Below are 57,671 nucleotides of genomic sequence, written 5' to 3' on the forward strand. Positions count from 1 at the left end.
TATTAAAGGTTTTTTTATGGAAGTAATAATTTATTTTTGAGCTGAAAGTTTCTGACGGAAATCTAACGTTGATAAAATTAAAATGATGTTCTTTTTCTGGATGAGCTACAGATTTTATTACAGAGCTATTAATGCTTTTAACAAGGTTGTCAAGAGTTTTATTATTATCAAAGTAATCAGCTATTGCTATAGAATATTTCTGTTCAAATTCAGACTGGGATAAGGAAAGATCTTTTATGCTTGCAATTTCTCCATGATATAATGGATTTATTGTACGTAGCATAGAGTAAGCTTTACTGATAGTCTCTAATTTTGTTGCATTAGCAAGACCTATAATATAACTTTGAGACTTATTATCGTATTGATAATAAAATGCTTCTAATTCACCATGCATGTTATAATAAATGGATCCATTTTTATCCTTATATAGAATTTTATCTTGTATTTCCAACCAAGATGAATAATCAAATTTTTCTTTTTTGGCTTCTACAATAAATAAATCTCCATTAATTTTTTCTTTTTCATTTTTAAAACGATAAATTCTGTTGTTTTCATTTTTTAAATTAATATATAAACCAGAAATATTACGAAAGTATATTCCTGAATTACGAGGTTCAAAAGAGCCAAATTCAATTTGAGGTAATTTTATTTTGAAATTATCTCCATAAATTAATTCACCAACAAAATCCTTAAATCCAATTTTTTCCAGTTGTTCTTCCTGTTTGGTATAGAATTTCTGTAACTTAATATTTTTCTCTTTAAAGTAATTTTGTGAATAAATTAATTTCTTATTATCAGGTTTCACTCGGCCTAGTCGTATCGTGATTTCACATTCATAAAAGCCACAGTTGAGACCGGTGTCACTGATTAATTCAACGCCTGAATAAGTTTTATTTATATTAAATTCTGTAGGGCCAATTGTTAATTTACCATTTTCAATAGTTATCTTTTCTGGTTTAATACTGTTGAAGTAGCTGACTTCAGTAGGAGTAAAATAAAAATAAATATCAGCTGTGCTGTTGATAATGTTTTCACTGATGCTTTTTTTTATATCTTTAACAAGAGGAGGATCATCTTCTTTATCAATAGAGACAGTTGTTTCGCTAACGATATAATACCCTTCATTTATTTCCCCACAGCCAGACAAAAGTATTGCTAACATGGTAACTAAAATAGAATTTTTCATTATCCTTGCCTATACTAATCCAAAATTATCTATAAGTAGATTCCTAATTATCTAGCTTACTATGATATTCATAAAAATATCAATTGACACATGCCTTATATTAACTATGAAAACTATTGGCTCATACCTATCAATTTTCCAATTGGTTCAAATTATGTTGTATGTATTTTTCGGAAAAAGATAATCTTTACAAACTAAATCTCCACAGCTAAAATACCCAGCTCAAACCTTCCTGAATTATGCTGCTGCAGGAAAAACAAGACTTCTTCCCACTCAAAACGGAAGAAGCGACTTTTTGTTTTTCTGGGTAGCTTACATGTCTACATTAAATCGTTTACAAAAACGTCTTTCCCGTCAGGGAATTGAAACTTATTACGAAAACAATACCTATCATTTCAATCAAAATCAGGTAGAAGCCAAAGTCCTGTTACCGGAATCTTTGCCACTGGAAGAAAAAGCTGTACAGCAATTGCTTGATTTAGCTGCGGTTAGGGTTCCCGGCAGTGATGCAAAAGTTTGTCAGGCTCGAGCAACGCCAGATTTTCATCCCGGCACGACAGCGCCTGTTGGTAGTGTTGTGGCAACCACAGAAGATTTAGTGATCCCTGCTGCAATTGGTACGGATATTAATTGTGGTATGCGTCTACTGACAACCGGGTTGAGCTATGAAGAAGCAAACAGCCAGAAAGAAGCATTGGTTCAGCAGCTAAAAAACGTCTTACTACTGGATCAACGCAATGTCCCTGTTACTCCGCAATCATTTGGTGCCTTATTTGATGAGGGATTGTCTGCGTGGTTGCAGGAATTACCCCGACAAGGAATTTGGCAGCAGGCTGATTTCAGCCGGATGTATGCTGAATTAAGCGCAGTATTGAGTACACATGCAGTAAAAGCTCATAGTCGATATGCTCCAGAAGCGTTTTTTGAACAGCGGGAAATTATCCGGCCCGCTAGTCTGGGAACTGTTGGTTCTGGCAATCACTTTGTTGAGTTGCAGATCGTGGATACTATTTTCGACAGACATGCGGCTTATGCTGCTGGTCTGCGCGAGGGCGATATATTGATAATGATCCATACCGGCTCACGGGATGTTGGGTTCTATGTTGGTCAGCGCTGGTCTGATAAAGCGAAGGCACTTTGGCCTGCGACAGAAAAATATCCGGCTTCCGGTCTGTTTGGTCTGACGGCGGAGCATGCTCAGGAATACTTATTGGCGATGGGAGTTGCTGCACGTTATGCGTGGGCGAATCGGATTGTGCTAACTGAATTAGTACGTTCGAAATGGCAAAAGGTATTCGAACAGGATAAAAGCCGTCTGCTTGTCGATCTCTCACATAATATTATTTTCCCTGAACAGGGAATGAACCTTCACCGTAAAGGTGCAACTCCGGCACGAGCCGGGGAATTGGCATTAATTCCCGGTTCAATGGGGGATTATTCTTATCTCGTCATGGGAAAAGGTCATTCTGACTGGTTATGGTCATGCTCACATGGTGCCGGTCGTTCAGTACGCCGTCAGGAGATGCGTAGTAATGCTCTAAAACTACAAGAAAATCGCGGCTTGCCGTGGCAGTGCATTACTCTGAAAAGTGAGCGTTTACGGGAAGAGGCACCTTCTGCTTATAAACCCATTACACCTGTCATCGAAGTTCAGGAACAAGCTGGATTAATTAAATCAGTGGCAAGAGTCAGGCCATGGCTTACGTTTAAGGCCTGATATTAGCGAAGATTTAAAGGCTGGTTTTGACCAGCCTTAATTACCAGAGAAACATCTTTAATTATTCTTTAACATATTCATTCAAATAAAAATCAATATTTGATGATTTTTAATAATTAATTGAAGAACAAATTTCATATGAAATTGTGAATTCATGGTTATTTTATTTTTTTCTTGTTTTAAGAAAATAAATGAATTTATCTGATTTTAATAAATCTTAAATAGCCATTGCTTTTTTATAAATCAATGAATCAATCATCTTTGCTTTTCCAGTCAGAAACAGGCATTGGATTACTATATAATTAAACTTGATTTTTTATTTTTTCCTTACGTTGAATAAATGTTTTCATAGTCTATTAAGTTGTAACCATTATTTATGTTAAGTTTGTAATCGCATCATTCAAAGCTATACTCCAAACTGCAAGAGTTGATTTCGGGTTAAAGTACTTCTAACCAGAGGATTTATATATGAAGAACTTGAAGTTATCAGTTGCGGCATTACTGGTGTTGTTTTCAAGTGCAGTACTTGCAGCGCCAGCAGTACCAACAGAACCTGTTTCTAAGCCTGTGATACCCGTGGAAAAAAGTATAAAATCGGTAAAAAATAAAACCGGTTCATTAGAAAAGCAAGTGCAGAAGAACAGTAAGAAATCAACAAAGAAAAGGAAAGCGACTTCAACAAAAGCGGTGAATACCGCACTTTGTAAAGACGGAACATATAGTAAGAGCAAATCACGCAAAGGTGCATGCTCTCGTCATGGCGGGGTTGCCAAGTGGTTGTAGTTTTCCGTTGATTTCTTATCATATCCAATTAGGGAGCCTGGGCTCCCTAATTATTTTCCAATTGATATCATTTTAATTGGTTTAAAAGAATATATCGGCTACTAAAGAAAATAGTATTTTACCAAAATTAGTAATGTGTTTTTTACTTGAGAATGTATTTAATTATAATGAAAGAATGAGCTATGATTATTCTTGATAGGATAAGTGTGGGTGAGTTTATATTAAATCAGTTGATTTAAAATGGCCCCATTATTTATTTAACTTTATTATTTGAATATAACTAACCAGCAAAATAGATAATGAAAAATAGATAAAATCATATCTGATAATTCATGTTGTATCGCTAATATTTTATCAATCGAGTGAACGTGGTTGGAGGGTGATTTTTTTATTTAAAATAAATGGGTTGATAATGTTTTGCTGAACATGATTTTCCTATTTTTAGGTATAAAATGAATGTATTAACAAGTGTTATTTCGGGATAAAAATCCAATAATTATTACACTTATTTACTATGTTGAGTGAAAAATATAGATTATTATCAGTAACGTGCTAATATTCGTTACGTAAATAGTTTGTGCGAATCACGAATAAAGATAGCTATAGGTTAATTGCTTTGTTAATATTCGTGTGTTTTTCATCCAGAGTAATAAAACGAGGAGAAGCAAATGCCCTCTCGAATGATGAGGACAACTGCGGTCTTCGCTTTCTTTCTCTCTTTAGTCTTTACTGGTTTGAGCAGTGCTTCAAAAAATAGCTCAAAAATGGAAGAGTATTCTCACAGTGGCATCAAACATCATTTGCCTGATTTGCGAAAATACCCTTCTGGCGTGCCCAGAAAGAAAGCGTTTTTGAACCTTGTTGTCCCTGTAATTGATAAGCATAATCAACAGATTATGCGAGACCGTAAATGGGTTCTGTCACACCATCATACTTCTAAATGGTCTGCACAGGATATCAGGAGGTTGCAAAGGATCTGTTCTGATTACAAAATGACTTGTACCTCACCACAACACACCAACTGGCAGAAGTTAATCAGTAGAGTTGACATCATTCCAACCCATTTTGTTGCTACTCAGGCCGCAGCAGAATCTGGTTGGGGAACATCAGAACTTGCGCAGAAAAACAATAACCTGTTTGGAATGCGTTGTAGCTCATGTGGTCATTCCAAAGGGAAAGTCAAAGGCTATTCCGTCTATAATACGATTGAAGATTCGGTCATTGCCTATATGAAAAATATGAATACGCACCGTGCTTATGAGTCACTGCGTATTTCACGGGCCAGACAACGAACAGAGCAGAAGCCGCTGAATACCAGCAAACTTATCGATCATTTGCATGGTTATTCTGAATTAGGTGCTGTCTATAATCGTTATTTACACCGGGTATTTGATGGAAATAAGGAATTGATTTCACAGGTACTGGAATACGATAGTTATAGCCAATAAGGCAAGTAATATGGTAATTCATCAAATAATCCGCACCGTATTAATTACGCTGCGGATTATTTTTATTACGACATCTTCAGTTAATAGATTTTGGAGTACATTCCAGAGGAAACGGTATATAGCTAATAAAAAAGCAATCGATATATTATCTATTGTAAATATAAACAAATTCCATAACATAGAGGGGATCGGGATTGTGTTTTTCCTACAATGATAAATGGTTAGCTAGAGCCTAATATGAACTTCTTTTCTTTTGAGTTTCTTGGAGCATTTGTTATTCTGCTCTGTGTTTACTGGCTGTTACAGAAAGCCCCCAGACTACAAAATGGATTGTTAATTTTAGTTAGTTATTTATTTATATTCTCTTTTTCAGCAAATTTTGTTTATGTTCTATTCATCTACACTCTGTTTATTTACTTTTTAGCCAATATTCTCAGTCGGTATTTATCCCATAAAATTATATTTACTTTACTGACATTAGGTATCCTTGGCTGTTTTACTGTATTTAAATACTATTCTTTCTTTCAGGAGGCAATACAACAGTCATTAGGTAGTATAGGTCTTAATGTAGAGCTACCGGTTCTTGAACTGTTATTACCGTTAGGGTTGTCATTTTATGCTTTTCACTCAGTCAGTTATGTGGTTTCTGTCTGTAAGAAAGAAATTTCACCCGCCTCATTACCAGACGTTATCCTATATCTTTGCTTTTTCCCAAGCCTTGTAGCAGGGCCGATAAATCGGGCCAAAGATTTTCTACCACAGATTCAGGCATCATCCAGAATCATTCTGGAACCCCTGAAAGCCGTGCTTTTGATTGGGCTGGCTGTTGGAAAGCTATTTCTGCTCAGCGCAACACTGACTGAAAATTTCGTTAATCCGGTATTTGAGGATCCGGCTGGTTATCATGCAGGTCAGGTTTTGGTAGCGATTTATGCTTATGCATGGAATATCTATTTTAACTTTTCCGGTTATACCGATTTGGTAACAGGGATAGCGTTATTACTTGGCTTCAGAGTACCGCAGAATTTTAATGCCCCTTATCTGGCTGAGAACCTACAGGTGTTTTGGCGTCGCTGGCATATCAGCCTGTCCACCTTTATTCGTGACTATGTTTATATTCCTCTGGGAGGAAATAAAAAGGGAGCTATCCGCAAAAGTTTTAATCTATTTGCTGCGATGGTTATCTCTGGAGTGTGGCATGGTGTGGGGATAAATTTTATTCTTTGGGGCGCTATTCACGGTCTGGGGCTAATCTTCCACAATATAAAGCGCTTCCTGTTCTCTCCATCAGGAAAACATCATGAAACGTCAGCTAAAAACCCTGTTTTGTTATTTTTATCCCGCGTGATGACATTCCATTTTGTTTGTCTGGCATGGGTGTTTTTCCGAAGCCCAACACTGAATGACGCTTTGACGGTACTGGGTCAGCTTTTCTCCGGTGATATCCTGGTATCTTTGCTTTCCAGTAGTGCTTTGCTAGCCACCTTTTGGGGATTGTTTATTGCTTATCCATTACTGGTGAAGATCAGAAATTCAGTGGAAAGAAATTCCCGGCATATTTCATGGCTATATTATCCGGTTCCTCTGGCACTGGTTCTCACATTGGTATTTATGTTGTCACCTTCCGGAATGCCTGGGTTTATCTATGCTAACTTCTGAATTTACATCTACATTTAAGAGTGTCGGACGGGTTATTTTCATCGTTTTTTTGACCACACTGCTGTTAATCTGGCTGAATCAAAGTTCACTGGATAATTTCTGGCAGCAGAAATATCACCGCAATAGCCCGTGGACTGTCCTGAAAGGTGAGCCGCTATGGGATTTGGGAAATAATATACAGCAAGGGGTTGTTGCGGCTGGTGAAACGTTTATAGCACATGCAGGTGGTCATCATCAGGAGAAATCACAGCAATCTCGTGATAATAGCGGATCTTCCCCCGCGTTATTGCCTGAATTTCAGGTTGGGTTACATTTTTTGCAGGGCTATATTTATCCGGTAGAGAATCGTTATTTAAAGTTTCCTGATTTGTTAAGGAAGGATATTAAAATCCCGTCATCACCTTTATTGACCAATAATCAAAAGACCAACCGTCCGGTTGAGATTATTCAGAAAACGGAGGTCAGGTTAGGAAGCAGGGATAAGGTACTTTTTGCCGGGGATTCGATGATGCAAGGAGTGGCTCCACATCTGAAACGCCGTCTTTATCAGGAATATGGTATTTCCGGTATCAATTTGAGCAGACAAAATACCGGGCTGACCTATTCTGGCTTCTTTGACTGGCCGAAAACGATCCGCAATGCGTTAAATCAGGATCCGGATATCAGGCTGGTTATTGTGTTTTTAGGGCCAAATGATCCGTGGGGTATTCCAGCAAAACCCGGAGAAAGTTACCTGAAATTTGCGAGTGAAAGTTGGGAAAGTGTTTATCGTCAGAGGATCGAAGTCATTCTTAATGATGCCCGTGAGCATAATGTTGATGTTATCTGGATCGGGCCGCCTAATATGCGCCAGAAAAAGCTTTCCGGCAATATGGCTTACCTCAGTAAATTGTATCAGGCAGAAGTGGCAAAAATGGGTGAGATTTATGTTTCCGTCAATGATATGTTCAAATATCAGTCAGAAAATTACTCAGATTATATTGGTGATGGCAGCAGTACAATCAAACTCAGAAGTGGTGATGGTATTCACTTTAGTTTGAGTGGGCAGAAAGTCATTGCTGACTCTATCTTTTCATTAATCACCGCTATTCAGGAGCCAGTTGAGGAAAATGCAGCCATTCAGACAGTTCCATAGGTTTTACCGGTTAATGGGTGCAGGTTTAATCCTCTTACTTTCTATGGGCTTATTATCATGCCATGAGAAAAAGCCTCTACCTTCATCGGAATCTCAGGTAACGCAGATAAATTATCAGAAGCAGTTAGTGGACTTTTCTGAGCCTAATTTCGCATTGTTGGTTGATAAATTGCGCCACAGTCATTCCCAGACGCTGCATATCGTACAATTAGGAGACTCTCATACTGCTGCTGATTTTTTCACAGGTAAACTACGGGATTTATTTCAGCAACGCTATGGCGATGCGGGGCCAGGTTTTGTCAGCCCGATGACTATTCCGGGGCAGCGCAATGCGAGAGTTAAATTCTCCGGTGATAAGACGGGCTGGTGGCTTTCTTCCAGCCGAAAAGAGGACAGAGCTGATTTTCCTCTGGGTGGGTTTATCGCTACGCCCGAACGTGTTGGCAGCACAATAACAATAAATTTATCTCCGCCTGACAATCACAAGTATCGAATGCGTGTTCTTTATCAGTCTCATGATGAAACTTATTTGCAGCCGCAATCTTCTCCTTTATGGCGATTACCTGCGACACAAAGTGAATGGCGTTTTTCACCGGATAACCCTGTTTTTTTTCCGCTTAAGCTCTCTGCACATGATGCTCAGTTAAAAATGGGTGGCTGGCTGATAAGTCGCCAGAATAGCGGAGTGATGTTATCTGCACTCGGGATTAATGGCGCGACCATTAATATGCTGAATAAATGGCAGCCGGAATGGATTAATACTCTGGCACAATTGAAGCCGGATTTAGTTATTCTCGCCTATGGCACAAATGAGGCTTTTAATGATGGTTTAGACATTGATAGCTATCGTCAGGAACTGACCGCGAAAATACAGAAGATCCGCAGTGTTATACCAGACGCGGTGATCCTGCTGATTGGCCCGAATGATTCTTTGAAAAACAAACATGCAATAGGCTGTGAAGAGCAGCAGCCTGCCTTGCTTAGAGATGTTATTCGGATTCAGGAGGAAGTCGCCAGCAAACAACATACGTTGTTCTGGAACTGGCAGGCATTTATGGGAGGAACATGTTCAATTTGCAACTGGGAGCAACAGGGCCTTGCGCGTCCTGATTATATCCACCTTTCTGCTGCGGGTTATGAACGTAGTGCGGAAGAGCTTTATAAGCAGTTTATTGATTTAATTGGGGAGTAAATCGGTGGTGAGGGCAGGAGGGCTGGAATGGCTTGCCTGCTTTATTGTAACTTAATTGAACCAATATATTTTCTGCTTACCTTGAGTGGTATCCTCAAAAACTCTTCATATTGCAACATGATGTGAGAAAACGTCATTCTATTTGCGATGGGTTTTTGGCAAATATCGCATATTGCGATACCATGAGAATCAGGCATGCGAGTTATCTCGGTTAAAACCATAACGGATGCAATGTTAAAACATGCTCAGTGGAAAGTCGGTTTAAAACTGTGGCTGGATGTGTTTGACAAATCATCTTTACGTTTTGAGTCATACAGTCAGATTTTGAATGTCTGGAAAAATGCTTCTGGATGGAATGTTGACCGTATATCACATGAATTATTGGAGAAAGGGAGTAAGAAGGGGCCTCTTGATATTTATATCTTTGATGTACATAAAAATAAATGTCGCATCATTGCATGGCTTAACCCTCATTCTGGCTCTTTGTATGTCAAAGATGTTTGTTCACACGCTGAGTACGATAAGTGGTGGAAAAGCCAGACTAAATCGAAAAGGTGAATGATGAGAAAAGTATTACTCAATTCAGCAGGAACTGAGGAACTCCTTAAAAATTTACCTGTTATATTACGGGCAATATCTGACCAACTTAGTTCCGTTTCTTTATTATTCTCTGCTTGTATGGAGCCTATCGAAAATGATGAAGATCTTAAAGCAAGAATGGAGATTATCGATGAGTTGTACTCATACTCTAATGATGTCAAAGATATTTCAGCTCAATTGGCTGAATTGATAACTGATCGGGTGTATGAGTATGAAAAGCAGAACATTAAAGTTCCGCATGTAAGCCCGGCAGAAGCCCTCTCATTTTTTATCAAAGAGAGAAAATTAAAGCAGATAGATTTACGTGAGATTGCGACTCAGAGTGTTATTTCAGAGATTATTCATGGAAAAAGAGCGATGACACTCGAACAGGTAAAAGGGTTTTCTAAATTCTTCAACGTTCCAGTTGAGACCTTTATGGGAATACGTTGAAATAACGGCACTTTATCCACCAGATAATGTGCCGTTAATTTATTACAGCAGGGCGAAATAGATCATACCGATAATAGCCCCGGTGGTGCCTAAAATAGTTTCCATGATCGTCCAGGTTTTTAAGGTCTGTCCTTCAGTTGCTCCGGTAAATTTGCCGAACAACCAGAAACCGGAGTCGTTGACATGGCTGAGGATCAGTGACCCCCCTGCGATACAGACGGATAGTGCTGCCATTTGTGCACCGGAATAACCTAATTCACCGATAACAGGCAGCACTAAGCCTACAGTGGTCAGGCAGGCAACAGTAGCAGAACCCTGAATCACACGCACAGCTCCCGCCAGAATAAAACAGGCCAGAGCGATTGGCAGACCCGCTCCAACTAATGCGTTACCTAATGCAGGACCTACACCGGAATCAACCAGCACCTGTTTGAAGACTCCGCCCGCACCAGTCACCAATAGGATAATTCCCGCTGGCTGGAGTGCCGCAGAACACACTTCCATCACCTTTTCTTTACTCATACCACGACGGATTGCCAGACCATAAATAGCCACCAAACAGGCAATTAAAATCGCAGTAAACGGATGTCCGATAAATTCCAGCCACTGATACAGGGTTGATTGTTGATCAACAAAACGGGCGGCGATAGTTTTCAAACCGACTAATACCAGCGGGAACAGTACCAATGCCAGACTTAAAGCAAAGGAAGGCATCTGGCTCTTGCCAATGCTTGGAGTACTTAGATCTTTGGGTAAATCCAGTGTGACATGTTTACTGATGAAATTACCGTATATCGGGCCAGCCAGTAACATGCCGGGAATTGCTGCACTCAGGCCAATCAGGATCATCCAGCCAAAATCCGCACCCATTTGGGAAGCCAGCATCATTGGCGCCGGGCCCGGTACCAAAAATGCCGCCGCCGCGGCAACACCGGCAAACAGAGGGATCGCCAGTTTTACTACATTACCGCCAGTCCGGCGTGCAACAGCAAAAACCACGCCTATCAACAATACGACTGCCACATCAAAAAACAAGGGTAATGCACAGATAAGCCCCGCAACACCTACCGCATAATTAGCCCGTTTTTCACCGAAACTACCCAGTAATTTCACGGCAATCTGATCCAATGCGCCCGTTTCATGCAGGATTTTTCCAAACATTGCACCGAGCGCAACAACGACAGCAAGGAAGCCCAGTGTGCTGGACATGCCGTTTTGCATCGTTTGAGTAATTTTTTCTAATGGCATACCGGAAAACATGCCGGCTCCCATTGAAACCAGCATTAAGGCGATAAAGGCGTGCATTCTGGCCTTCATTACTAAAAACAGTAACAGAAGAACAGAACCGACGGCTGTCAGTACCAACGTTAATGTACTCATGAATGCCCCTCAGTAATACGTTCAATTGTTGTAATTGTATTTTTAATTACTTCGTCAAGACTCGGTTTGATATCAATGAAATGAACATCTTTTTCATCAATTGTTGGCTCTTCCAGTGTCTCAAATTGTGAGATAAGCATCTGCGGTTTGAAAAAGTGCCCTTTACGAGCTTTCAGGCGGCTTTCAATTAATTCAAAATTCCCCTGCATATACAAAAATGACAGATTTTTATTGCCGCTACGCAGGATATCCCGGTAGTGTTTTTTCAGGGCTGAGCACACCAGCAAAGAAACGCTATTAGTACGCTGCATGGCAAAAATGGCATCGTTGAGGGCTTCCAGCCACGGTTGACGATCATCATCATTTAGAGCATGACCTTCAGCCATTTTCTGAATATTGGCGCGGGGATGAAGAAAATCACCATCTAAAAAAGCGGCACCCAGTTCACGGGCAACACCATTGGCAACGGCAGATTTACCGCTGCCGGATACCCCCATCAATATAAAAACGTGGTTTGGTCGCTGGGTATCGCTCATATAAAACTCCTTTATGCAGATTTTGCCACTTGGCTATCCCTGTGACTGATCTGCAAAATTTTCTTTGTGAAATATTACCTGTCCAATGTTACCGGTAACTATCTATCGGCAACATTATCAGTAGCAAAGGATGGTGAGCAATCAATCAAGATTGGCAAAAAAGGAAAATGTGAGGCTTATCGCAATTGAAGGTGGGAAAGCATCATATTAAGCTACAAAAATTAAACACTTTCGCCTAATGAAAGTGTAAACCCAACATCAATAAGGGTTTGTTCCAGTTTTTCACCTTTCAGACGAGCGAGTAATGCTTCTGCTGCCTTGCGTCCCATTTGGTCACGGGGAGTCAATACACTGGCAAGTTTTGGTGTCATTACCTGACCAACATCATGCCCGTGAAAACCGGCGACAGAGATATCTTCCGGTACGTTAATCCCCTGACGCTGACATTCAAAGATAGCACCAATCGCGATATCGTCATTAGTACAAAATAGCCCATCGACATCAGGGTATTTCAGGCAAGTTTCCTGTAAAAGCTGGGCACCTAATGAATAAGATGAACTCGCTGTCGTCATCATTTTCTTTGGTTGTAGACCGGCGCTGCGCATTGCCACTTCATAGCCCTGCAGACGTATCAGCGTCCTTTCATCCTGTCGGGCACCGAGATAGACGATACTCCGGCATCCACGTCCGAGCATGGATTCCGTCATCTGGCGTGCAGCTTCAAAATTATCGATACCGACAGCGACATCAAGGCAGGGTGAGACACTGTCCATTAATTCGACGACAGGAATGCCGGTAGTTTCCAGTACTTTCAGTGTCTTAGACGTATGCGTTCGTTCAGCCAGTATCAGACCGTCAATATTATAGGAAAGCAGGGAAAGCAGGCGTTCTTCTTCTTTCTGTGCAGAGTAACCGTAATGAGCGAGCATAGTCTGATAGCCATGACGGTCTGTCATATGTTCAATACCACGGATCACTTCAGCAAATACCTGATTAGTCAGTGAAGGCAACAAAACACCGATTGTTCGGCTGGTGGAGTTGGAGAGAATATCCGGCACACGATTAGGAATGTAACCCAGTTGATCCAGCGCTGCCGCAATCCGCTTTCCCAGCGGTTCGGAAACTTGATTGGGATTGCGTAAGAAACGGCTGACTGTCATCTTTGTGACACCGACGAGATCTGCAACATCTTGTAAAACTGGGCGTTTTTTCTTCATTTTCAATGCGGTGTAATCAATATTGGGGGGACAGATTAATAGGGTGTGTTTTTAACACATTTGGACGTCATGATAATACGATTTTTAGCAAAAAACTCTGGCTAACTCACATTCCATAGATGCTCTATTTATTCATAAGCTGTCATAATGTTTTCGTAGATAGGAAATCAGAATAAACCGGATAGATATGAATACAACGACTAATATAACCTATTGGAACCGAATGGTTCCTGAACTGACGGTTACGGATTTTTCGCTTTCTCTTGACTTTTATCAGCGCATATTGGGTTTTAACGTATTGATAAGAAGGGAAGATCCCGATTTTGCTTATCTGAGTTTGGGGGAAGCACAACTCATGCTGGAAGCATTTCATGATAGTGGCTGGAATACCTGAGAGTTGAGTAAGCCACTGGGGCGTGGGATTAATCTCCAAATTGAAGTGGATAATGTTGCTTCTTTACTGGTTAGTCTGAAGGATAACGGTATTAAATTGTATCGTTCAGTAACAGATAATCATTATTGCATCGGCGAGACTTCGGTGTGTCAGCGCGAGTTTCTCGTGCAGGATCCTGATGGTTATTTGCTCCGATTTAGTCAGTTTATCGAGAGTACATGAAATAATTAGGATGAAAAACAATCAATTCAAAATGATTTATTTCATGTTAGTTATTCATTTTTAAGCATTTTAGGTTAACTGTAAGTGGCAGAGGTTATGCTAGTCTGCCGAGTCCTCCATTTTTCCTTTGAGTTTATTATGACCTTAACTAACTATAGCAAATTGTTAGCAACTGCATTCTGCCTTGTAACTTCATATAGTTATGCAGACAGTGAGCGCCCACTTTTTTCATTGACGATGACTGAGTCTGGTGTACAGCAAACTAATAGCGATGGTAGTTTATCCCATTCCGCTAAATCAGAGTCCCGTATTCTGCCGATTTGGGGGGATGAAGCCCGAGCCAAAGGCTATGATCTTCCTGAACCATTCGGGGTCAGTTATGGTTATATGAACCTGCGCCAGAATATTATTGTAGATAGTATTAAGTTTGAATTTTCGAATTCAGCGTTAAAGCCTTTGGAAAAAATCACTTCTATACAAACGGGTAATACTCGCCAAAAAAGCGAATCTCATACGCTTAAACTGGATACTTGGGTTTTACCGTTTTTAAATGTATATGGTGTATATGGAAAAACTAAAGGTACATCAAAAACCCTTTTAGAGAGCATCTCTTTAGGGGGACAGAACATATTAGATGATGGTTCTGTGCCTTTTGTACTGAACTTTAAGGGTAATACTTATGGTGCAGGTTTTACTCTGGCAGGGGGATATAATCAGTTCTTTGCTGTTTTAGATACTAATTATACCCGTACTAATTTGGATATTTTAGATGGAGAACTTGATGCAACTGTCGTAAGTCCTCGTATTGGCTATGAGTTTGTATTTAACCCGTTATTTGCTGGTCGGGGAAACACAAAAATCCAATTATGGACAGGAGCCATGTACCAGAATATAACCCAACGTTTTCAAGGTGATGTTCGTGGTCTCAATAATTTACCTTCTCAAATAGCGGGCTGGATTAGTTTGACCGATATGATGGGGGGAGGCGATATAAACTTCGACGTCAAACAACACCTTGCCCATAAATGGAATAGTACAGTTGGTGCCCGTTTTGAGGTCACCCGTAATTTTAATCTATTATCAGAAGTTGGTTTTGGTAACCGAAACAGCTTCTATATTTCCGGCGAGTTTCGTTTTTAATGTTGCGCTTTACGATTATCAAAAGGCTGGTGATGTCCAGCCTTCTTATTTTGACTACCTCATCTGCTCATGCAGATATCCTGCCTGACCGCAAAAAAATTGACAGCTGGCTCAGCGAATTAGGTGGAGATAATCAGTTCGACGCCAGCAAGAAAATTGACTGGGGTGTATTGCCAGGCCCTTTTTATACACCGGAAATGGGCGTAGGGCTTGGTGTGGCTGTGGTCGGGCTTTATCGCCCTGACAGCCACGACGATATTAGTCAGAATTCTTCTCTGGGGCTTAGTGGGTTTGGCTCATCCACCGGCGCTTTTGGCCTCAATTTCACCAATTATAACTTTCTTGCCAGTGACCAGTGGCGGTTATTTGTTTCTGGCACCCTCAATAACATACCTACTTATTATTGGGGAAAAGGTTACCGTGCGGGAAAGGATAACAGTAATAAACAAAGTTATCGTTCGCGTGAATTTGATATTCGTCCCCGAGTGCTTTACCGCGTTGCTGATGCCACTTATATGGGGCTAGGTGTAAATTTTTCCTCCGTCAATGCCGGTGATACTGATGCTCAGGCGAAAAAATATTTTGAACAGTCTGTTGGCGGAGCTTCGGTTATCAGTTCTGGTGTAAGTGCATACTTTAGTTATGATAGCCGGGATTTCCTGCCCAATCCGCAGTATGGTCAGGCGATTGAGCTGATTTACACCTATTTCTCTCCTGAATTAGGAGCAGACTATCGTTTCTCTACGACACAGTTACAGTTCTCGACTTATCACCAGCTATCTGAAAAAACGGTACTCGCTTTCGATAACTATGCGCGTTTTAGTGCCGGTGAAGTGCCGTGGAACCAGCTATCCCTGTTGGGGAATAGTCTGCGTATGCGAGGTTATTATGAAGGGCGTTACCGCGACAAAAATATTTTCACAACTCAATTGGAGCTGAGACATAAGCTGGACTGGCGTCACGGCGTTGTGGGCTGGGTTGGAATGGGAACGTTAAGTGATACTCCGTCAACGTTGGGAGAGCGACACTGGCTTCCTTCAATTGGCGTCGGTTATCGTTTTGAGTTTAAGCCACGTATGAATGTCAGGTTGGATTTTGGTATTGGAAAAGGCAGTACCGGGTTTTATTTTCAGGTTGGAGAAGCATTTTGAAGTATTTGGTCACACTACTGTTAAGCTTTCTGCTGACAGCCTGCCAAAACAAATCAGTACCGGTTACCACTGTCGAGCCAATGCTCAAAAGTACGACACATGAACAGGCAAAAACGGACTGGCTAGCCCTGCCTCCTGTTAAATCTCCTGAAGGTTTAAGGGCATGTTGTGCATTCGGTTATGATCTTAAAGTGAATACATTAGGATTTTCTGTACCTCTCTATCATATTGATAACATTGTTGAGGCAGATAAATTGGGAGAGCATCACTATAACGATAGCGTTCTTGGGGCAAGCGCGGCGTTATTGGGTGTCAGCAATGAAAAAATCGGCTTGCTGTATACCGAGAAAGGCGGATTCATTGATATTTCCCATGTCAGGGATACTGCGGACTATACGCTTTATCTTTTTAGCCAGATTTATGCTCACCTTGGTCAGGAATGGACACTGTCTTTGGATGATGAGCTTGCGGCACGTAAGATTCACTTTTTTGCATTTATCCCGCCTACAGATCCAGCAGAACGCTATACTCTGAGTGCGTATCTGGCTGCAAAGCTGGCATTTCAGTTAGCCGCCTGGCATGAGATTGCCCAATGGTACGGTTATCAGTCTATTCCCGGCTTTTCAGAGGCGATTTCGGCCTTTTCCCCGGAAGATCTCTACTCTAATTTATTGGGTGCGAGACTGGCTCTGACGCTTATTCTGCAAGGTCAGGCATCTTCTGTGAGTCACTTTTCTGCTGCGATTGCGAATATCCTGCCAATTGCCTTAAATGAGCTGGGCGCTTACGATAGATTAGGCACAAAGAGGATGTTTGATAAGGTTGATGGTTTATGGTGGAACAGTTACCAGCGTATTCCGCAAAAGTTTCTGGTATTGCGCAGGGATTATGAAACTCAGGATAATCGTTATCCATTAATGCCTTTCGGCAAGGAAAAATCTGCTTTACGCCTCTCGTTACCAAATTCCTATCAGCATTTTTCACTGGAGAAACTGGCTGAATTTCAGTTATGGCCAACAAAGAGCATGAAAAACTTACCTTCCCCGCAGCATTACTGGTCAGTAAAAGATTTTTCAATGTTGGCGGAAAATGCTGAAAAACAAGACAGGTATCAACAACAGTTGAATAGCAGATAGCTTTTTTGACACTCAGCTGTATCGTGTTTTACCTGCTGTTTTTCAGCGGGTTTCAGCATGTAGCAGGAAAAGTTGTCATCCCGCGACTTTTCCTGCTACATCAATTTATGCTGACAGGACGATTTTCAATGCTTTCTCTTTGGCGGCATTCCCAAATATGTCATAAGCGGTCTCTATTTCACTCAATGAATAATGGTGAGTGACCAATTTTTCCGGTGAAATCTTACCGGATTGAACGCTTTTCAACAGCATGGGAGTGCTGCTTGTATTGACCAGCCCAGTGGTGATGGTGATATTTTTGATCCAGAGATTTTCCAGATGTAAATCGACGGATTTGCCATGAACACCAACATTAGCAATGAACCCACCTGCGGCGATGATATCCTGACATATCTGGAAAGTCGCAGGGATCCCCACACACTCAATAGCAACGTCAACACCAATGCCATCAGTCAATTTGTGGATGGTTTCAACCACGTTTTGCCGTGTCGGGTTGATAATTGTGTTGGCACCAAACTGCTGAGCAACGCTGAGGCGATTATCATCGGTATCTATCATGATGATATGTGCCGGAGAGTAAAACTGGGATGCCAGTAGCGCAGACAGTCCGACCGGCCCTGCACCAATTAAGGCGATGGTATTGCCCGGCTGAACCCTGCCATTAATAACACCAATTTCAAGTCCGGTCGGCAGAATATCGCTGAGCATTAAGGCGGCTTCTTCATCAACACCTTCCGGCAGGCGATGAAGACTGTTATCAGCGTGGGGAATACGTACTTTTTCTGCCTGAGTACCATCGATTTTATGCCCCAGAATCCAGCCCCCATCTTTGCAGTGCGCATAAAGCTGGCGCTTACAATAGGGGCAACTACCACAGACGGTAATACAGGAGATGATAACTTTATCACCGACTTTGAGGTTACGGACAGAATCGCCTATTGACTCAACAATACCAATACCTTCATGGCCCAGTGTCCGGCCCTGCTCAACAGTAGGAACGTCTCCTTTGAGGATGTGCAGGTCTGTCCCACAAATGGTGGTTTTGACAATGCGAACAATAGCATCAGTGGGCTCAATGAGTTGGGGTGGCGCTTTCTCTTCCCAAAGTTTTTTTCCGGCTCCGTGATAAACAAGTGCTTTCATATAACCCCCTTCACAATGGTTTTACAATGTTAAGAACTACAGTAAGCCTTGGTGCTTGAATATCTTCATGTATATTTCATGCACAACCGCATGTTTTCTCTGATTGTAATCCATAACGTGAGTTACATTATCTGCTGCCTGAAGTTTAGCAGAGATATAGCGTTCCCGATCTTCAGGATGTTTTCTGAGCCAGTCGCGGAATAAAATATGGCGGATATGTTCAGGGCAGGCAGGGCCAAATACGTGGAGATTGGCTCTTGGTTTTGCCAGACGAAAACAGCGATGCTGATAAAAGCTGGGTTCACGTACGGTTAAGTAATAGCCTAGCTTTTCCAGTGCTGGCAAATACTTTTTTTCCTGTATGGGATCTTCCACAATAAGATCGATATCGATGATTGGTTTGGCGGCAAGATGGGGCACAGACGTTGAGCCAACATGCTCCAGCCGGAGGACTGTGCTGCCCAGTACAGATTTTATATCAGCAGAAAGTTGTTGCCACTGAGTGACCCATTCAGGATCATAATCCACGACCTCTATAACTTCTTCGATAGGTTTTCCATGCACCCACGGATTTTCATTGGGATCTGGTGGCGGGAAAAAAGTAATCTCTTTTGGAACAAACAATTTTGTCTCTCCATGCTATTTGGAAAGAGGGAATAGCCCCCTCGCGGGGACATTCGTGTTAATCGTCCTGTTGCTGCTGTTCCTTCTCTGCCTGAACTTTTTCTTTTTCAGTCATTTCTTTTTTCTTTTTCAGCTTATGCCAGATACGGCTTTCCTGTCCTCGCCAGAGACGCTGAATATTATCGTGATGGCGCATAAGTATCAGGCATGAAAGCATAGCGACGGGAAAGGTAAATTCAGGTTTAAACCACCAGACGTAGAAAGGTGCAACCAGCGCACCGATAATCGCGCCTAATGAGGAGTAACCGCTCAATAATACGGTCAGCAGCCAAGTGCCGGCAATTAACCCCATAAGATCCCAACCAATGGCAGCGATGGCACCGAATGCAGTGGCAACACCTTTACCGCCTTTGAAATGGAAGAAAACCGGGTAAATATGCCCTAAACAGGCTGCGATAGCGATAATGCCTAAATAAAAGGGTTGAATGTTGAGTTTATATGCCAGCCAGACAGGGATCATGCCTTTCAGTACATCGCAGATCAGTACTGCCAATGCGGCACCTTTTCCGCCGATACGCAGTACATTTGTTGCTCCCGGATTACCGGAACCATGCTGGCGAGGATCGGGTAATCCTGCCAGACGACAGATCAATATCGCGCTGGATATAGAGCCACATAGATACGCGAAGATGATCATACCAAGCGCGATAGCACTCATAAGATATCTCCAATGTCCAATGAATAAGGGTCGTTTTCTTTACTATAACAATGGATAATACGCACATTTAGTCGGAAGTGGTATCCGGTGAACTAAAAAACGGGGAAACAGCGTGATGGATATCGTATTTATTAAAGAATTAACTGTTATTACTACGATTGGCGTATATGACTGGGAACAGACGATTAAGCAAAAACTGGTGTTCGATATCGAAATGGGCTGGGACAATAAACGCGCAGCTTCCAGTGATAATGTTGAGCACTGTCTGGATTATTCTCAGGTTAGTGAAACGGTGATCCGGCATGTAGAAAACCAGCGATTTGCTCTCGTTGAACGAGTGGCGGAAGAAGTGGCGGATATTTTACTGAATCAGTTTCACTCGCCGTGGGTCAGAATTAAAGTCAGTAAGCCCGGCGCTGTGGCACAGGCAACCAGTGTGGGTGTCGTGATTGAACGTAAAGCCCGCTAGCGCTGGCTTTGTTCCCAGTCGGCGATGGCTAGCTGGCGTTGCCGTTCTAATTCTGTGCGAATCTCCGCTCCCTGAAAACCACGGACAATGATTTGCTGAACACTGACTTGAGCAGCAACAGTAAAAGCGCCGCGTAAATAGTTTTCAGAGGGATAGAGCGGTGTTTTCGAGCCGGTAGAGGCACAGATATCGGCTTTACTACAGATAATTAACTGCTCAAGGCGTTGCAGTTTTCGCCATACATCGATGGCATTGAACAGCGCCAGCACTTTTTCTGGCGGTAGTTGTTGAGCCGTATGTACCCAACCGGAATATTGAGCCACGATGCCGGTAAGATCCCGTACAGAATTAGGAATACGTAATCGTTCACACAACTGTTTAATCTGTTCACTTTCGATGTGAGTGCACAGTGAAGCAAACCGAATATCAATATCAGTGCTCAGATAAGTAGACATTTTCAGGACGTTCAGAGAATGAACGCCCATATTCAGACCAGTATCTGTGTGCTTGAGAGGAGCATCAAACAGGTTATTGAGTTCCGGAAAAAGAACAGCCAGAGCGCCACAATTGCGTAAAACCTGAAAATAAACCTGTGGGGATTGCGATGCGAGTGCTTTTTCCGTTTCCCGCCAGACTCGTTCAGGAGTTAGGGATGACAATTCACCACTCGCTGTCATTTCAGTGATCAGCGCCTGTGTTTCCGTTGCGATGGCAAAATCTAAATGAGCAAAACGGGCTGCAAAGCGGGCCAGACGTAATACTCGCAGCGGGTCTTCTGCAAATGCTGCTGAAACATGACGAAGGATACGCTTTTTCAGATCTTCAGTGCCCTGATACGGGTCGATCAATTCACCTTCGGCCGTTTGTGCGATGGCATTGATAGTCAGATCCCGACGCAAAAGATCTTCCTCTAGTGTGACATCAGGAGCGGCATAACAGGTAAATCCGGTATATCCCTGACCGGATTTTCGCTCTGTACGTGCCAGAGCATACTCTTCATGAGTCTGAGGATGCAGGAAGACGGGAAAATCTTTCCCGACCTGTTGATATCCCTGTGACAGGAGTTCTTCAGGGCTGCCGCCAACAACAACCCAGTCTCTTTCTGTAATCGGCAGATTCAACAGTTGATCACGAACGGCTCCGCCAACCAAGTAAACTTTCACGCTTGTGTCCTTTAAAGCTATATCCTTAAGACTATGTTCTTGAATCGATATTCCTGAACCCTGCATCCTTAAAACCGGCGTTTTAAAATCAGCTCATCCAGCGATCTTTGCGTTTCCGACGCGGAATGATATGCGGTAGAACAAGTCCCAACAGCAGGCCGATACCAGCGACAGCTCCGCCATACATGAACCACTGCAAAATGATTTCTCTTTGTTTATCATCGAGCTGTAGGTTAGCAATTTCTACTTTTTTCTCAGCGACAGTCAGCTTGTTATTGAGTTTGGTATTCTCGGCTTTTAAGTCATTGATGATTCTATCGCTGGCAGCGACTTTGTCCTGCATTTCAGCAGTACGTTCATTCCAGCTATTATCAATATTAGCCAATTGCTCAGTCAGCTTTTTAATTTTCTGTTCCATAGCGGGAATACGCTCGTGCACACTGGGAATAGCGCTGAGTTCACTGGATAAGATCCAGCTTGTACGCCCTTTGCTGTCCTTTATCTGCGAGTAGCCATTCTCTGATTTAGGATTCACCAGAATGACTTCTGAACCCGCATTCAATGAACCCGTAATGCGGTTCTGATTACTTGGGCCGCTACGAATGTAGGCTGATAGTTCATCGGAAACATAACGTTTTTCTTCAGCATGCACGGATAACGGAAGTGTAAAACCAAGTAATAAAATAAGTAATCGATGTAGTTTCTGCATTCTGTTGTCAACTGTTTTGGTGTATGTGATTAACGTGATTCAAGCTATCCAATTTTTCAAACTACTCAGGCTGATAGTAAAGAGTTAAGTTTGTGGGTGCAATCAGTAAACCAGAATGAATGTTCAATCAACTGACCGAATATCGATATTGTTAGGGTTTTTTTGATGGAGTAGCACAATCATTGTTGAGAGAACAGGCTATTGTGGTTTATTTTTCATATTCTGAAAAACTTCTCTGAAGAATTTCCCTGAAAAAACCGTGGTCAGGATGAAAAACGATCCGCGCAGTATGAACCGAGAGAGAGATAGATATGCGTTCTGTAGAAGTAGAGTTGAAACTGTCAGTAAAACCCGAAACGATATCGACAGTACGCGACCGATTATTCCAGCTTCCTAATCATTACACCTCACCACAACATTTGACCAATATTTACTTTGAAACACCGGATAACCAGCTGCGCCGCTGGGATATGGGGCTGCGTATTCGTGGTTTTGACCAACAGTATGAAATGACGATTAAAACAGCCGGGCGGGTTATTGGTGGTTTGCATCAGAGACCAGAATTCAACGTTCCTCTTCATCAGCCAAAACTGAATTTAGCCCTGTTTCCTGCTGATATCTGGCCTGAAAATACCGATATTACTCAATTGCAGGCTACATTGACGGATCTGTTCAGCACGGATTTTTCTCGTGAAAAATGGCTGGTGAACTATGGACAGAGTGAAATCGAAGTGGTTCTGGATAAGGGAGAAATTCGTGCCGGAGAGAAAACCTCGCCTATTTGTGAATTTGAACTGGAGCTGAAATCCGGGCAGGTGTCTGATGTGCTGTCATTAGCTGAGGAACTGGCGGTTCAGGGAGGATTACGACTGGCAAACAGTAGCAAAGCGGCACGGGGTTATGCGCTTGTCAGAGAAGTCTCGTCCATTAACTTGGCTGGTATGGAAGCGGAGATCTCTGAAATGCCGGAATGGCAGCAACCGTTATCTGTTCTTCTGACAGATATCCTGCAACAGTGGCAGGAACAAGAGGAAGGGTGGCTGGCAGGGACCAATGCAGGAAAAGCAGGCTTAGAGAAAGTTTTAAAACGGGCAGGGCTGGTGGTTGAAAAACAAGGCGGAACAGCTCCGGCACTGGGTTTATTGTCTGAATTAGAAGAGCGCCTTTCTAAGGCCGATGCAGAGACTGGTGCAGAGAACCTGTGTTACAACGCGAAATGGCTGCAATGTAAACTGGCTCTGACTCAGTGGTTGATGACCCAATTACCATAAACAATGGAACCTGACTATGCTGCCACTTTCATCCGTTTTAACTCATCAATTAAAGCATACGGTGATGCACTTTCAGCCATCATTCCGGCAATCAGAGGCAATCTCAGATAACTTTGCACCACATGAACAGGCGGTGTTGGCGATAAGTGACTTTGTAGCAGAAAATCTACTGACTCGTGCGGAATGGCTGGATGAGATCCGTCAGGATCCTCCGCAGCCTGATGAGTGGAAATACTATTCTACATGGCTGGCTGAATGGCTGAATCAGGCTTTATCTTCAGCCAATGACGAAAATACCCTCATGCGGGCTTTACGTCTTTTCCGCAACAGAATGTTGGTGAGAATTGCATGGTCACAGGCTCTGCATAGCAGTACAACAGAGCAGACATTGCAACAATTGAGTGTACTGGCGGAAACGCTGATTATTGCTGCCCGTGACTGGTTGTACCGTCATTGCTGTCAGAGTTGGGGAACGCCCACGGATCAGGCTGGTGTTGCACAGCCACTATTGATTCTCGGTATGGGTAAACTGGGTGGAGGAGAACTTAATTTCTCTTCTGACATTGATCTGATTTTTGCCTATCCGGAAAACGGTGTGACACGAGGTGGCCGCCGTGAAATGGATAATGCACAGTTTTTTACCCGGCTGGGGCAAAAACTGATCAAGGTATTAGATCAGCAGACGATCGATGGTTTTGTTTATCGTGTTGATATGCGATTACGCCCGTTTGGTGATAGCGGGCCGCTGGTATTCAGCTTCCCGGCACTGGAGGATTATTATCAGGAACAGGGGCGAGACTGGGAGCGTTATGCGTTAATCAAGGCGCGGATTCTGGGGCATGACGATCAGGCGTACTGTAACGAATTACGTCAGATGTTAAGGCCATTTATCTATCGCCGTTATATCGATTTCAGTGTGATCCAGTCGTTACGCAACATGAAGAATATGATTGAACGGGAAGTTCGTCGGCGTGGTTTAAAAGACAATATTAAATTGGGAGCTGGTGGAATTCGGGAAATTGAATTTATCACACAGGTATTTCAGTTGATCCGCGGAGGCAGAGAACCCATCCTGCAATCCCGTTCATTATTACGGGCACTGGAAGCCATCGAAACATTGGCATTATTAACTCAGGAGCAGGTCAGACAACTCAAAGAAAGTTACCTGTTCTTACGTCGGCTTGAGAATTTGCTGCAATCCATTCGTGATCAACAAACCCAGACGTTACCGGAAAGTGAGCTGGATCGTGCCCGTTTATGCTGGGGAATGGGATTTTCTGACTGGGATCACTTAATAGCAGAAACAGAAAAAAATATGCTGGTTGTGCGGGATATTTTTCAGCAGCTGATCGGTGATGAAACTGAGGGTAATGGGGAAGTCTCCGCTCATGTGCCGTTTAAGAGCCTATGGCTGGAGTATCTGAACAGAGACGAACTGATAGCACTTGTTCCTCATCTCAGTGAACCTGAAGCCCAAAAAATGCTCGAGACGATGGTGTCGCTACGTAACGATATCAGTAAGCGCACCATTGGCCCGCGGGGACGTGACGTGCTGGATCATCTGATGCCTCGTCTGCTGGCAAAGATTGTGGCAAGAGAAGACACCAATACCGTATTGGAGCGGGTTATCCCTTTATTGCTGAGTATTGTCAGCCGGACAACATATCTGGAGCTGATTCTGGAGTCAGAACAGGTGATGACCCACGTTATTCGTCTGTGTGCCGCTTCTCCGATGATTGCCTGCCAGCTTAGCCATCACCCTCTATTACTGGATGAATTACTCGATCCGACTTCATTGTATAAGCCATTACCGTTGGAGGCGTATCGGGATGAGCTGTATCAGTACTTATTGCGTATTCCCGAAGATGATGAAGAGCAGTTACTGGAAGCATTGAGGCAGTTCAAACAGGCGCAACTATTTCGGATAGCCGCAGAAGATATCGCGGGTGCCCTGTCGGTTATGAAAGTCAGCGATCATCTGACTTATCTGGCTGAAGCGATTATCGGCTCGGTGGTGCATCTGGCGTGGAACCAGATGGTAAAACGTTTCGGCACACCAACTCATTTATCGCAACGTCAGGGGCTTGGTTTTGCCATTCTGGGTTATGGCAAATTAGGTGGATGGGAACTGGGTTATGGTTCTGATTTGGATCTGGTGTTTTTACTGGATTGCCCGATTGGGGTAATGACTGATGGCGATCGTTCCATTGATGCCCGCCAGTTCTATTTGCGTCTGGCCCAGCGGATCCTTCATTTATTCAGTACCCGAACAGCTTCAGGGGTGTTGTATGAAGTGGATGCCCGACTGCGTCCGTCCGGCGAATCAGGCATGTTGGTCAGTACTCTTGAAGCCTTTGATGAATATCAGAAAAAAGAGGCATGGACGTGGGAGCATCAGGCGTTGATTCGTGCCCGGATGGTATTTGGTGATGAAAAAATGCGGAGCGATTTTGAGCGTATTCGCGGTGAAACGCTATGTATGCCACGGGAGCCTGAACTGTTGCGCCAGCAAGTACGTGAAATGCGCGAAAAAATGTATCGGCATCTGGGAAGCCATCAACATGGTCAGTTTGATATTAAAGCTGATCCCGGAGGGATCACAGACATTGAATTTATCGCCCAATATCAGGTACTGCGTTACGCTCCTGAAAACGCCAAACTGACCCGCTGGTCTGATAATGTCCGCATTTTTGAGTTAATGGCTGAATACAATATTATGGACGAGGAGGAAGCAAGTGCACTGACACAGGCTTATATTACTCTGCGTAATGAACTGCACCAGCTTGCTTTACAGGCACTATCCAGCCATGTGCCTGCTGAACGGTTCATCCAACAGAAAGCACTCGTACACAATAGCTGGCAGAAATGGCTTGGAGATAAAGCACAGTGAGTCTGGCTTTTTCTGAGGGTTCTTTCTGGCATTCTGGCTGGTTATGGTAATATCCGCCACAATTTATTCTGATATTTGGAGCATGGGATGAACGTAGCACTCCCTGATTTTCACCGTGCAGGTGTTTTGGTTGTTGGCGATGTCATGTTAGATCGCTATTGGTACGGCCCAACCAGCCGCATTTCACCGGAAGCGCCGGTTCCTGTTGTTAAAGTTGACACCATCGAAGAACGTCCGGGCGGAGCAGCTAACGTTGCTATGAATATTGCATCATTGGGCGCTAATTCACATTTAATCGGGTTAACGGGTATTGATGATGCAGCCCGTGCATTAAGCGAAAAACTGAGCAGCGTGAAAGTCCGGTGTGACTTTGTTTCCGTTTCAACCCATCCGACTATTACGAAATTACGTATTCTTTCCCGTAATCAGCAACTGATCCGTCTGGATTTCGAAGAAGGCTTCCAGAACGTAGATGCTCAGCCAATGCTGGAGAAAATTCAGCAAGCTCTGCCAAATATCGGTGCACTGGTATTGTCCGATTACGCTAAAGGCGCGCTGAGTCAGGTTCAGGCAATGATTAAGCTGGCAAATGATGCTGGTGTCCCAGTTCTGATTGACCCTAAAGGCCACGACTTTGAGCGTTATCGTGGCGCAACCCTGCTGACTCCGAATATGTCAGAATTTGAAGCTGTGGTTGGTCATTGTAAAGATGATGATGAACTGGTGCGCAAAGGTACGCAGCTGGTACAGGATCTGGAACTGAAAGCGCTGTTAATCACCCGTTCAGAGCGTGGCATGAGTCTGCTGCGTGTCGGGCAGCCTCCTTTACATCTGCCAACGCAGGCGCAGGAAGTTTTTGATGTAACGGGCGCCGGTGACACGGTAATTGGTGTTCTGGCAACGGCAATTGCAGCTGGTAAGCCACTGGCTGAAGCCTGTTATCTGGCTAATGCGGCTGCGGGAGTGGTAGTCGGTAAACTGGGTACCTCCACTGTTTCCCCGGTGGAGTTGGAAAATGCTGTGCGTGGACGTGCAGAAACAGGCTTTGGTGTGATGAATGAATCACGCCTGAAAGAAGTCGTTGAACAGGCGCGTCAGCGCGGTGAACGCATCGTGATGACGAACGGCTGTTTCGATATTCTCCATGCGGGGCATGTTTCTTATTTATCCAATGCCCGTAAACTGGGCGATCGCCTAATTGTGGCAGTTAACAGTGATGCCTCAACCAGACGCCTGAAAGGTGAAACGCGACCTGTTAATCCGCTGGAACAACGAATGATTGTACTGTCTGCACTGGAGTCAGTGGACTGGGTTGTTGCATTTGAAGAAGATACACCGCAGCGCCTGATTGCTGGTATTTTGCCTGATATTCTGGTCAAGGGCGGGGATTATAAGCCTGAAGAGATCGCTGGCAGTGAGGAAGTCTGGGCCGCTGGTGGTGAAGTGCAGGTGCTGAATTTTGAAGACGGTATCTCAACGACCAATATTATTAAGGCGATAAAAAGTCAGTAATTTTATCTGAGCCATAATGCCGTTATGTTTTTTTCGTAATTTCACGGGTGACATCAACGGCATAGCCTAAATGATTGGGAGAATTGTATTTTGTTGCAATTCTCCTTATGTATTAATCAGCTTTCTTTTCGCCATGACTCTCTTCGGCATCAACCGCTGTTTTTGGGGCTTCGAAACGAGCTTCCAGTTCGTTCAGGCGCTGTTCCATACTGATCAGTTTTTCACGGGTACGCAGTAAAACCTGAGTCTGAACATCAAATTCCTCACGGTTGACGAGATCCAGCTTACTCAACTGAGATTGCAATACCGTGCGCAATTTTTTCTCTATATCATCACCAAACTCTTTTACACCTTTCGGCATCGCATTGTGGATTTGGCGGGCAATTTGTTCAATTTTTTTCGGATCGAGCATAATGGGTATCCTTTTACTGACAGCGTCAGTTCAATCACCGGGCTGTTATTAATAAAAATAATGTTGTCGCTATTTTAATACCTGCTGGCGAAAGCACAAATGATTGAGAGACAGGTTTTATATTTGGTTTTTACTAATTGCCCTGATGAAGCATTAACGTTATAGTCGAATGGCTTATCTCAGGGCAGGGTGAAAGTCCCTACCGGCGGTAAAATGAAATTATCTTCTGGTGATTTCATGAAGCCCGCGAGCGCTCTATTTGTTGTTATCTCGTTGTTGTTAAAAATACAACCAATCGGGATATAAATAGAGGTCAGCAGATCCAGTGTGACTCTGGAGCCGACGGTTATAGTCCGGATGGGAGAGAATAACAGCATCAATCGGGCGCTTGCGCTCGTCTGTTGTTTTTTTTGCTTCATTTTTAAGCAATATCAACTCCTCAAAATCGCCCTGATTCTGGTAACCCATATACTTAAAAGAGGTTTTTTTACCATGAATCAGACGCTACTTTCTTCCTATGGCACTCCATTCCAACGTGTTGAACGCGCGATCGCGGCTTTACGTGCTGGCGGTGGGGTAATGGTACTGGATGATGAAAATCGTGAAAATGAAGGTGATATGATTTTCGCCGCCGAAACCATGACTGTGGAACAAATGGCATTAACCATTCGTCATGGCAGCGGAATTGTATGTCTCTGCATGACAGATGAGCGCCGTCGGCAATTACAGTTGCCTATGATGGTGGAAAACAATTCAAGCCAGTATCAGACGGCTTTTACTATTACGATTGAAGCTGCACAGGGAGTGACAACAGGCGTATCTGCCGCAGATCGTATTACAACCATTCGTGCGGCTATTGTAGATGGCGCGCAGCCGGATGATCTGAATCGTCCGGGTCATGTTTTTCCTCTGCGGGCGCAGAACGGGGGGGTTTTAACCCGCCGTGGTCATACAGAAGCAACGATTGATTTGGTCAAACTTGCAGGCTTCAAACCAGCAGGTGTGTTGTGTGAGCTGACGAATGATGATGGCTCCATGGCCAGAGCACCTGAGGTGATTGAATTTGCTCAACAGCACGATATGCCAGTGGTCACAATTGAAGATTTGGTTGAGTATCGCATTAAAATGGAAAAAGCTGTTGGCTGATTCAGTTCGGTGGTTTTCTTCTACTGATATCGTCCTCCATTAGCATGGAATATCTCATGGTTCTCAATTTGTAGCTGATAAAACTACATTCCGAGTCATGATGGGTAAAAAAAGTTCGGAATAAAAGGCCGAACAGGATAGAATATATCAGTTCTTATCGCATGTACGCTTATAAGGCCGCAGTCCACACCCTGTGGCCTTTCAGTATTTTTAAAGTACCCCATCATTTTTTGATTGGTCATATTCAGGGAAGAAACATCATAATCTTGCCATAATTTTTTTGTCGCTATCCATAATCCACCATGTTTGATTTGCTGTATGAGGGACGAGAATGAGTCTCCTGAGAATGCCCGCCTTGTTCATTGGTCACGGTAGTCCAATGAATGCCATTGAAGATAATTGTTATTCACGAGCCTGGTTTGAATTAGGGCAAAAACTCCCCAGACCAAGAGCCATTCTGGTAATTTCTGCGCATTGGTATATAGATGGTACTGCTGTGACGGCAATGTCTCAGCCCAGAACTATCCACGATTTTGGTAATTTTCCCCGTGAATTGCATGAAAAACAGTATCCAGCGAGAGGTTTTCCTGAACTGGCTGTTTTGGTACAGGATATTCTTGAGCCGATTGAGGTCGAAACTGATTTTGACGAATGGGGATTGGATCATGGCTCCTGGGGAATATTAGCTAAAATGTACCCTGATGCGGATATTCCGGTGGTCCAGCTGAGCATAGATCGTAATCAGTCGACCGCTTTCTATTATGATATAGGGAGAAAACTATCTATGTTACGGGATGAAGGCGTTATGATCATCGGCAGCGGGAATGTCGTGCATAACCTGCCAGCCGAAGAGCTGGGTGCAGAACCTTACCCGTGGGCACTTTCTTTTGAGCAGTTTGTCCGTGAAAACCTGGCTAGCATTGAAGAGCCACACCCGTTACTTCAGGCTTTGGACAGGGAAGATGGTAAATTATCCCACCCGACACCTGAACACTTTATGCCACTTTTCTATGTACTGGGAACATGGGATAAAGAAGAGCCAATTTCAACGCCAGTTGAAGGGATTGAAGATGGCTCCTTAAGTATGCTGACAATCCAATTAGGGTAATAAATACCCTTCACCTTTCGAACGGGCACTTTATTGGCTACGCTTGCCCACCCCAGTCACATAGTTATCTATGTTCCTGGGGGTTTACTACCTGTTCGCTAATGCCATGTAATTCAACATCGATTAGATATGACTGAATTAATCCAGAATGATATGCGGATAGAAGCGGGACAGATCCTGTGTGATTAATTCCCGGTCTTCGCGGATACAGATACCCGCAGCCTGATCGTTCACTAACCAGCTTCCTACCAGCGCATGGTTATCGCCGAATTTAGGCAGGGCATGGAACTGCTGAACAATCATGCCTTCTTCACCATAAGGGCCATCTGCACTGGCTATTTCCCGGCCATTCTCGATAATACGGATATTGGCCCCTTCACGTGAAAATAAAGGCTTAATCACGTAGCTGTCCATGTCTGCAGGACGTTCATCAGCAAAATAAGCAGGCAACAAATTAGGATGATTCGGGAACATTTTCCATAGCATCGGCAATAATGCTTTGTTGGAAATAATACTCTTCCATGCTGGTTCAAGCCAACGGACTCCAGCATCAGCCAGTTTGGTCGAGAATATTTCACGCAGCATGAATTCCCACGGATACAGCTTAAACAGATTACCGATCACCTGATCCTGTAAATCTGTAAATTGCCCCTTTTCACCCAGACCGATATCTTCAATAAACAGGAATTCTGTCGGAATACCGGCTTCTGAAGCACAATCCTGCAAATACTGGATTGTGCCACGGTCTTCTTCACTATCCTGACAACATGCCATATGCAGCAGGCCAAACCCGTGTTTTTCGCGTAACAGCGCAAAACGTTCGATCAGCTTTTCCTGTAGGCTGTTGAATTGGTCTGCATTCGACGGCAGATTACCGGCATTGACCTGATCTTCCAGCCAGATCCACTGGAAGAATGCCGACTCATACAGGGATGTCGGGGTATCGGCATTATTTTCCAGCAGTTTTGGTGGATTCTGACCATCGTAGGCGAAATCCAGACGGGAATAGAGTGAAGGCTGGCTGGTTACCCATGAAGAGCGAACAAACTCCCAGCAATGCTTAGGGATCTGGAATTTTGTCAGCAGTTCTTCACTATTGATGACTTTTTCTACAACCTGCAAACACATCTGATGCAGCTCTGCGGTAGCATCTTCAATTTCTTCAATCTGACCCAGACTGAACTGATAGTAGGCTTCTTCACTCCAGTAAGGCTGGTCATACATGGTATGGAAATTGAAGCCATATTCTGTTGCTTTTTCGCGCCAGTCCGGGCGCTCAGTAATACTAATGCGTTTCATCTTTACTTAATACTCACTTTGACTTAGCCGCCCATTGAACGGGAAGAACTGGAACTTGAGCCAGCAGATGAACGCTGCATACTGGATTGTTTTGCCACCGAATCACCGAACCCGCCACGCGTAATTGTCGTTGTGGTTGCCGGTTTTGGTGCCATTGCGGTTTTTGGTACAGACATGCTACGACCGCCAGCGGTAGCCGGGCCATAACTTTTACCTGTAGCGTCAACAAATTTACCATTAGCCGGGCTGCTGGCTGATTTTGATGAGAACAGCGGTTGCGAAGGCGCAGACCTGTTACCCATCAGGTGCCCCATCATATAACCCGCCATCAAAGGCATCCAGAAGCTTCCGCTACTGCTTTGTGCCTGTGCCTGAGTGCCGACACCTGCCTGTGCAGGAGCCTGAGTACACTGCTGTTCACCAAATTCCGCCACGCAGTCTTCACGGGTCGCATATTTTGGTGCGGTTTTCTCTGCTTCTTTCAGGGCGTTGTTATAAGCAATGGTACATTGTTCACTTTGAGAAGGATTTGCCTTGGAACACTCATCGGCATTGGTGTAAAGCGATACCGTTTCATCGTTCTGTTCACAGGCAGAAAGCATGAAAACAGCACTGACAGCGAGTGCCACAGGTGCCAGACGATATTGTTTCCACGCTTTGCGGAAACTATCGCGGTTAATCTCTTTTGTCCGTTTCATTGTCATAGGGAGCATCCATCTTAAAGGTATCAGGTTAGATTAAGAGCTAATCCCACCAGTAATTCACAATGGGATGGCTTATACCCGTCGTCTTTCAAATGGCCTCTTTGTTGGCTGCACTCGCTCACCCCAGTCACATAGTTATCTATGCTCAGGGGACTTGCTCTTTTGCCGCTGCGATGCAACTCGAAATCCATAGGGTATATTAGGCTCTATTAAAAATAGCCCACACAACGGCGGGCTGTTTATTGAGTATAGCGCGTTTAATATAACGTTTTTTAATCTAAAACGATAGCGCGTTAATTCAGCGAATTGATGGTGTTTTCATCTCTTTAATAATATTGCTGGCAGAGGTTGAAACCTGTGTTCCCAGTATATTATTCAGTGCCGCCAGATCGTCTTCGTTCAAAGTACCACGGGATTGCTGATTAACCAGTAGACTTATCAGGTACTTATATCGTGCCTGCGAAAGATTCTTTTTGGCCTGATACAGTTTGGTGGTTGAGTCCAGCACGTCAACGATAGTACGGGTTCCTACCTGATAACCGGCTTCCATTGAGTGCAGCGAGCTTTCTGCGGAAAGCACGGCTTGTTTGTTCGCTTCAATACTACTGATAGAAGCTGCAATATCATTGGAGGAAGAACGAACATCCTGAATAACCTTGCGGTAAGTATTTTCCAAATCCTGACTGCTGGAGAGGAAATCATATTTAGCCTGTTCTACCTGAGAGCTGGTCGCTCCGCCGCTGTAAAGTGGCAGGCTGAATGAGACACTAACAGAATTGTTGCCTCTATACTGGTTGTTACTTTCACCGGGATTGCCATGACGCGTGTGATCATTCTCAACTCCTGTACTGGCTGACAACCCGAGAGTTGGCATATAACCAGTCTGAGCATCTTTGATCTGCTCACGTTTCAAATCTTGCATCAAGCGTGCAGATAACAGGTTGAGATTGCGGGTTTCGGCTTCTTTCAGCAAGTCTTCAGCTGGTTTTGGCTTACTTGTCTTGAAGTGGTCAATGTTCAATGAAGCCAGCTGTGGGTAATAAACACCGGTAATCAGGCGCAATTTTTCCAGTGAGTTATCCAGCTCATTACGGTCATAAACTTCCTGTGCCAGAATAGAATCATACTGGGCCCGGGCGTTCTGGACGTCAGTAATCGCGGCCAGCCCCACATTGAAGCGCTGGGTTGTCTGATCCAGTTGCCGGTAGAGTGAGGATTTCTGAGCTTCGCTATAGGTCAGAGCATCAATTTTGCTCAGGACATCAAAATAAGCATTGGCGGTATCCAGAATTAATTTCTGCTGGGCTGCCTGATAGCTGATATCGGCAATCCCTGCTTTCTTTTCTGCCTGATTCAGCTTACTCCAGAAGGACATATCAAAAATGCTCTGTTTCAGCGATAAAGCTGCGTTGGTACCATGAGTTTCCCGTTTACCGTTGCGAAAAGCTTTAGTATAGCTGGCTCCCGCATTCAGGCTTAATTGAGGTAACAAAGGGCTGCGGGCTACATCAATCCCTTCAAAAACCGAATTGCGATCAGCCAGCGCCTTAAGCAACTCAGGGTTAGTTTCTTTCGCCTGTTTATAAATTTGTAACAGGTCTTCTGCGTAGCCTGAAGTACTGAAACCTACCAGATTCATAGCGATAAAAAGAGATAGCAATTTTTTCATTTGCGTTCCTTGTTGTGCAGCTATTTTGCTTAAGTTGCCTCTGCATAAAAACAATATCACAGATTCTAGCAGAGAATACTTGCAGTATAAGGTGGCTGTTTGTGCCATATTGCCTTATTTTCTAGTGTGTTTGTATCTTCAAAATCAATTTACTTAGAACAATGTGAAAAAATACATTTTAATAGTAGAGAATTAAAAGATAACAAACAGGAGCTTTTATGCGCGAAGATCTTACCTCACCGCTTATTTCTACAAAATCGATAGATTCAGAAAAACCATTTACGTTTTCGAAACAAGATGTTGAAGTTATTTCCCGAAAAACACTCTATCACGGTTTTTTCAAAATGACGGAGTATCAATTCAGGCACCGTCTGTTTCGTGGAGGATGGAGCGGGAATATTAAGCGTGAAGTATTTGAACGGGGCCATGCCGGCGTTTTGTTGCCTTATGATCCGGTGCGTGATGAAGTTGTCCTGATTGAACAGATCCGCATTCCGGCGATAGAAACCAGCCAGACACCGTGGTTGCTGGAAGTGATTGCCGGCATGATTGAAGAAGGGGAAGATGTTGAGCAGGTTGTCCGCCGTGAAGCGATAGAAGAAGCGGGGATTGAAGTTAAACGTTGTCAGCCGGCATTGAGTTACCTTGCAAGCCCCGGAGGAACAACAGAGCGCATGAGTATTTTTGTAGGAGAAGTCAACTCTTCTACTGCCTCAGGTATTCATGGTCTGGAAGGGGAAAATGAAGATATCCGGGTACTGGTTGTCAGCAGAAAGCAGGCTTATCAATGGGTTGAAGAGGGAATTATTGATAATGCGGCTTCCGTTATTGCAATACAGTGGCTGGCATTGCACCATGAAAAACTGAAAAAAGAGTGGCTGGAAATATAAGCTGCAATTTGTGTTGGGAAACGTGAAGTGTGCCCCAGTCAGCAGATCTTATGTATAAAGACACGTTAGAATGACCCTCTATGACCGACAGGAAAAGGAAACCATTTGGAAAGCCTGCTTGAAATACCTGTGGCGAAAGGCGCCACAGCAAGAATATTGCAAATCACTGACATGCACCTTTTTGCCAATAAAGGTGGCTCACTGCTGGGTATCAATACCTACCGCAGTTATCATGCTGTGTTGGATGCGATCCTTGAGCAGAATATTGATATTGATTTGGTCGTTGCGACCGGCGATTTAGTTCAGGATCAGACTCCCGGTGCCTATCAGAATTTTGTTGAAGGCATTGCCCGTTTGCCCGCCCCTTGTGTCTGGTTACCCGGTAATCACGATTATCAGCCTGCTATGGTTGATGTACTGGCAGCGGCAGGGATTTCACCTTCCAAGCAAATATTTATTGGCCAGCACTGGCAGCTTATCATGCTGGATAGTCAGGTTCAGGGTGTTCCCCACGGCGAATTAACGGAATACCAGCTGGAATGGATGAGTAAATGTCTGGATGAACACAGTGATCGTCAGGCGATTATCATGCTTCATCATCATCCTGTACCATCAGGCTGTACATGGCTGGATCAGCACAGTCTGCGCAATGCTCCTGCACTGGCAGAATGCCTGAAGGGTAAATCGCAGGTGAAAACAATACTGTGCGGGCACATCCACCAAGAGCTGGATGTAATGTGGAATGGTATTCGTGTGATAGCAACACCATCAACCTGTGTGCAATTTAAGCCACATTGTACTAATTTTATGCTTGATACAGTGGCTCCGGGTTGGCGTTACCTTGAATTGCCTGTGACTGGTGGCGGAGAAGCAGAACTGCAAACGCAGCTTTATAGGCTCAAGAGTAATGAATTCTGCCCGGATTTAGATTCGGACGGGTATTAATGTCAACGTTACTTTACCTACATGGTTTTAACAGTTCATCCCAATCAGCAAAAGCAACTGCGCTGAAGACATGGTTGCACCAGCAGCACCCCGAAATAGAGATGCTGGTGCCACAATTGCCTCCTTATCCCGAAGATACGGCAGCCTTACTGGAAGAAATAGTGATGAGCCGCTCAGGGGAACATATCGGTTTGGTTGGTTCCTCATTAGGAGGTTATCTGGCCATCTGGCTTTCACAATGCTTTGGCCTGCCAGCCGTAGTCGTCAATCCTGCGGTTCGTCCATTCGATCTTCTTCAGGATTATCTTGGGGAAAACGTGAATCCTTATACCGAAGAGCGGTATACTCTTGAAGAAAGCCACATTCATGACCTCAAAGTAATGCATATTGACCCGCTGGAATCACCGGATCTTATCTGGTTATTGCAGCAAACCGGGGACGAAGTGCTGGACTACCGTCAGGCGGTTGCCTACCTGATGCAGTGCAGACAAACCGTCGAATCTGGTGGAAATCATGCATTTATTGGTTTCGAATACTATTTTCCTCAAATCATTGACTTCTTGGGGCTAGCCAGCGGCAATAGTAAAAAAATTGCCAAAAATAGGTAAGCGACTGGTATTATCAACAGTATCTATCCAATGGATTCCGGGTTAACGCCGTTCTGATGGCGTTCCGGAATACGTAGGGTAATCAATACTGATTGGCCCTTTAATCATGAAGCAACCGACAGAATTACAACATGACTCAATCTAGTTATAACGCAGAGGCCATTGAAGTCCTCAGTGGCCTGGAGCCAGTTCGTCGCCGCCCAGGAATGTATACCGACACCGCCCGCCCGAACCATCTGGCACAGGAAGTGATCGATAATAGTGTGGACGAAGCGCTAGCTGGTCACGCGAAGCATATTCAAGTGATTCTCCACAGCGATCAGTCTCTGGAAGTGATAGATGATGGCCGTGGTATGCCGGTTGATATCCATCCTGAAGAAAAAGTATCAGCAGTTGAATTGATCCTGACCCGCCTGCATGCGGGTGGTAAATTTTCCAATAAAAACTACCAGTTCTCCGGAGGCTTGCACGGGGTTGGTATTTCGGTCGTTAATGCCCTGTCCAAACGGGTCGAAGTAACTGTTCGTCGCGATAGTCAGGTTCATCAGATCGCCTTCGAAAATGGCGATAAAGTACAGGAACTGGCTGTTATAGGCAGTTGCGGAAAACGTAACACCGGAACCAGTGTGCATTTCTGGCCGGATGAAAGCTATTTCGATATCCCCCGTTTTTCGACCTCACGTCTGGCCCATTTGCTGAAAGCAAAAGCGGTTCTGTGCCCCGGCGTTGAAATTATCTTTAAGGATAAACTGGCCGGAACCGAGCAAAAATGGTGTTATGCCGACGGGCTGACTGACTATTTGCTGGAAGCGGTTAATGGGCTGGTGACATTACCTCAGGCCCCGTTTGTCGGTGCCCTCAGTGGCGAAACTGAAGCAGTGGACTGGGCGCTGCTCTGGCTGCCTGAAGGCGGTGAATTACTGGCGGAAAGCTATGTTAACCTGATCCCGACGATACAGGGCGGTACCCACGTCAATGGTTTGCGTCAGGGGTTGCTGGATGCAATGCGTGAGTTCTGTGAATTCCGCAACATTTTGCCTCGTGGCGTCAAACTTTCTGCTGACGATATCTGGGATCGCTGTGCTTATGTATTATCCCTCAAAATGCAGGATCCACAATTTGCCGGGCAGACTAAAGAACGTCTGTCATCGCGCCAGTCTGCGGCTTTCGTTTCCGGTGTTGTCAAAGATGCATTCAGCCTGTGGCTGAATCAGCATATTCAGGAAGCAGAGCAATTGGCTGAAATGGCTATTGCCAGCGCCCAGCGCCGCATGCGCGCGGCCAAGAAAGTGGTACGTAAGAAGCTGACCAACGGCCCGGCATTACCGGGGAAACTGGCTGATTGTACCTCGCAGGATCTGAATGTTACTGAACTGTTTCTGGTGGAAGGGGATTCTGCGGGTGGTTCTGCCAAACAGGCCCGTGACCGCGAATTTCAGGCCATTATGCCTCTGCGCGGTAAGATACTGAATACATGGGAAGTCTCTTCAGATGAGGTATTGGCTTCGCAGGAAGTACATGATATTTCGGTCGCAATCGGTATCGATCCTGACAGTGAAGATCTCAGCCAGCTGCGTTACGGTAAAATCTGTATTCTGGCCGATGCGGATTCTGATGGTCTGCACATTGCAACGTTGCTGTGCGCCTTGTTTGTCCGCCATTTCCCGACGCTGGTCAAACGTGGTCACGTTTATATGGCGATGCCACCACTGTATCGCATTGACCTTGGTAAAGAAGTTCACTATGCACTGGATGAAGGTGAAAAGAGTGCGGTACTTGACCGTCTGAGCCGTAAGCGTGGTAAGCCAAATGTTCAGCGCTTCAAAGGGTTGGGTGAAATGAACCCGATGCAGTTGCGTGAAACTACGCTAGACCCCAATACTCGCCGTCTGGTGCAATTGACTATCAATGATGAAAATTATCAGGAAACCCTTTCCGTTATGGATATGCTTCTGGCGAAGAAACGCTCGGAAGACCGCCGTAACTGGCTGCAAGAAAAGGGTGATTCCATTGATATTGAAGTATAGCAATTGAATTGAAATTTAAACCCGGTAGATTTCAAGATACATAGCGGCCAACTAAAGCGGCAACTTGAAAGATGACGGGTTTTGAGGAAATTAATACATGAGTGAAATAACTCACGATGGAGTGGAACGTCAGCCGCTCCACACATTCACTGAAAACGCCTATCTGAATTATTCCATGTACGTCATCATGGACAGGGCGCTGCCTTTTATCGGTGATGGATTAAAACCCGTACAGCGTCGCATCGTCTACGCGATGTCAGAGCTTGGGCTGAGTAGCAGTGCAAAATTCAAAAAATCTGCTCGTACTGTCGGTGATGTACTGGGTAAATATCATCCACATGGTGATGGTGCCTGTTACGAAGCAATGGTGCTGATGGCACAGCCTTTTTCTTACCGTTATCCACTTGTGGACGGTCAGGGAAACTGGGGTGCTCCGGATGATCCGAAATCTTTTGCGGCCATGCGTTATACCGAATCCCGTTTGTCTAAGTATGCAGAGTTGCTGCTGAGTGAATTGGGGCACGGGACAGTAGACTGGGTGCCAAACTTTGATGGTACATTGCAGGAGCCGAAAATGCTGCCTGCGCGTCTGCCTAATATCCTGCTGAACGGCACAACAGGTATTGCTGTTGGTATGGCAACGGATATACCGCCTCATAACTCACGTGAAGTGGCCAGTGCGCTGATTTCCATACTGGATAAACCAGAGTCTTCACTTGATGAAGTGATGGAGCACGTTAAAGGCCCGGATTACCCGACAGATGCGGAAATCATTACTTCGAAAGAAGATATCCGTAAGATCTACAAAAATGGTCGTGGCTCGATACGCATGCGTGCCGTGTGGTCAAAAGAAGAGGGTAACGTTGTCATTACCGCTCTGCCACATCAGGTATCTGGTGCGAAAGTATTAGAACAGATTGCCAGCCAGATGCGCTCGAAGAAGTTGCCGATGGTTGATGATTTGCGGGATGAATCCGATCACGAGAACCCGACGCGTCTGGTGATTGTGCCCCGGACTAACCGTGTGGATGTCGAGCAGGTTATGAACCACCTGTTTGTCACCACCGATCTGGAAAAGAGCTATCGTGTTAACCTCAACATGATTGGTCTCGACAATCGCCCAAGTGTTAAAGGTCTGGTTGAAATTCTCAGTGAATGGCTGGTATTCCGTCGTGAAACGGTACGTAACCGCCTTAACCACCGTCTTGAAAAAGTGCTCAAGCGGCTGCATATTCTGGAAGGTTTGCTGGCAGCCTATCTCAATATTGATGAAGTGATCCATCTTATCCGTAGTGAAGATGAGCCAAAGCCAGTGCTGATGCAGCGTTTTGGTTTAACTGAAACACAGGCAGAAGCGATTCTGGAACTGAAACTACGTCATCTGGCAAAACTGGAAGAAGTCAAAATCCGGGGTGAGCAGGATGAACTGGCAAAAGAGCGGGACAAACTTCAGGCTATCCTTGGTTCTGAGCGCAAGCTGAACACGCTGCTGAAAAAAGAGATTATTGCCGATGCGGAAAACTATGGTGATAAGCGTCGTTCTCCGCTGAAAGAACGCTCAGAAGCGAAGGCAATGAGCGATCACGATATTCTGCCATCAGAGCCGATTACGGTTGTGATGTCTCAAATGGGCTGGGTTCGTAGCGCAAAAGGACATGAGATTGATCCTACGGGTTTAAATTACAAATCTGGTGACAGCTATCGCGATGCTGTGCGTGGTAAGAGTAATCAGCCGGTAGTCTTTATTGATAGTACCGGGCGTAGTTATTCTATTGATCCTCTGGATTTACCGTCAGCCAGAGGGCAGGGAGAGCCTTTGACCGGTAAACTGGCATTACCGGCCGGAGCATCCGTTGAGCATCTTCTAATGGCGAAAGAAGATCAGAAACTCCTGATGGCATCCGATGCGGGTTATGGCTTCATCTGTACCTTCAGTGACTTAATTGCCAAGAACCGGGCAGGGAAGGCCCTGATTACGTTGCCACAAAACGCTAAGGTCATGTCACCATTAGAGATCGGCAATGAACAGGATGATATGTTACTGGCGATCACCAAAGCGGGACGCATGTTGATGTTTCCTGTCGCTGATCTCCCGCAACTGTCAAAAGGTAAGGGCAATAAAATAGTTTCCATTACCTCGGCGCAGGCGGCTTCCGGAGAAGATATATTGAGCTGGTTGCTGGTATTGCCGCCAAAATCTTCAATCACGCTTTATTTCGGTAAGCGAAAATTACAGCTTCAGCCAGAGGAATTGCAGAAATTCCGGGCAGAAAGAGGCCGTAAAGGAACAGCCCTGCCGCGTGGCTTACAGCGTGTCGAGCGTGTAGAAATAGAACCAAAATTGAACTAAATATAATTTCAGTTTTATATAATTAAATAACCCTGACAGCAGGCCAGTACAACACTGGCCTGCCTTGCAAGAGGAAACTATGCTAACCATTATTCGTGGGATCATTGTTATTCTGTTCACCTTTCTAGTCTGTATATTCGGTGGGATTTACTGCCTATTCAGCCCCCGTGATCCGCGCCATGTGATGACCTTTGGCCGGGCATTTGGCAAGCTGCACACAATATTCGGTATCAAACTTATTGAACGTATTCCTGAAGATGCGCCACAAGTCGGCCCAAGCATCTATATCGGTAATCACCAGAACAATTTCGACATGGTAACCATGTCAAACGCTGTACAGCCCCGCACGGTGACTGTTGGTAAAAAAAGTCTGGTTTTTATTCCTTTCTTTGGTCAGTTGTACTGGCTGACAGGCAATATCCTGATTGACAGACAAAACCGGACAAAAGCTCACGGGACGATTTCACAGGTTGTTGAGCAGATTAAAAAGAACAGTGTTTCTGTCTGGATGTTCCCGGAGGGTACCCGCAGTCGTGGTCGTGGTTTAATGCCGTTTAAAACGGGAGCCTTCCATGCAGCCATTGCGGCCGGAGTGCCGATTGTACCGGTTTGTGCTTCTTCAACACATGGCAAAATCAAGCTTAATCGCTGGAATAATGGCACAGTTATTGTTGAAATGCTGCCGCCTATTGATACCACGAAATATACAAAAGAGCGGGTTCGTGAATTGGCTGAACATTGTCATCAGGTGATGAAGGCCAAAATTGAAGCGCTGGATAAAGAAGTTGAGGAGCTTAACAAGCGCAGTTAATTGAATTAAAAATAACTCACGCTATTTTTACGAAGTACTCCTTTCTGATATGGGGATGAATTCTGACTATAAATTTAAGATAGTTTTAGAATTTATCCCCTGTTCGCGATATGATTGCTTTTTGATAAATTAACGTTTTTTATTAAACGCAATCGATAAGATATATACCTATACCCAGTGGATTTCAACGCGTGTCCAACAAAGACACGATTTGGAAGACAAAGGGTAGTACCGCCGCGATATAATTTGAAATCAATTAGATATGAATAAGCACCCAATTTGGGTAGCTATTCTTTCTTTTCGTGGAGCTCATTCCTGCCGTGGAGAAAATATGTCACTGAGTCGGCGCCAATTTATTCAGGCATCTGGTTTAGCAGTATGTTTAGGAGCGCTCCCCTTTGCTGTTCAGGCAGATAAAGACCAACAAATAGCATTACCTGTTCCCCCCTTACTGGAATCTCGCGGTGGCCAGCCCCTGTTTTTAGCTCTTCAGAGAGCCAGCTGGTCTTTTGACGGGGAAAATAAGGCGTCAGTGTCGGGTATCAATGGCCTTTATCTGGGGCCGACTATTCGTGTCCGTAAAGGGGATAACGTTAAACTGATATACAGTAATCGCCTGTCAGAGCCGGTTTCAATGACTGTAAGCGGGTTACAGGTACCCGGAACACTGATGGGTGGTGCATCACGCCTGATCCCTGTTCATGGGAACTGGTCTCCGGTCATTCCGATTGATCAGCCAGCAGCAACATGTTGGTATCACGCCAATACACCACATCGGATGGCGGAACAGGTTTATGCAGGATTAGCAGGAATGTGGCTGGTGGAAGACGAAAATACTCATCGCCTGCCTTTACCCAGACATTATGGTGTTGATGATTTTCCGGTTATTTTGCAGGACAAACGATTGGATAGTTTTGGTACGCCCCGCTATGACAAGGCTTCTGCCAGTCAGGGATTCCTTGGGGATACACTGGTTATTAACGGGGTGGAAAACCCGTTTATCGAAGTTGCCAAAGGGTGGATCAGGCTGCGTCTGTTAAATGCTGCCAATGCCCGCCGTTTCCAATTACAGCTCAGTGATGACCGGCCTTTCTATATGATTGCGACTGATCAGGGGTTATTGCCAGCACCGGTGGCGGTTCAGACGCTTTCACTGGCACCGGGAGAACGCCGTGAAGTGCTGATTGATATGTCGAAAGCCGACAGTGTTGTTATCACAGCGGGAGAATCTGCCGGCATGATTGATCGTCTGAAAGGGTTGTTTGAACCATCCAGTAAATTGCGTTCAACAAATGTTCTGACGATTAAATCAGGTGGGTTATTACCTCTGGTCACAGAAGAGCTGCCTTCTCAGCTTGTGACCGATACGACTGGCATTGATTCTTCAATTCGCAACCGACAAATTGTTTTAGGGGATGAAACACAGGGCATCAATGGAGCACTGCTGAATCCCAACCGAACCGACATGACCAGCCATCAGGGAGCATGGGAACGCTGGATAGTGACAACATCGATTCCACAGCCTTTTCATATCGAAGGTGCCAGATTCAAAGTTATCAAGCACAACGGGGTACAGCCGGAGCCGCAGGATTATGGCTGGAAAGATACCGTCTGGGTGGATGGCAGAATTGAGCTGTTGGTCAATATGATGCAGCCATCCTATGAACACTATCCGTTTATGTATTACAGCCAGATATTAGAATGGGCCGATCGTGGCGTGGCAGGGCAATTGGTAGTGACTCCGGCGGGGATGTAAGGGATTTTCTGTTTATTCTTCTGTGTGATGAGCCAATTTTTTTACAAGATTGGCAGAGAAAAGCCTGCTTTTGCAGGCTGCATGGAGGATTTATATTATTTTAAATAAATATCTGGTTATCATAAAAACCAAACAATTCAGTTAGAATTCCACCTATATTTAATTGAAGAGTCAGGGTATTAGCTTTAGCCAGCCCCCATGCACTAGGTCATATATTTAAGGCGTTGTTCTTCATCTATAATGCCGGCATCCGTGATACAGCCAAAGCCCTGCATATCAGCATTAATGCTGTCGTACGCGTTTTAAAAAACTCCAGCCACGATGTGTAGCAACTTCACCTCTGGGAGAAGTTGAAATTGAATTTATCTGTGAAGTTGACGAAATTGGGTCATTCGTCGGGAATAAAAAGTGCCAGCGTTGGTTATGGTATGCTTGGGAGCCTCGCCTAAAACGTATCATTGCGCATGCTTTTGGTAGACGAAACAAGAACACGCTGAAAAATTTATTGAAAAAACTGTCTAAATGCAAGATGGCCTTTTGGTGTACGGATAATTATCGTGCCTATAATTACTGCCTTCAGCCAACCATCTGGTTGGAAAATATTTTACTCAACGTATCGAACGTGAAAATTTAACGTTACGTAACCGAATTAAGCACCTGAACCGTAAAACATTGGGTTATTCAAAGTCACCTAACATGCATGACAAAATCATTGGCACTTTCATTGAACGTAAATATTATGTTTGAGGGAGATCAACGCCTTGAATACATGACCAAAAAATACCATACATGTAGTTAAATTTATCTGCCACAAAAGAAAAATACATAATACATTGAAATTAAAAAACTATTTCCTTATTGCATAAACTTTATATTTTCTTAATAGTTACTATTGATTGACTTTCAACAAACTCGAAATGGATAATAAATCCGCTGTTTTCTTAATATTTCCCATTTCATTTAGGTGACTAGGTGACGCGCTATGTACGATAACTTGAAGAGTTTAGGGATTACTCACCCTGAAGATATTGATCGCTATAGCCTCCGTCAGGAAGCGAATAACGATATTCTTAAGATTTATTTTCGCAAAGATAGGGGTGAGTTCTTTGCCAAAAGCGTTAAATTCAAATACCCACGCCAGCTCAAAACTGTCTCTGACGATAATACAGGGCAAGGTTACAAAGAAGTTAAAGAGATCAACACCAACCTGCGTTATGTGCTGGAAGAACTGGATCAAATTTGTAAACGTGAACAGGCAGAAGTGGATTTGAAACACAAAATCCTCGACGACTTACGTCACCTTGAGCATGTCGTTGCCAATAAGATCGCAGAAATAGAAGCAGATTTAGAAAAACTAACCCGCAAGTAATGATATCAGCTGTGTTATACACCGCTTATCCCTTTTCTGGCAGCAAAGAGATAAAGGGTATAAGCGGTATAACCAACGGTATGAGCGGGAGGAGCACCTATAATAAATTTCCCCACGCCTCAACCCAGCCCTGAGCAAAAACTTCCGGCTCAACTACCTCGAGAGCATCAATCTGCAGAATTTCACCGATCCGCTTAGCGCCTTGCTCTTGTAGCAGCGCATCAAAGATATGACCTCCTCCACAGAAAGTGTCATAACTACTGTCGCCCAGTGCAATAAGGCCGTAACGTAAATCAGGCTGATAACCCAGTTGCTCATTCAACTCCGCATACAGCGGCTGGATATTATCAGGCAAATCCCCCTGCCCGGTTGTAGATGTCACAACCAGTACTACCTGCTGTAAGTATTCCTGCCATTGCTCCAGAGTTGCCTCTTCAAATACTTCAGCCTCATGCCCCTGCTGCTCAAGAATTTGCTGAGCTTCTTCGGCAACAGCCAATGCATTGCCATAAACTGTACCAACGAAAATACCAATCTTTGCCATAGATATGATCCCTTCATTCTGTTTGATACTGCTTTTATTCGTATACCCTTCGTCTTTCAAGCTGTCTCTTTGTTGGCTACGCTCGTTCACCCCAGTCACATAGTTATCTATGCTCCTGGGGATGAGTTCCCTTGCCGCCGCGACGCAATTTGAAATTCATTAGGTATAAGTGGTGAACGTCTATTTTTTTCAGGCGGCTATTCTGTCGGCTGTAATTCACAAGCAACCGGATGTGAACATTCCAGTTCCGGTACAAGGCATTGCCAGCCAAATTGTTCAAGCAAATGCTGCCATGAAGAATCCCAACGGGCGGTCAATAACAACTCCTGACCTGTTACCGGATGCCTGAGTTGAAGATGGCTTGCATGCAGCATTAATCTGCCTGTCTGATAATATTTAGCAACTCCTCGATTCTGACGCAAATCCCCGTGTGTGGTATCCCCGATAATGGGATGACGGATATGTGACATATGTCGTCGTAGCTGGTGCTTACGCCCGGTTTTGGGTTTCAGTTCCAATAAACTGAAACGTGATGTCGGATAACGCCCTATTTCAACCGGACACTCAATTTTTGCCAGTGCGCGGTAATGAGTAATGGCGGATTGCGCTTCCCTGTCCGTATCAGCGAATTTATCCGCAATTTTATCCAACTCTTCCATTAATGCGTAGTCGATAATCTCCTCTCCTTCGACATAACCACGCACAACTGCATGATACGTTTTTTGCACCTGCTGATGTTCGAATTGCTGGGAGAGTGTTCGGGCCACATCGCTTGACAGCCCCATCAACAAAACGCCGGATGTTGGCCTGTCCAGCCGATGAACAGGAAAAACATGCTGACCAATCTGGTCACGCAGTGTCTGCATAACAAAAACGGTTTCATGACGCGCCAGCCAGCTACGATGAACCAACCAGCCCGCCGGCTTATTTACTGCAACAATGTGTTCATCCTGATAGATAATATCCAGCATTATCAACTATTCCCCGCCAGATCATCCGGTGTAAACAGGCTGTCCAGTTCACGCAAATGCTCAAGCAACGGTAAATAGCGTTCTGCCTCTTCTTTATAGACTTCTTCAAAGTAGGGGGCGATTGCAAATGATGTTGGTAAGCTGGCTTTTTGCTCAATCAGTGCACTCATTCTGGGAATTAATACCCATTGGAGCCATTCTTCCGCCGCCATCGTATCAATAGAGAAAGGCTCTGTGCTTTCGAAAGCTTCTGGTTTGGGCGGGTAACTCTTCCATAAGCCAACGATTTTCATCGTAGCTTCAATGAGCTGTAATTTGTGGAGGATTTGTTTCTCGATACTCATGATTCTTATCTTATCCTGACTGTAATCCCAATAGCAGAAACTGCCATTGCGTCATTAAATCGTAAGAGTATCACTGTTCGATCTCAGCGAAAAATATGTGACAGCATAAAATGCCACAAAACAAAATAAGAGGGGAGACAGAATCTCCCCTCTTATTTATTATAGCAATCCGGCTAAATTGGTCGCTTCCTGCGCATTCCCTGACAAAGTACTTCCCTGTCTGTTATTCCTTAAAAGATCATTATATTGATAGTATCTGGCAGTCCTGCCCGAACCGAACCATCCTTGAGTCACCTTCCTGATGACATAATTCCTTAATAATTTTGTCGCTGTGATTCCTAGCGGAACAACAAAATAATCGTCGATTCAGAGGCTTGAAACAAGCTACCTGAATTGTCAGAAAAAGCATTTCACCAAAAAGATATCTTGATAATAATTTGCATATTATTGATATAAAATAAAAATAATATTTATCAGAGGTATTGATACGATGATTAAGAGACATATCTCACATCACATGTGAGATATGTCTTACAAAAAAGTAAACTGATATCTGCACCTATGAAGATATCACAGGGCTGGCAGCAGAAAGGAAAGCGGCTAAATCAGCAGCTAATACGGTTTGTTCCTTACTGCCAAATTGCTCAAGTATGACCTGACCTGTCAGATTACATACAGAAATCAGCCCCATGTCAGAATCCGTTGTACCAATAAATACCGTCGGTGAGAGTTTCAGGCGCTTTTGTGTCACAAGATGGCCTATCAGATTTTCCTGTAACCGGACAAAATCATCCTCACTCCATACCTGAATCAAGCTGAAGCTCAATCCATCAAAACTGGCAGACATGTCGCCCGCTAACTGAGTGACATAATAATCGTGAATAGAGTTTTGCAAACAGATATCCAGTGCGTTTTCTACCTTACTAAGTTTATCCGCTGGAGTAAAAGGCTTCGGAAGCCAGTGCACCACCTCATCTCCTGTACGTTCGATACAGGGGGACGGTACACCATATAATTCACTACTCGCTGGTGGTAATCCGGTTTCCTCCTGCCACAATTCAACATAGCGTCGGGTAAAATCAGTAAGTGCTTCTGTCACATTGAAGGTCATATGTTTGTTTCTTCCATTCTTCTGTCTGTTACTCGTATTCTGCGTATTCCTATACGGTTTTAAGCAAAATAACAACTAAAAATAGTGTCATCACTTCCATAAAATAATGGTATCAGGCTCTACACTATTTATCACAGTAAAGAGAATCATCTCCCTTCAAGTAATATTATGCCGTGTACTTGGCCTGAATTTATAGCCAGGGGCTGAATAAAACCATCTCTAATAAGTCACAAGTTAAAACAAAAATAGCATTAATATAAAAAATAACACCTCTTGCCATCCACATTATAAATGTGGATTCAAAATAGTGATTTTATTTATATCCTACAAGGTAATAACATAATGAACATAAAAAATAAAAGTCCAAATAAATTAAATAAAGAAAACAAGAATAAAAAAACAAACCTGACATTAACTGATTTTCCTAAAGACGTAAAATTGATATATAGAGAATTTATTAACTGGTCAGAAGAAATTTATTCGAATCATATTCCATGCTGTATCCCTAAATCAGACAAAGAAATTATTTTAGTTGTTAATTGGGCGTGGAAAAAAAATTATAAACTGAGAGTTGTGGGAGAGTCACATAACTGGTCGCCTTTGATCATTTCAGCTCAGGAACAAAATAATCATCAAGTCATGCTCATGGATCTTACCCAGCACTTTAATCAAGTAAGTATTAAACATCTTCCTGAGTATGCCATTGTCACTGCGCAGGCTGGTGTATTAATGGAAACACTCATGACAAAAATGGAAGAGCAAGGAGTTGGTTTTACTGCAACTCCGGCACCCGGTGATTTAACTCTCGGCGGAGTACTGGCAATCGGTGGGCATGGAACAAGTGTTAAGGCGCTGAATGAAGAACCGCAATCCGGCCATCACTTTGGCTCAGTCAGTAACTCTGTACTCTCTCTGTCCGCCGTCGTCTGGGATGAAAAAAGTGAGCAATATATTATCAGGAATTTTAAGCGCAATGATCCTGAGTGTGCGCCTCTTCTCGTGAATTTAGGCTGTTCCCTGATTTTAAATGCTGAGCTTCAGGCTGGTAAAAACCAGCGTCTTCGGTGTGAAAGTATTACTGATATTCCGGCAACAGAACTATTTGCACTTTCACAAGATAAAAAAAACAAAAAAACTTTTAGTCACTTTCTGGATAAAAGTGGGCGTGCTGAAGCTATTTTATTCCCATTCACTGCTAACCCTTGGCTAAAGGTATGGAGTGTTACACCGAAAAAGCCTATTTCCAGTATTGAAGTTACCCAACCGTACAACTACCCATTTTCTGATAATATTCCTGTTCAGATATCTCAACTCATTAAACAAATAACCCATGATAATCCTAGCCTCACTCCAATATTTTCCCATCTTCAATACGCAGTGATGCTAGGTTATTTTTTAGCTGCCGGAAATGATATCTGGGGCTGGAGCAAAAATTTATTGCTATATGTTAAGCCAACAACATTACGTGTTACTGCAAATGGTTATGCCATATTAACCAGCCGCAATAATATTCAAAAAGTTCTCCATCTCTTTTATTCCCAGTGGCAATCCTTAATGCAGGAATACCAGAATCAGGGTAAATTTCCTGTCAACGGACCCATTGAGATCAGGGTTACAGCACTGGATGAACCTTCTGACGTCGTGCAGGAAAATGCTGTAGTACCGAGTCTATCTGCTATTCGCCCACGTCAGGATCGTCCGGAGTGGGATGTCGCTATTTGGCTCGATGTGTTAACCCATCCAGACACTCAATATGCTGCTGAATTTTATAGCAGGCTTGAAGCATGGATGTTTAAAGAATTTGATGACACTTACGCGTCTATTCGTGTTGAATGGAGTAAAGGCTGGGGATACAGCACAAAGGGTGCATGGGCTAATGAGGATATACTGACCAAAAAAATCCCGGCTTCATTTACGGATGGATTACCCGCTGATAATAATTGGCATTCGGCAATTAATACCTTACAGAAATTTGATCCGCATAATTTATTCAGATCGCCATTATTAGAGAAGTTAATTTCTTCCAAATAAAAGCGAATACTCTATATTAGTTATCTATTTATATCCCACTGGATGAATAATTCAGCCCGTTTAAGAATCTGTTCTGATTTGGATGGCAATTATCGGGCTGAGTTTCTTTAAAATGCGCAATAAAAATACGAATTATCGATATTCCTTGATACACTACCGCTTGTATTCAAAACAATAACCTCCGCCCTATCGCTCTTAAATGCAGGGTATATTACCTTTGAGGAATCTTATGTCTTTGTATCAGGATAATCAGGCACTCTCTCAACTCACTCTCGGCAAACCAACTTCCTACTGTGATACGTATGAACCTGCATTACTACAGGCCGTTCCCCGCAGTATGAACCGTGAGCCACTTGGACTGTATCCTGATAATCTGCCGTTTTACGGCGCAGACATCTGGACAATGTACGAACTGTCATGGCTCAATTCGCGGGGTGTTCCTCAGGTTGCCATCGGGCATGTCAGTCTGAACGCTGCCAGTGAAAATCTTATCGAGTCAAAAAGTTTCAAGCTCTATCTGAATAGCTTTAACCAAACCCGCTTCGCTGATTGGGAAACCGTCCAGCAAACGCTGCAACGGGATTTGTCTGCCTGTGCCAATGGTGAGATTGACGTTGTTTTATATCCTCTGCATGATTTCAATCAACAGCCAATTGCCGATTTTGAAGGTAAATGTATTGATAATCAGGATATTGAAATTGATGATTATCAGTTCAATCGCGATTATCTTAATGGGGCAGCGACAGGGCCTGTTGTTGATGAAGTTTTGGTCAGTCATCTATTAAAATCAAATTGTCTGATCACAAACCAGCCTGATTGGGGTTCAGTACAAATTCGCTATAAAGGCCCGAAAATCGATCAGGAAAAATTATTGCGTTATCTGGTTTCCTTCCGTCACCACAACGAGTTCCACGAACAGTGTGTTGAACGTATTTTCAACGATTTAATGCAGTTATGTGCGCCGGAAAAACTCACTGTTTATGCGCGTTATACCCGCCGGGGTGGGCTGGATATCAATCCGTGGCGCAGTAATAACTCATTTGTGCCGCCAACCGGCAGGCTAGCCCGTCAGTAATCGCTGAATCCACCCCGATGGCATACATCCGTAGGCCATTCGGTAATCTAACGGGCTGACTTAAAACAGATACATTCAATTAGTCCCTACAAATTTCAGGTAGAACCATTATTGAGAAACCCCTATTGGGGTATAAAAGGAGTCATTCTTGATTACACATGTCAGCCCGTTAGGGTCAATGGATTTACTCTCTCAGCTTGAGGTGGATACCCTTAAACGCACAGCAAGCAGTGATCTGTACCGTCTTTTCCGCAATTGCTCACTCGCCGTGCTCAATTCTGGTAGCCAGACTGATAACAGCAAAGAACTACTCTCAAAGCATAAAGATTTTGATATTAACGTCCTGCGTAGAGAGCGGGGAGTTAAACTGGAGCTGGTCAATCCACCAGAAGAAGCATTTGTTGATGGCAAAATTATCCGTTCTCTGCGGGCAAATTTATTCGCAGTATTGCGGGATATTCTGTTTGTCCATGCGCAGATTACCGATGCCCAAAAAGCCGATTCTCTGAATCTGAAAAATGGTATGCATATTACCAATACCGTTTTTTCCATCCTGCGCAATGCCAAAGCACTGCATCTTGCTGAAAATCCCAATATGATCGTCTGCTGGGGCGGGCATTCTATCAATGAACAAGAATATCTGTACGCCCGCAAAGTCGGTAATGAGCTTGGTTTACGGGAGCTGAATATTTGTACCGGCTGTGGAGCGGGTGCAATGGAAGCACCAATGAAAGGTGCAGCGGTCGGTCATGCTCAGCAACGTTATAAAAATAGCCGTTTTATTGGTATTACAGAGCCTTCCATTATTGCAGCTGAGCCACCCAATCCGCTGGTTAATGAACTGATCATCATGCCTGATATTGAAAAACGGCTGGAAGCTTTTGTTCGTATCGCTCACGGTATTATCATCTTCCCCGGAGGTGTGGGAACAGCAGAAGAGCTGCTTTATCTGCTGGGGATCCTGATGCACCCTGAAAATGAGAATCAGGTATTGCCTCTGGTCTTAACCGGGCCAAAAGAGAGTGCTGATTATTTTCATGTTCTGGATGAATTTATTGTCAACACTCTGGGTGAACAGGCTCGCCGTCACTACCAGATTATTGTGGATGATCCATTAGAAGTGGCCAGAGTGATGAAAACTGCGATGCCACTGGTCAAGGAAAATCGCCGCTCAACCGGTGATGCCTACAGTTTTAACTGGGCAATGAAAATCCCTCATGATTTGCAGCATCCTTTTGACCCTAACCATGAAAACATGGCAAACCTGGATTTACATCTGGATCAGCCAACGGAAAAACTGGCAGCGGCACTGAGACGGGTATTTTCTGGTATCGTGGCGGGCAATGTGAAAGAGTTCGGCATTCAGGCTATCGAAAAGCACGGGGTGTTCGAGATCCACGGTGACGCAGAAATTATGCGCCGGATGGATAGCCTGCTGGAAGATTTTGTGAAGCAGAATCGCATGAAACTTCCGGGTGGCACAGCTTATGAGCCATGTTATAAAATCATCAGATAAATAATGGCAGATTACCTGCCTCATCAAAACCCAGTGAGGCAGTCGCCAGGGAATAAGTCCACGGATGGAATAAGAAACTATGATACACCTTTTGATTGTAGACGCCCTGAATTTGATTCGACGTATCCATGCTGTGCAGGGAACGCCCTGCGTTGCCGCCTGTGAGCATGCGTTGAAGCAATTAATCTCTCACTCTTCTCCAACTCATGCCGTAGCGGTATTTGACGAAGATGATCGTTACCATAGCTGGCGCCATCAGTTACTTCCCAATTACAAAGCCGGGCGTTCGGCTATGCCGGAGGATTTACAACAGGAAATGCCGCTGATTAAACAGGCATTCAATGCGCTGGGTGTAGCCAGCTGGCATGCTGAAGGACATGAAGCAGATGATTTAGCCGCAACACTGGCAACCAAAGTTGCCGCTACAGGGAATCGGGTTACCATTGTTTCTACGGATAAAGGCTATTGCCAGCTACTTTCTCCGAATATTCAAATCCGGGATTATTTCCAGAAACGCTGGCTGGATCTGCCTTTTGTACAGCAGGAGTTTGGCGTTTCTCCTGCCCAGTTACCCGATTACTGGGGGCTGGCGGGGATTAGCAGCAGCAAAATTCCGGGAGTTCAGGGTATTGGTCCCAAAACAGCCGTTACTTTGCTGCAACAGGCGGGTTCGTTAGATAATCTCTTCCGGGATCTGGAAGCTCAGCCAGAGAAATGGCGTAATAAATTGGCGTCTGACAAAGAAATGGCCTATATCTGCCGTGAAGTTGCTTCGTTAAAAACCGATTTATCCCTGCATGGTAACTTGCAACAACTCCGGCTGAACCGTCTCTGAATCAAACTCGGGTAATGTGTTCAAGCAAAATTCAGGGTTCAGCCAAAATAATGAGAAAGCAGCTGAATATGTTCGCTATTTAGCTGCCCTGATTCATTCAATAAGCCAATCCAGGATTTCATATAGTCATATTTTGCCTGAGAAAGCTCACGACGGGCGGTATAGAGTTGCTGCTCTGCATTCAGTACATCCACATTTACCCGCTGTCCCAACAGGACGCTTTTTTCCGTTGCCTGTACCTGCAATTCAGCGGCTTTTACCGCCTCTTCATAAGCACGTATCCGCTTCTGCCCATTAACACACCCGTTATAATGGCGACGCAGTGCATTGAGGATTTCCCCTGCCTGCGCATCCATTTCATATTTGGTCTTATCATAATTAGCCGCCGACTGACGCTCAGATGCCAATGTTCCATTGCCGTTATAGAGATTCATGGAAACACGCACGCCAATAGAATCTGTACGATATTTCTGATTGATGGTGTTGTCAGTACCGGATTTATTTTCACTATGAGAAGCGTATAACTCCAGTTTCGGCAAATATCCTGCCTGACTACGTTTAATCTCCTGATATGCCACATCAATTTTCCGGCGAGCAACCGCTAATTGAGGATTTTGACGCAATGCGGCCTGTTCCCAATCGGCATAGCGTTCAAACATCAGATTTATTGTATTGAAATGCTCAACATTCGATAAACGCGTCACAGGGATATCTGCCGGTAATGGCGTTCCTACTAACAACTGTAAGTCACGAATTGCCGCATCCAGCTCATCCCGCACAGTCAACTCATCCGCCTGAACCTGACTGTAACGGGCCTGAGTTTCTGCTATATCCGTGCGGGTTCCTTCACCGGAAGTGAATAATTTCTGATTCATTTCCAACTGTTTTTCATAGGCCATACGCCGCTGCACAATCTGCGCCAGCCTGTCCTGTTCATACGCGACAGCAACATAGCTATTCACGACTCTGACAGCCAGTTGCTGACTGTCAGCCCGAAAACGGGCATCACTCATCAGCGCATAAGCCTTACGGATCTGATAACGTGACCAAACTTCGATATCGAACAATGGCTGAGTCAGGAGCAGTACGCCGCTATAACTGTCATACTGCCGATCAAAACGCTCTTGAACCTGATGACCCCTTGTATTTATAGAACTGGATTCCATCTGCTGCCAGTTCTTTGGGGCATTCTGATAGCTAATGGATAACTTAGGTAATAATTCTGCCCGCCCGAGCGCTTTTTCTTCCTGCCCTGCTTCCTGCTCTTTTATCGCAGCCTGAAACGTTGGATCATGATGTAACGCCAGAGCATAAGCTTCCGTCAGGGAAAGTGCCCTGAGCGGAGCTGAATGCAATATGGCGGGAACAGTGATTAAAAATAACGACAGGAGCACAGTGCGTTTTCTTGTATTTTTCCCTGTAGTTTGATGATGCCTGAACATTTCCACTACTCCTCGATCAGCGATGTTGATGCTCTGTCCACCAGCGGTTTGAATAAATAACTCAGCAGTGAGCGTGACCCTGTTTTGACAAAAACCTCAACCGGCATTCCGGGTTTGATGTGTAAATCCGTCAGCTTCGCCATGCCTTCTGGTGTCACCCGTATTCGGATCTGGTAATAGGATTCTCGGGTCACATCATCCACTAAACGGTCGGCGGAAATAACCAGTAATTTCCCGGTCACTTTAGGTGTACGGTTCTGGTTTAACGCCGTGAACATCAGGTCAACGTTCTGACCGATCTCAACTTTATCAATCAGGTGTACCATCAGACGCGCTTCAACTTCCAGTGCACTCTGTTCAGGCAGGATCTCCATCAGTTTTTCCCCTGATGCAACAACGCCTCCCTGAGTAAAAACCTTCAGTCCGACTACCGTTCCCTCAACAGGAGCCGCAATCGAGGTATGGGATAAATCAAACTGTGCGGTTTCCAGTTTATTGTGCAGTTCATTGGCCTGAACCTGTACATCAGCAAGCTGGCTACGAACTTCGCGCTGATAATCCGCCTGTCTCTGAATAATCCGCTGTTGCGTTTCCTGTTGTTGCTTTTCAAGCAACCCGATCCGTCCTGCCATCTCAGCCATACTGCCGCTTAACTCAATCTGGTTGCGCTGTAGTTCCAGATAACGGTTGCGGGGAAAATAGCCCTCTTCTGTCAGTGGGCGCAGGTTTGTGATTTGTTCTTTAAGTGAAGCCTTCTGCTGCTGTTTATTTACCATTGCCTCCCGCAATCCTTTGATCTGAACAATCACGCCCTCTTCTGACTGCTTCATTCCCGCCAGATCACTTTTCAGCATCTCCCGCCGGGAAAGAAAAAGCTGTTTCTGTAACGCCAGAATATTGTCAATCCGCGGCTCTGAGGACTGGGCCTGTAAAAAGGCCGGAAAAACCAGCTCATCTGCGCCCTGCTGTTCAGCCAGTAAACGCGCTTCCGTTGCCAGCATGGTATGCCACTGCTGTTTCAGAGAATCAATCTGGGCATTAACCTGAACCTGACTGAGCTGAACCAATATCTGTCCTGCCCTGACATGTTCTCCTTCTGCCACTAAAATCTGCCTGATGATGCCATTAGTCGGGGATTGAACAGTCTTACGGTTACCATCCACCACGACCATGCCGGAAGAAGCGACACCCTTATCGAGCGGAGCAAATGCTGCCCATATTAAAAAACCCAGAATGCCAATACCAATAACCAGCCAGCCCAATCGCAGATAACGGCTTGCATCCAGTGGCAGTAGTGCGGGTTCATCATGTTGAGTCTGTTTTATGTTGGTCTGTTCGGACATTTTAGCTCCCAGACAAATTCATATTATCGGCACATTTCGCCTGTACAGGTGTTGTCTGTACTGATGCGGATTGTACTGATACGGATTGTGCTAATGCCGCCATAACCTGCTGAGATGGGCCAAATAGTTTCGTTTTTCCCTGTACTAACAACAAAACTTTATTTGTTTGGGAGAGCAACGCCGGACGATGGGTAATTACCACTACCGTTTTTCCCTGTTGACGTAATTGGTTAATCGACCGGCTCAGTGCTTTTTCCCCGATATCATCCAGATTGGAATTAGGTTCATCCAACACAACCAACGATGGATTACCATAAAGCGCCCGAGCCAACCCGATACGCTGTTTCTGCCCGCCGGATAATCCCATACCTCCTGCACCAATCTGCGTGTCATAACCCTGTTCAAGATTGAGCACCAAGTCATGTACACCAGCCTTCTCTGCCGCTTCGATGACTTTTTCCGCATCAATATCATTAAAACGGGCAATATTCTCCGCAATCGTTCCGGCAAATAATTCAATATCCTGTGGTAAATAGCCGATGTGAGAACCCAGCTCATCCTTGTTCCACTGGTAAATATCTGCACCATCAAGCCGCACCACCCCTTCCTGAGCTTGCCAGACACCAACCAGTAAACGCGCCAGAGTGGATTTTCCTGATGCGCTGGGACCAATAACACCGAGAATATCTCCGGCTTCAAGGGAAAAATTGATGTCCTGCAAAACAGGCTTATTCTTTTCAGTAGATTTAGCGGCTTTAATTTTCCCGGGTGGAGAAGCAAACACTTTTTCTAACAACAGCGTTCCGTTAGGAGCAGGTAACGTCATCCCGCTTTTCCGCTCAGGCTGTGCTTTCAGCAAATTATCCAGCCTCTGCCATGACAGACGGGCAGCATTCCAGCTTTTCCATGCCTGTATTAACTGCTCAATCGGCGATAGCGCCCGTCCCATCAGGATTGAGCCGGCAATCATCATACCGGGCGTGATATTGCCTTCAATTGCCAGCCAGCCTCCTAAACCAAGGATCAAGGACTGTAATGCCATGCGCACTGTTTTTGTGATGGCTGTAATCGATGCAGATCTTTCACTGGCGATACGCTGAAAGTTAAGGAAACGCTCATGCAGACCAAACCAGCGCCGGCGTAGCGCCGGTAACATACCTAATGCCTCAATAACCTCTGCGTTACGTAAATTGGTACTGGCAAGGTTGGCAGAACGCAGGGAAAGGTGACTGGCCTGTGCCAGAGGAGAATGAGATAACCACTGATTCAGAACAGCCAGCGCAATCAGGATAAGCGCCCCAACCAGTGCCAGTAATCCTAAATAGGGGCTGAACAGGAAAATAACGCCCAGATAAACCGGAAACCACGGCGCATCAAAAAAAGCAAACAGTGCGCTTCCCGTCAGGAACTGGCGAATGGTCGATAAGTCATTCAGCATTTGACCCGCATCTGTCGAACCATTTTTCAGATTAGATTCATACGATGCGGTATACACGCGCTGATTCAGGCACATATCAAACTGACTGCCGATACGGATA

At 44.3% G+C, this 57,671-nt stretch carries 49 protein-coding genes, 2 pseudogenes and 1 riboswitch (1 of these 52 running past the window's edge); of the genes and pseudogenes, 31 read left to right on the forward strand and 20 right to left on the reverse strand.

Annotated elements, in window-relative coordinates:
• Positions 1 to 1,186 (reverse strand): hypothetical protein (locus tag AACX38_RS11690; RefSeq protein ID WP_228862955.1); only part of this gene is annotated, 1,186 nt, incomplete at its 3' end.
• Positions 1,187 to 1,502: 316 nt separating this feature from the next.
• Between AACX38_RS11690 and AACX38_RS11695 the strand changes: the two genes are divergently transcribed.
• The 8 genes from AACX38_RS11695 (at position 1,503) to AACX38_RS11730 (ending at position 10,152) form a co-directional block, all read left to right on the forward strand.
• Complete coding sequence (locus AACX38_RS11695; RefSeq protein WP_228862956.1) at positions 1,503 to 2,903, forward strand: RtcB family protein; 1,401 nt, start codon at positions 1,503 to 1,505, stop codon at positions 2,901 to 2,903.
• Positions 2,904 to 3,371: 468 nt separating this feature from the next.
• Positions 3,372 to 3,686, forward strand: a complete 315-nt coding sequence (locus AACX38_RS11700; protein ID WP_228862957.1) for a DUF3761 domain-containing protein — start codon at positions 3,372 to 3,374, stop codon at positions 3,684 to 3,686.
• Positions 3,687 to 4,354: 668 nt separating this feature from the next.
• Positions 4,355 to 5,134: a protein bax gene (locus AACX38_RS11705; protein WP_099120084.1), complete on the forward strand. Its 780-nt coding sequence runs from the start codon at positions 4,355 to 4,357 to the stop codon at positions 5,132 to 5,134.
• Between the two features lie 237 nt (positions 5,135 to 5,371).
• Complete coding sequence (locus tag AACX38_RS11710) at positions 5,372 to 6,793, forward strand: MBOAT family O-acyltransferase (protein ID WP_228862958.1); 1,422 nt, start codon at positions 5,372 to 5,374, stop codon at positions 6,791 to 6,793.
• A complete protein-coding gene (locus AACX38_RS11715; RefSeq protein ID WP_228862959.1) occupies positions 6,780 to 7,928 on the forward strand; it encodes an SGNH/GDSL hydrolase family protein in 1,149 nt (382 codons plus the stop codon). The genes AACX38_RS11710 and AACX38_RS11715 overlap by 14 nt, the downstream gene beginning before the upstream one ends.
• Positions 7,903 to 9,120: an SGNH/GDSL hydrolase family protein gene (locus tag AACX38_RS11720; RefSeq protein ID WP_228862960.1), complete on the forward strand. Its 1,218-nt coding sequence runs from the start codon at positions 7,903 to 7,905 to the stop codon at positions 9,118 to 9,120. The genes AACX38_RS11715 and AACX38_RS11720 overlap by 26 nt, the downstream gene beginning before the upstream one ends.
• A gap of 195 nt (positions 9,121 to 9,315) precedes the next feature.
• Positions 9,316 to 9,678 (forward strand): type II toxin-antitoxin system HigB family toxin, encoded by a 363-nt coding sequence (locus AACX38_RS11725; protein ID WP_193757099.1) that lies wholly within the window; start codon positions 9,316 to 9,318, stop codon positions 9,676 to 9,678.
• Complete coding sequence (locus AACX38_RS11730; protein ID WP_193757100.1) at positions 9,679 to 10,152, forward strand: helix-turn-helix domain-containing protein; 474 nt, start codon at positions 9,679 to 9,681, stop codon at positions 10,150 to 10,152. It begins immediately after the preceding gene.
• 42 nt (positions 10,153 to 10,194) lie between these two features.
• On the opposite strand, the gene gntU is transcribed toward AACX38_RS11730, so the two are convergent.
• The 3 genes from gntU to gntR all read right to left on the reverse strand — a co-directional run bounded on the left by gntU (position 10,195) and on the right by gntR (position 13,285).
• Positions 10,195 to 11,532, reverse strand: coding sequence for a gluconate transporter (gene gntU / locus AACX38_RS11735; protein WP_228862961.1), 1,338 nt, complete (start codon positions 11,530 to 11,532; stop codon positions 10,195 to 10,197).
• Positions 11,529 to 12,068, reverse strand: coding sequence for a gluconokinase (gene gntK / locus AACX38_RS11740; protein ID WP_099120090.1), 540 nt, complete (start codon positions 12,066 to 12,068; stop codon positions 11,529 to 11,531). The genes gntU and gntK overlap by 4 nt, the downstream gene beginning before the upstream one ends.
• A gap of 221 nt (positions 12,069 to 12,289) precedes the next feature.
• A complete protein-coding gene (gene gntR / locus AACX38_RS11745; protein ID WP_228862962.1) occupies positions 12,290 to 13,285 on the reverse strand; it encodes a gluconate operon transcriptional repressor GntR in 996 nt (331 codons plus the stop codon).
• A gap of 223 nt (positions 13,286 to 13,508) precedes the next feature.
• Between gntR and AACX38_RS11750 the strand changes: the two are divergent.
• The 4 genes and pseudogenes from AACX38_RS11750 (at position 13,509) to AACX38_RS11765 (ending at position 17,328) form a co-directional block, all read left to right on the forward strand.
• Positions 13,509 to 13,901 (forward strand): annotated as a pseudogene (locus tag AACX38_RS11750) (bleomycin resistance protein).
• 138 nt (positions 13,902 to 14,039) lie between these two features.
• The gene (locus AACX38_RS11755; RefSeq protein ID WP_228863016.1) at positions 14,040 to 15,041 is read left to right on the forward strand and encodes a hypothetical protein; all 1,002 of its coding nucleotides are present in this window, start codon (positions 14,040 to 14,042) and stop codon (positions 15,039 to 15,041) included.
• A complete protein-coding gene (locus tag AACX38_RS11760) occupies positions 15,041 to 16,192 on the forward strand; it encodes a BamA/TamA family outer membrane protein (protein WP_228862963.1) in 1,152 nt (383 codons plus the stop codon). Before AACX38_RS11755 ends, AACX38_RS11760 begins: the two co-directional genes overlap by 1 nt.
• Positions 16,186 to 17,328: a DUF4056 domain-containing protein gene (locus AACX38_RS11765; protein WP_228863017.1), complete on the forward strand. Its 1,143-nt coding sequence runs from the start codon at positions 16,186 to 16,188 to the stop codon at positions 17,326 to 17,328. Before AACX38_RS11760 ends, AACX38_RS11765 begins: the two co-directional genes overlap by 7 nt.
• A 105-nt stretch (positions 17,329 to 17,433) precedes the next feature.
• Here AACX38_RS11765 and AACX38_RS11770 read toward each other — a convergent pair whose 3' ends face one another.
• The 3 genes from AACX38_RS11770 to plsY are packed head-to-tail and all read right to left on the reverse strand — an operon-like array spanning position 17,434 to position 19,813.
• Positions 17,434 to 18,471 (reverse strand): zinc-dependent alcohol dehydrogenase family protein, encoded by a 1,038-nt coding sequence (locus tag AACX38_RS11770; RefSeq protein ID WP_228862964.1) that lies wholly within the window; start codon positions 18,469 to 18,471, stop codon positions 17,434 to 17,436.
• Positions 18,472 to 18,507: 36 nt separating this feature from the next.
• Complete coding sequence (locus AACX38_RS11775; protein WP_228862965.1) at positions 18,508 to 19,095, reverse strand: GrpB family protein; 588 nt, start codon at positions 19,093 to 19,095, stop codon at positions 18,508 to 18,510.
• A gap of 58 nt (positions 19,096 to 19,153) precedes the next feature.
• The gene (gene plsY / locus AACX38_RS11780) at positions 19,154 to 19,813 is read right to left on the reverse strand and encodes a glycerol-3-phosphate 1-O-acyltransferase PlsY (RefSeq protein WP_099120097.1); all 660 of its coding nucleotides are present in this window, start codon (positions 19,811 to 19,813) and stop codon (positions 19,154 to 19,156) included.
• A 115-nt stretch (positions 19,814 to 19,928) separates the two neighbouring features.
• On the opposite strand from plsY, the gene folB reads away from it, so the two are divergent.
• A complete protein-coding gene (gene folB / locus AACX38_RS11785) occupies positions 19,929 to 20,282 on the forward strand; it encodes a bifunctional dihydroneopterin aldolase/7,8-dihydroneopterin epimerase (RefSeq protein ID WP_228862966.1) in 354 nt (117 codons plus the stop codon).
• Here folB and AACX38_RS11790 read toward each other — a convergent pair.
• Positions 20,279 to 21,445, reverse strand: coding sequence for a multifunctional CCA addition/repair protein (locus tag AACX38_RS11790; RefSeq protein ID WP_228862967.1), 1,167 nt, complete (start codon positions 21,443 to 21,445; stop codon positions 20,279 to 20,281). The genes folB and AACX38_RS11790 overlap by 4 nt on opposite strands.
• 88 nt (positions 21,446 to 21,533) lie before the next feature.
• Positions 21,534 to 22,154 carry a TIGR04211 family SH3 domain-containing protein gene (locus AACX38_RS11795; protein ID WP_228862968.1) on the reverse strand — a complete coding sequence of 207 codons (621 nt, stop codon included), beginning with the start codon at positions 22,152 to 22,154 and terminating at the stop codon, positions 21,534 to 21,536.
• Positions 22,155 to 22,465: 311 nt separating this feature from the next.
• Here AACX38_RS11795 and AACX38_RS11800 point away from each other — a divergent pair, with 311 nt between their 5' ends.
• The 3 genes from AACX38_RS11800 to hldE all read left to right on the forward strand — a co-directional run bounded on the left by AACX38_RS11800 (position 22,466) and on the right by hldE (position 27,827).
• Entirely contained in the window at positions 22,466 to 23,425 is a 960-nt protein-coding gene (locus AACX38_RS11800) for a CYTH domain-containing protein (RefSeq protein WP_228862969.1), read from the forward strand.
• Positions 23,426 to 23,441: 16 nt separating this feature from the next.
• The gene (glnE, locus tag AACX38_RS11805) at positions 23,442 to 26,315 is read left to right on the forward strand and encodes a bifunctional [glutamate--ammonia ligase]-adenylyl-L-tyrosine phosphorylase/[glutamate--ammonia-ligase] adenylyltransferase (protein WP_255711907.1); all 2,874 of its coding nucleotides are present in this window, start codon (positions 23,442 to 23,444) and stop codon (positions 26,313 to 26,315) included.
• Positions 26,316 to 26,402: 87 nt separating this feature from the next.
• Complete coding sequence (gene hldE / locus AACX38_RS11810; RefSeq protein WP_228862970.1) at positions 26,403 to 27,827, forward strand: bifunctional D-glycero-beta-D-manno-heptose-7-phosphate kinase/D-glycero-beta-D-manno-heptose 1-phosphate adenylyltransferase HldE; 1,425 nt, start codon at positions 26,403 to 26,405, stop codon at positions 27,825 to 27,827.
• Between the two features lie 112 nt (positions 27,828 to 27,939).
• On the opposite strand, the gene ubiK is transcribed toward hldE, so the two are convergent.
• Positions 27,940 to 28,239, reverse strand: coding sequence for a ubiquinone biosynthesis accessory factor UbiK (gene ubiK / locus AACX38_RS11815; protein WP_228862971.1), 300 nt, complete (start codon positions 28,237 to 28,239; stop codon positions 27,940 to 27,942).
• Between the two features lie 172 nt (positions 28,240 to 28,411).
• Positions 28,412 to 28,612, forward strand: a riboswitch (FMN riboswitch).
• A gap of 119 nt (positions 28,613 to 28,731) precedes the next feature.
• Here ubiK and ribB point away from each other — a divergent pair.
• Entirely contained in the window at positions 28,732 to 29,385 is a 654-nt protein-coding gene (gene ribB / locus AACX38_RS11820) for a 3,4-dihydroxy-2-butanone-4-phosphate synthase (protein ID WP_099120105.1), read from the forward strand.
• Positions 29,386 to 29,716: 331 nt separating this feature from the next.
• Positions 29,717 to 30,493, forward strand: coding sequence for a 4,5-DOPA-extradiol-dioxygenase (gene ygiD / locus AACX38_RS11825; RefSeq protein WP_228862972.1), 777 nt, complete (start codon positions 29,717 to 29,719; stop codon positions 30,491 to 30,493).
• 138 nt (positions 30,494 to 30,631) lie between these two features.
• On the opposite strand, the gene AACX38_RS11830 is transcribed toward ygiD, so the two are convergent.
• From AACX38_RS11830 to tolC, 3 genes are all read right to left on the reverse strand, one after another.
• Positions 30,632 to 31,792: a glutathionylspermidine synthase family protein gene (locus tag AACX38_RS11830; protein ID WP_228862973.1), complete on the reverse strand. Its 1,161-nt coding sequence runs from the start codon at positions 31,790 to 31,792 to the stop codon at positions 30,632 to 30,634.
• Positions 31,793 to 31,815: 23 nt separating this feature from the next.
• Positions 31,816 to 32,496, reverse strand: a complete 681-nt coding sequence (locus tag AACX38_RS11835; protein ID WP_228857710.1) for a DUF1190 family protein — start codon at positions 32,494 to 32,496, stop codon at positions 31,816 to 31,818.
• Positions 32,497 to 32,794: 298 nt separating this feature from the next.
• Complete coding sequence (tolC, locus tag AACX38_RS11840; protein ID WP_228862974.1) at positions 32,795 to 34,165, reverse strand: outer membrane channel protein TolC; 1,371 nt, start codon at positions 34,163 to 34,165, stop codon at positions 32,795 to 32,797.
• 218 nt (positions 34,166 to 34,383) lie between these two features.
• On the opposite strand from tolC, the gene nudF reads away from it, so the two are divergent.
• From nudF to AACX38_RS11885, 9 genes and pseudogenes are all read left to right on the forward strand, one after another.
• On the forward strand, positions 34,384 to 35,055 hold the full coding sequence (nudF, locus tag AACX38_RS11845; protein ID WP_228862975.1) for an ADP-ribose diphosphatase: 672 nt from the start codon (positions 34,384 to 34,386) through the stop codon (positions 35,053 to 35,055).
• Between the two features lie 105 nt (positions 35,056 to 35,160).
• The gene (gene cpdA / locus AACX38_RS11850; protein WP_228862976.1) at positions 35,161 to 36,000 is read left to right on the forward strand and encodes a 3',5'-cyclic-AMP phosphodiesterase; all 840 of its coding nucleotides are present in this window, start codon (positions 35,161 to 35,163) and stop codon (positions 35,998 to 36,000) included.
• A complete protein-coding gene (gene yqiA / locus AACX38_RS11855; RefSeq protein WP_099108978.1) occupies positions 36,000 to 36,608 on the forward strand; it encodes an esterase YqiA in 609 nt (202 codons plus the stop codon). The genes cpdA and yqiA overlap by 1 nt, the downstream gene beginning before the upstream one ends.
• Before the next feature lie 131 nt (positions 36,609 to 36,739).
• The gene (gene parE, locus AACX38_RS11860; protein WP_099120112.1) at positions 36,740 to 38,635 is read left to right on the forward strand and encodes a DNA topoisomerase IV subunit B; all 1,896 of its coding nucleotides are present in this window, start codon (positions 36,740 to 36,742) and stop codon (positions 38,633 to 38,635) included.
• A 97-nt stretch (positions 38,636 to 38,732) separates the two neighbouring features.
• Complete coding sequence (gene parC, locus AACX38_RS11865) at positions 38,733 to 40,985, forward strand: DNA topoisomerase IV subunit A (RefSeq protein WP_228862977.1); 2,253 nt, start codon at positions 38,733 to 38,735, stop codon at positions 40,983 to 40,985.
• Positions 40,986 to 41,064: 79 nt separating this feature from the next.
• Complete coding sequence (locus tag AACX38_RS11870) at positions 41,065 to 41,796, forward strand: 1-acylglycerol-3-phosphate O-acyltransferase (RefSeq protein ID WP_099120114.1); 732 nt, start codon at positions 41,065 to 41,067, stop codon at positions 41,794 to 41,796.
• Positions 41,797 to 42,127: 331 nt separating this feature from the next.
• Positions 42,128 to 43,552, forward strand: coding sequence for a cell division protein FtsP (gene ftsP, locus AACX38_RS11875; protein WP_228862978.1), 1,425 nt, complete (start codon positions 42,128 to 42,130; stop codon positions 43,550 to 43,552).
• Positions 43,553 to 43,791: 239 nt separating this feature from the next.
• Positions 43,792 to 44,299, forward strand: a pseudogene (locus tag AACX38_RS11880) (IS1 family transposase); the annotation flags it as partial.
• A gap of 235 nt (positions 44,300 to 44,534) precedes the next feature.
• The gene (locus AACX38_RS11885; protein WP_099108919.1) at positions 44,535 to 44,921 is read left to right on the forward strand and encodes a DUF3461 family protein; all 387 of its coding nucleotides are present in this window, start codon (positions 44,535 to 44,537) and stop codon (positions 44,919 to 44,921) included.
• A 97-nt stretch (positions 44,922 to 45,018) separates the two neighbouring features.
• Here AACX38_RS11885 and AACX38_RS11890 read toward each other — a convergent pair whose 3' ends face one another.
• The 4 genes from AACX38_RS11890 to syd all read right to left on the reverse strand — a co-directional run bounded on the left by AACX38_RS11890 (position 45,019) and on the right by syd (position 47,891).
• A complete protein-coding gene (locus AACX38_RS11890; protein ID WP_228863019.1) occupies positions 45,019 to 45,465 on the reverse strand; it encodes a flavodoxin in 447 nt (148 codons plus the stop codon).
• A 197-nt stretch (positions 45,466 to 45,662) separates the two neighbouring features.
• Positions 45,663 to 46,436, reverse strand: a complete 774-nt coding sequence (gene truC, locus AACX38_RS11895; RefSeq protein ID WP_228862979.1) for a tRNA pseudouridine(65) synthase TruC — start codon at positions 46,434 to 46,436, stop codon at positions 45,663 to 45,665.
• Positions 46,437 to 46,438: 2 nt separating this feature from the next.
• The gene (locus AACX38_RS11900) at positions 46,439 to 46,780 is read right to left on the reverse strand and encodes a YqcC family protein (RefSeq protein WP_228862980.1); all 342 of its coding nucleotides are present in this window, start codon (positions 46,778 to 46,780) and stop codon (positions 46,439 to 46,441) included.
• A gap of 559 nt (positions 46,781 to 47,339) precedes the next feature.
• Positions 47,340 to 47,891, reverse strand: coding sequence for a SecY-interacting protein (gene syd, locus AACX38_RS11905; protein ID WP_228862981.1), 552 nt, complete (start codon positions 47,889 to 47,891; stop codon positions 47,340 to 47,342).
• A 342-nt stretch (positions 47,892 to 48,233) separates the two neighbouring features.
• Between syd and AACX38_RS11910 the strand changes: the two genes are divergently transcribed.
• The 4 genes from AACX38_RS11910 to xni all read left to right on the forward strand — a co-directional run bounded on the left by AACX38_RS11910 (position 48,234) and on the right by xni (position 53,348).
• Positions 48,234 to 49,922 carry a cholesterol oxidase substrate-binding domain-containing protein gene (locus AACX38_RS11910; RefSeq protein WP_228862982.1) on the forward strand — a complete coding sequence of 563 codons (1,689 nt, stop codon included), beginning with the start codon at positions 48,234 to 48,236 and terminating at the stop codon, positions 49,920 to 49,922.
• A gap of 229 nt (positions 49,923 to 50,151) precedes the next feature.
• Complete coding sequence (gene queF / locus AACX38_RS11915) at positions 50,152 to 50,997, forward strand: NADPH-dependent 7-cyano-7-deazaguanine reductase QueF (protein ID WP_228862983.1); 846 nt, start codon at positions 50,152 to 50,154, stop codon at positions 50,995 to 50,997.
• A 148-nt stretch (positions 50,998 to 51,145) separates the two neighbouring features.
• A complete protein-coding gene (gene ppnN / locus AACX38_RS11920) occupies positions 51,146 to 52,513 on the forward strand; it encodes a nucleotide 5'-monophosphate nucleosidase PpnN (protein WP_099120120.1) in 1,368 nt (455 codons plus the stop codon).
• 79 nt (positions 52,514 to 52,592) lie between these two features.
• Positions 52,593 to 53,348 (forward strand): flap endonuclease Xni, encoded by a 756-nt coding sequence (gene xni / locus AACX38_RS11925; protein WP_228862984.1) that lies wholly within the window; start codon positions 52,593 to 52,595, stop codon positions 53,346 to 53,348.
• A gap of 38 nt (positions 53,349 to 53,386) precedes the next feature.
• Here the strand turns inward: xni and AACX38_RS11930 are convergent, their stop codons facing one another.
• The 3 genes in view from AACX38_RS11930 to AACX38_RS11940 are tightly spaced (at most 5 nt apart) and all read right to left on the reverse strand, a layout consistent with a single transcriptional unit that may run on beyond the window.
• Positions 53,387 to 54,790: a TolC family outer membrane protein gene (locus tag AACX38_RS11930; protein WP_228862985.1), complete on the reverse strand. Its 1,404-nt coding sequence runs from the start codon at positions 54,788 to 54,790 to the stop codon at positions 53,387 to 53,389.
• A 5-nt stretch (positions 54,791 to 54,795) separates the two neighbouring features.
• The gene (locus tag AACX38_RS11935; protein WP_099120123.1) at positions 54,796 to 56,133 is read right to left on the reverse strand and encodes an HlyD family type I secretion periplasmic adaptor subunit; all 1,338 of its coding nucleotides are present in this window, start codon (positions 56,131 to 56,133) and stop codon (positions 54,796 to 54,798) included.
• Between the two features lies 1 nt (position 56,134).
• Positions 56,135 to 57,671 carry the 3' portion of a type I secretion system permease/ATPase gene (locus tag AACX38_RS11940; RefSeq protein ID WP_228862986.1) on the reverse strand. Its footprint extends 278 nt past the window's final position, so only the last 1,537 of its 1,815 coding nucleotides appear in the window; the start codon falls outside the window, past its right edge; it ends in the stop codon at positions 56,135 to 56,137.

Origin of the sequence: Xenorhabdus sp. PB30.3 (genome assembly GCF_963895965.1) — a bacterium.
GTDB classification, from domain to species: domain Bacteria; phylum Pseudomonadota; class Gammaproteobacteria; order Enterobacterales; family Enterobacteriaceae; genus Xenorhabdus; species Xenorhabdus stockiae.

Bases quoted from the DNA above. Each gene is read 5' to 3' on its own strand.
- AACX38_RS11695 (WP_228862956.1), top strand. From the start codon at position 1,503: ATGTCTACATTAAATCGTTTACAAAAACGTCTTTCCCGTCAGGGAATT.
- AACX38_RS11700 (WP_228862957.1), top strand. From the start codon at position 3,372: ATGAAGAACTTGAAGTTATCAGTTGCGGCATTACTGGTGTTGTTTTCA.
- AACX38_RS11705 (WP_099120084.1), top strand. From the start codon at position 4,355: ATGCCCTCTCGAATGATGAGGACAACTGCGGTCTTCGCTTTCTTTCTC.
- AACX38_RS11710 (WP_228862958.1), top strand. From the start codon at position 5,372: ATGAACTTCTTTTCTTTTGAGTTTCTTGGAGCATTTGTTATTCTGCTC.
- AACX38_RS11715 (WP_228862959.1), top strand. From the start codon at position 6,780: ATGCTAACTTCTGAATTTACATCTACATTTAAGAGTGTCGGACGGGTT.
- AACX38_RS11720 (WP_228862960.1), top strand. From the start codon at position 7,903: ATGCAGCCATTCAGACAGTTCCATAGGTTTTACCGGTTAATGGGTGCA.
- AACX38_RS11725 (WP_193757099.1), top strand. From the start codon at position 9,316: ATGCGAGTTATCTCGGTTAAAACCATAACGGATGCAATGTTAAAACAT.
- AACX38_RS11730 (WP_193757100.1), top strand. From the start codon at position 9,679: ATGATGAGAAAAGTATTACTCAATTCAGCAGGAACTGAGGAACTCCTT.
- gntU (WP_228862961.1), bottom strand. From the start codon at position 11,532: ATGAGTACATTAACGTTGGTACTGACAGCCGTCGGTTCTGTTCTTCTG.
- gntK (WP_099120090.1), bottom strand. From the start codon at position 12,068: ATGAGCGATACCCAGCGACCAAACCACGTTTTTATATTGATGGGGGTA.
- gntR (WP_228862962.1), bottom strand. From the start codon at position 13,285: ATGAAGAAAAAACGCCCAGTTTTACAAGATGTTGCAGATCTCGTCGGT.
- AACX38_RS11755 (WP_228863016.1), top strand. From the start codon at position 14,040: ATGACCTTAACTAACTATAGCAAATTGTTAGCAACTGCATTCTGCCTT.
- AACX38_RS11760 (WP_228862963.1), top strand. From the start codon at position 15,041: ATGTTGCGCTTTACGATTATCAAAAGGCTGGTGATGTCCAGCCTTCTT.
- AACX38_RS11770 (WP_228862964.1), bottom strand. From the start codon at position 18,471: ATGAAAGCACTTGTTTATCACGGAGCCGGAAAAAAACTTTGGGAAGAG.
- plsY (WP_099120097.1), bottom strand. From the start codon at position 19,813: ATGAGTGCTATCGCGCTTGGTATGATCATCTTCGCGTATCTATGTGGC.
- folB (WP_228862966.1), top strand. From the start codon at position 19,929: ATGGATATCGTATTTATTAAAGAATTAACTGTTATTACTACGATTGGC.
- AACX38_RS11795 (WP_228862968.1), bottom strand. From the start codon at position 22,154: ATGCAGAAACTACATCGATTACTTATTTTATTACTTGGTTTTACACTT.
- AACX38_RS11800 (WP_228862969.1), top strand. From the start codon at position 22,466: ATGCGTTCTGTAGAAGTAGAGTTGAAACTGTCAGTAAAACCCGAAACG.
- glnE (WP_255711907.1), top strand. From the start codon at position 23,442: ATGCTGCCACTTTCATCCGTTTTAACTCATCAATTAAAGCATACGGTG.
- hldE (WP_228862970.1), top strand. From the start codon at position 26,403: ATGAACGTAGCACTCCCTGATTTTCACCGTGCAGGTGTTTTGGTTGTT.
- ubiK (WP_228862971.1), bottom strand. From the start codon at position 28,239: ATGCTCGATCCGAAAAAAATTGAACAAATTGCCCGCCAAATCCACAAT.
- ribB (WP_099120105.1), top strand. From the start codon at position 28,732: ATGAATCAGACGCTACTTTCTTCCTATGGCACTCCATTCCAACGTGTT.
- ygiD (WP_228862972.1), top strand. From the start codon at position 29,717: ATGAGTCTCCTGAGAATGCCCGCCTTGTTCATTGGTCACGGTAGTCCA.
- AACX38_RS11830 (WP_228862973.1), bottom strand. From the start codon at position 31,792: ATGAAACGCATTAGTATTACTGAGCGCCCGGACTGGCGCGAAAAAGCA.
- AACX38_RS11835 (WP_228857710.1), bottom strand. From the start codon at position 32,496: ATGACAATGAAACGGACAAAAGAGATTAACCGCGATAGTTTCCGCAAA.
- tolC (WP_228862974.1), bottom strand. From the start codon at position 34,165: ATGAAAAAATTGCTATCTCTTTTTATCGCTATGAATCTGGTAGGTTTC.
- nudF (WP_228862975.1), top strand. From the start codon at position 34,384: ATGCGCGAAGATCTTACCTCACCGCTTATTTCTACAAAATCGATAGAT.
- yqiA (WP_099108978.1), top strand. From the start codon at position 36,000: ATGTCAACGTTACTTTACCTACATGGTTTTAACAGTTCATCCCAATCA.
- parE (WP_099120112.1), top strand. From the start codon at position 36,740: ATGACTCAATCTAGTTATAACGCAGAGGCCATTGAAGTCCTCAGTGGC.
- parC (WP_228862977.1), top strand. From the start codon at position 38,733: ATGAGTGAAATAACTCACGATGGAGTGGAACGTCAGCCGCTCCACACA.
- AACX38_RS11870 (WP_099120114.1), top strand. From the start codon at position 41,065: ATGCTAACCATTATTCGTGGGATCATTGTTATTCTGTTCACCTTTCTA.
- ftsP (WP_228862978.1), top strand. From the start codon at position 42,128: ATGTCACTGAGTCGGCGCCAATTTATTCAGGCATCTGGTTTAGCAGTA.
- AACX38_RS11885 (WP_099108919.1), top strand. From the start codon at position 44,535: ATGTACGATAACTTGAAGAGTTTAGGGATTACTCACCCTGAAGATATT.
- AACX38_RS11890 (WP_228863019.1), bottom strand. From the start codon at position 45,465: ATGGCAAAGATTGGTATTTTCGTTGGTACAGTTTATGGCAATGCATTG.
- truC (WP_228862979.1), bottom strand. From the start codon at position 46,436: ATGCTGGATATTATCTATCAGGATGAACACATTGTTGCAGTAAATAAG.
- AACX38_RS11900 (WP_228862980.1), bottom strand. From the start codon at position 46,780: ATGAGTATCGAGAAACAAATCCTCCACAAATTACAGCTCATTGAAGCT.
- syd (WP_228862981.1), bottom strand. From the start codon at position 47,891: ATGACCTTCAATGTGACAGAAGCACTTACTGATTTTACCCGACGCTAT.
- AACX38_RS11910 (WP_228862982.1), top strand. From the start codon at position 48,234: ATGAACATAAAAAATAAAAGTCCAAATAAATTAAATAAAGAAAACAAG.
- queF (WP_228862983.1), top strand. From the start codon at position 50,152: ATGTCTTTGTATCAGGATAATCAGGCACTCTCTCAACTCACTCTCGGC.
- xni (WP_228862984.1), top strand. From the start codon at position 52,593: ATGATACACCTTTTGATTGTAGACGCCCTGAATTTGATTCGACGTATC.
- AACX38_RS11930 (WP_228862985.1), bottom strand. From the start codon at position 54,790: ATGTTCAGGCATCATCAAACTACAGGGAAAAATACAAGAAAACGCACT.
- AACX38_RS11935 (WP_099120123.1), bottom strand. From the start codon at position 56,133: ATGTCCGAACAGACCAACATAAAACAGACTCAACATGATGAACCCGCA.